The organism is Cetobacterium sp. (genome assembly GCF_051658645.1).
In the GTDB taxonomy this organism is placed as follows: domain Bacteria; phylum Fusobacteriota; class Fusobacteriia; order Fusobacteriales; family Fusobacteriaceae; genus Cetobacterium_A.
This window is the reverse complement of record NZ_JBOFMZ010000022.1, coordinates 57,672-107,572: the sequence shown is the minus strand read 5'-3', so window position 1 is coordinate 107,572 and position 49,901 is coordinate 57,672. Positions and strand designations below refer to the sequence as shown.

Sequence of the window (49,901 nt, the reverse complement as noted above, 5' to 3'; positions counted from 1 at the left end):
TATATCTAGGAAAAGCTGTTCTTTTCTGAAAAAAGTTAGTAAAAGCAACTTTTACATTCATTTGAACGTTTGCTAGTGCTAAGCTATCAACTTCTTTTAAGAATTGGAATTCTGGCTTTAGAGTTGCTGGAGTAATAATTTTATTTTTACCTTCAGCTTCGAAAATCTCTTTTGCCTTAGCTAAAATTTTATTATATACAAACCTAGTACAACCAAAGGTTTTTTGGATAAGAATTCTCCTTTCTTCATCTGGATAAATTCTATATTTATAAGCTAAATTATACTTCAAAGTGCACCTCCTTTTTTATTGATTATCCCAATATTATAAAGGATTTTACACTAAAAATCAATAATAAAAAAAAGAAAAAAGCATGCGATTCATCCCCGCCCTAATAGAGAGAGGGGACTTCTCACACAAAACACGTTAAAAGTTATATAAATCTAACTTATTATTCTGAGACTAACTTTAATTTCTTTTTAAAAAAATAAAAAAGTGCTCTGTTAACCTCATTATGATAGAATATTAGGGTTAGTTTAAAAAATTATAAAAAATAAGGGTTGGGAGATAAGATGAAAATATTAAAAGGGTTGTTATTTTTAGTACCACAATTAGTTTTAGGGGCGGACAGTTGGAGAGGGATCGAATATCCTATGAATCGTTGGGGAATATCGGTTATGGGTGTAAATCAAGTTGAAAATGGAAATCTAACTAGTGCTGGAGTAAAAGGGAAGATAGATTTAGGTGAAAAATTAGGTGAAGTAGATTTAAATGCAGATTTTTTAAAACCACAAGATTTAAAAGTAGATGCAGATGTAAAAATAGTAAAAGTAGATTATTTTTTACTGCCATTTTTAAATGTATATGCACTAGGTGGACAATTAGATGCTAAAGTTAAGTTTAACGTTGGAGCACCAACAATTGGAATAGGTTCATCTACATTACCTTCAGGAAAAAAAGATTGGCATATAGAGCATAAAGCAGAAGGTAAACTTTATGGTGGAGGAGCACTAATTGCAGGAGAGTATCATAGAATTTTCACATCACTGCAATATACATATACAAGAATAGAGATGGATGGAGACGTAGCAGCTAAAAGTGCTGAGGTTGGAATGGCTAGAGTTGGATATGTTGCCTATAGAGAAGCAGGATATTCTATAACACCATACATAGGAGCTGCTTATCAGAAAACAGATAGCTCTATATCAGGTCCAATTCCAGTAGAACTAGAAGGAGTTAGTAATTTAAACTATAAGTTTGAAATGGAGTTAGAAAAAGTAACACCATCCGTTGGAATTTTTACAGTATTAAATGATAGATTTACAGTTTTAGTTGATTATTCATTTGGAGATAGAGAAACTTTAGCAATAGATTTAGGTTATAGATTTTAGCATGTCAATTTGAGTAGAATAATAAAAGAAACAGAGTAGAAGCCTAGTATAAATAGCTAAAGGACGGTGGTAGTATGCTAGGCTTAGTTTGTATGTTAGATGGTAAAGGTATGAAAAGAGGTGTCGGATCTTTAAAGGCTTTTGATTATGAAAAGGTAAAAAGTGCAGCACTTTTTAATTTAGATTACGCTATAAATTGCATTCAGTTTTGTATTGAAAATGGTTATATATACAGAATATCTTCTGCAACGATACCTTACTCTGATTTGTGGAATTGGAGAGAGGAATCAGAAGTCTTAAAAAGGTTGGCAATTATAAAAGAGTATAGCCTAAAAATACGTTTAGTGCTACATCCAGATCAATTTGTTGTATTAAACAGTGACTCTGAAAAGGTTATTCAAAATTCGTTAGACATATTAAAAAGTCAAACTGATTTTGCAAAGTTAGCGGGATGTAGTGATTTAATTTTACATATTGGAAAAAAAGATGGTCGTGAAAAATTTCGAGAGACTTTTGAAAGTTTAGACGAATACACAAAGAGTATTTTGGTCTTAGAGAATTGTCACTATTACACTGTAAATGAAGTTTTAGAACTTTGTGAGAGTATAGAGATACCAACTGTATTAGATGTTCATCATGCTAGAGTCACAAAAAGTGAAGACTATGACATCGAAAGAGTAAAAAGAACTTGGAAAACGAGAAAACCTTTAGCTCATTTATCAAGTGGAAGAGATTATGAAGATGATAAATCTCATGCAGACTATATATCTTTAGCTGATTTAGAAAAATTCAGCATGCTTTTCGAAGATTTTGATGTAGAAATTGAAGCAAAAAGAAAAGAACTTGCATTAGAAAAAATAAAAAGACTAGATTGATTTCTAGTCTTTTGTATGTTATTAATTTTTTCAGAAATTAATAAAGCTTTAGAGATACTGCAGATACAAATGCACCAACATAAGATACGTTTAAAGAAAGATAGTCTGTGATGTCGTATCCAAGACCAACGTTTGCTCCTACTATATAGTCACTACCAATGTTTGTATTAAATTTTGATTTTTTTAAAACTTCACCAGTTGAGCTATCATAGATATAGTTTTCTCTTCTATAACCTTTTACAACTCCAACACCTAAATTAAGATAGAAATTATTTAACTTATTTATAGGTCTGAAATATTTTGCAACTGCTAAAACATATGAATCATTATCAAAACTGTTTTTGAAATATCCTAAACTAACTCCAACATCTTTTATTGGTCTGTATTCAAATCCAATTAAGTTTGTGTTGTTGTTATAAACATCGTTGTCATTCATATGAACAGTATAAAAACTGCCGATTAATCTTAATTCTGGCTTTGAAATAACCTCGTTTTCAATATTTATTGTATCTTCAACAACTTCTGTAATGTTTATTTCTTCAGTTGATGTTATAGCTTTATTCGTGATTTCTTTACTGAAAGCAGCAGCTCCTAAAACTAAAAATGTGGCTAAAATTCTTTTAAAAATATTAATACTAATCCCTCCTAAAACGCTATAAAACGTTAATTTTTTCACACAAAGCATGCTATATATTATACACCATTTAATAAGAATCGTCTATATAAATAGATGCTTCTTGACTTTTAGAAATATGAGATATATACTACTAAATAGTTTAGAAGTATTATAATAGGAGGATTTTTGAAAATATATATAAGGATGTTGAATATATTATTCGTATTAGTATTAGCATTTTCAATTTTTAGTAAAAGAAATTTTTTATACTCAGAAATAGAAACATCAATTGAACACTTAAACAGTCATATCGATGAGAATATATATATATTAAAAAACGAGATGAACTTTTTATATAAAACAAGAAAAAAATTACCAATACCAGAGTATAAAACAGAAGGATTTATAAAGTATTTTAAAGTTGGAGAAGCAGGTGTTTTTTATGATAGAGTTGATGTTATGCCAGAAAATTATTATTTATATAATTTAAAAGATGCAAAAATAACTTTGAATAAAAAGTTTAACAATTCACTTTTATCGATTGCATATAATAAAGTAAAACCAGTTTATGTAGAACAGTTTGAAAATGGAGAAGCAGCTGTTTTTAAAGGTGATGGAGATACTATTTTTATAGATTCGTATCATCATGATTGGGTAGAAAAATTTCAAAAAAAAACGATTTCAAAATCATTTTTTAAAAAAGCAAAAAGTATAACAAGAGATGAAATAGAGTTTGTTTTGTATGATTTATATATAGATGAAGTTTACAAAACAAAGATGTTTACAATTATAATTCCTGAATATCGTTTAAAAGATGATATAGAAACATTAAGAGGGATATGGTATTTTGATTTTGATGAAAAAATTTTTTCAAAAGAGTTAAGACACTTTAAATTAAAGAATAATTTAGAAATTGGAATTATAGATTCAAAGAATAATTTAATTGCAGCTACAAAATATTTTAAATACAATAAAAATAACAAAAAGTTTTACGTTTTTCAATTACAAAAAACAAATTATAAAATACTAGTCCAAAAAATAGGTTTTTTCAATGTATTGGATTTAGGAGAAATAATATTTATCGTTGTACTTGTACTATTAAGAACCTATCTTTTTAAAAAAGATAGGTTACAAAATGAAATTCAAAAATTGAAAGAGATTCAAAAGATTAAAAGCTATACCTTAGTTCGAGATCCTTTAACAAATCTATATAATAGACATTTTATAGAAAATATATTTACTTTGCCACTTCAAAGTTGTGCGGTTATTATTTTTGATATAGATTATTTTAAAAAGATAAATGACAGTTTAGGTCATGATAAAGGAGATCTTGTTTTAAAGGGAGTTAGTAGTGTTTTAAAATTAATTTGTAGTAAAAAAGACCATGTAATACGTTGGGGTGGTGAAGAGTTTTTAATAATAATAAATTATATTGATTCAGAGAACCTAGGTCAAAAATTAAAGTTATTACAAAACATGATAAAAAAATTGAATTTAATTGATAATTATATAATAACAGCTTCTTATGGAGCGGTGATTAGAGATATAAAAAATAAAGAAGAGTTATACAAGGCAATATTAGAAAGTGATAAAAAAATGTATATTGCAAAACAAACAGGTCGAGATAAGATAGAAATGTAGAAATAGGTAAGCTAAAATAATAATAGCTTACCTTTTTTTTGATAAAAAAAGATTTCAATATATGTTATAATAAAAATAAAAATAATTAATTAAGTCGGGGGAAATATGATTAGAAAATTAAATAGAATAATCCAAGACTATTTAAGACGAATCAGGTTGAAGGTAGGACGAGCTATTTTCGATAAAAAACGAGAAAAGAATATAGGTTTAATTAAAGAGAACAAATTAGATATGAGTAGAATAAAATCTATTTTATTTTTACGTTATGATGGCAAAATAGGTGATATGGTGATAACAACTTTGCTTTTTAGAGAGATAAAAAAAAACTATCCAGATTTGAAAATAGGTGTGTTAGCAAGAGGAGCAGCAAAGGATATTATAAAGTTTAATTCTTATGTAGATAAAGTTTATAGTTATGAAAAAGGAAAAGAAAAATCTATAGGGTCAGAAATAGCCTCTCATAAGTATGATGTATTAGTTGATTTTTCAGAAGTTTTACGTGTAAATCAGATGAAGTTAATTAATCTATGCAAATGCAGAATAAATATAGGATTAGATAAATCTGATTGGAAGTTATTTCATATTAGTTACAAAAAAAATAAAGCTGAACATATAAGTTATATGTATCAAAATATATTAAAGTTATTTCAAATAAAAAATCCTGAATTAAATTATAATATATATAGTGATATAGAAATTCAAGATAAAGTAAAAAAAATAGTTTCAAATATAAAAGGAGATATTATAATATTAAATCCATATGCTGCGAGTAAGCATCGAAGCTTTAATATAGAAAAAATTATAGAAATTAGTAACAAGGTTTTAAAAGATGAAAAAAATGCACTCATATTTATAGGTGAAAAAAGTAAAAAACTAGAAATTGAAAGTATCAAAAAAGCTCTTCAAAATTCTAAAGTTTATTATCCTGAATTAAATGGAATACTAGAAGTAGCAGAACTAGTATCATATGCAAAACATATAATAACTCCAGATACATCAGTTGTGCATATAGCTGTAGCAAAAAATATTCCTTTAACTGCTGTATATAGATTGGATACTGGAGATAACAATTCAATAGTATGGGGACCAAAATCAAAGCAAGCTAAACAAATATTTTCAACTAGCATTTTTGAAGCTGGAGAAGAAGCAGATATAAATAAGTTTAATGTAGAGGAGATAGTGTTATGAAAAAAAAGATAGCTATATATAACGGTCAGCTATATATGGGGGGAATCGAAAGAGTTTTAATTAACTATTTGGAAAAGTTATCAAAAGAGCCAGAGTTAGATATAACACTTATAATAAAAGAAAATTTACCAGAAAAAAATGTATTTTTCAGTGAAGTTCCAAAAAATATTAAAGTTGAATTTATAAAAACAGAAGAGATGTGTAAAAAAACATTAGAACTTAGAAAAGATAAAAAAAATCAATTTAAAAGACTACAATATTAATGTGCTTTGTTTTATGAAAGAGTAGCTATGAGAAAGTGGATTAAAGAACATTTTAAAAATAATAATTATAGCACAATTATAGATTTTGATATGAGTTTGTCAAAGTATATAGAAGAGATAAAAATTCCAGCGGTAGCATGGATTCATTATACATTCTCAGGAAAAACATCTAAAAAATTAAAATTTTTAAATAGTAGATTTAAATTTTATCAAAACATTGTAACTATTTGTGATGATATGAAAAATGAATTAATAGATCTTATGCCTCAATATAAAGAAAAAATTATTAGAATATATAATCCTATGGATTTTGAAACTATAAAGAAAAAATCAGAAGATTTATCAGATTTAGATTTAAATGATAAAAAATTATTAAAAGATAAATATTTTATAGGTGTTTCTAGATTAGTAGCGGGGAAAAATAGAATTGCTATGGTAGAGATATTTAGTGAATTAAAGAAAAAAGGACTTAAAAAAAAATTATATATTCTAGGTGATGGTGATGATAGAGTTAATGTCGAAAAAAAAGATAGAAGAACTTTATTTAAAAAAAGAGGTTTTACTTTTAGGCGAAAGAAAAAATCCATTCCCATTTTTAAAAAATGCAGAGTTGTTTTTACACACTTCAGGTGGAGAGGGATTACCGACAGTTTTTGTAGAATCAATGTTATGTAATACACCAGTTATAGCTTATGACTGTCCAACTGGGCCAAGAGAAATTTTAGATGATGGTAAAGCTGGAGGATTAATATTATTAAATGATAAAATTGCATTTGAAAATAAAGTGTTGGAAATTTTAAAAGATGGGGATTTAGAAGCTAGTATTAGAAATGAAATGAATGAAAAACTAAAAGAATTTTCATATGAAAATATAAGAGAAGAGTTGTTAAGACTATTTAGATAGATATTTTATTAATTGGGAGGATTTATGAGGGGATTTTTTATAAAATTGGTAGGAAGCAAAAAAAGAAAGGAATTTAAACCTGAAAATGTAAAAACTATACTTATTGGTGGAGGAAGAATAGGGGATATAATTGTAAAAACACCAATGCTAGAAGCACTTTCAAAATTAAATGCGGATGTAAAAATAGATATTAGTGTAATAAAAGGTGCAGAAAGTTTAGTCGAAAATATTCCTTATATAAATAAGGTTATAGTAGGTAATTCATATTTAAAAAAAAATAAGATATTTACTATCTTAGATAATTTAAAAGCATCATTAAAAAATAGAAAAAAATATGATTTGTATTTTGATTTTACAAATAATTGTAGATTTTTCCATATTTTATCATTAAAAATCTTATCTCCTAGATATTTAGTGGGGCGTTATAGATTAGAAAAGTTTGGAATAAAGAAAGATGAACTTAGTTTGTATGATAAATATGTAGAAGTAAATGAAGATGCTCATGCAACAGACATAAATATGGATTACTTAAAGCCAATCGGTTTGGATAAAGAAAGTAGAAAATATAAACTATATTTAGGAGAAAATGAAAAAAAGTTTAAAGATTATTTTGATAGTAATAAAATTAATATAGTAGTGAATCATAGAGCGAGTGCTCAAAAAAGAAGTTTTAATTATGAAGAGTTAAAAGAGGTGCTTATTAAAACATCAAAGTTAGATTCAGATATAAAACTGTATTTAGCAGCTATGCCAAGCGAGTATAAAGAGCTGAAAATCATTTTAGAAAATTTAGCTCTAGAAAATGTAGAACTACTTATAAAAACTAAAAGTATAGGAGAGCTAGCAGGAATAATAAAATATTGTGATATTGTGTTGAGTGTTGATACTGGAGTTGTTCATATAGCTTCTGTTTATAATAAACCTATAGTAGGAATATATCCAACAAACCAAGATAATTTTAAATTGTTTACGCCAAGAAGTTCAAAATATAGTATAGTAAGAGGTAGTGTACCAGGAAATACAATAGAAGGTTTTAATATAGATGAAACAGTACTAAAAATAGAGAAGTTTGTAAAAGAAAAGAGAGTAATATGATAAAAAAAAGTAGTTATAAAGATTTTAAAATATATTATAAAGTTGAAAAATACAAAGAGTTAGCAAAGAAAATATTAGACAAAGAATACCTTGTTATTTTTGAGTATAAGAATACAGAAAGAAATTATGTTGCCAAAATAGAAGTTAATGGTAGCTATTATGTTTTAAAATCTCCAAAAGCTGAAACTGTAATACCCCAAAGAAAACTTCAAACTATGTTTAAAAAAGGAGAAGCTTTAACAAGTTTTTTCAACATAGATTACGCGATAAAATCGGGATTAAATTTATTTATAGAACCTTTATCTGTTATGGTTAGAAGAGGAGTTTTTTTAAAAGAAAGTTTTATTTTAATGGAGTATGTAGAGGGTAAACCGATAAAAACCGCTGAAGAGATTGATGAAATTATGAATATAGTAGAAAAAATTCATAAAATGGGAATATATCATGGAGATTTAAACACCTCAAATTTTATAAAAGCAGAAGATAGTATAAAAATAATAGATACCCAGGCAAAGCGAGAAAAATTTTGGTATTTTAAAAGAGGTTACGATATTTTAACAATGAAAAATGATTTGTTAGTTTTAGAGAAAAAATATGAAGTTGAAAAAAAATATCGTGTAAATAGAGATTTAGGATACTCATTAGCATATTTTATAAAAAACTTTAAAAAGTTATCATTAGTTAAAAAAGTAAGAGAGATAAAAGTAAAGCTGAGAACGAAGGGGTGGAAAGTTTAGTGGATAAAAAAATCTTCAAAAAATCTTATATAATGGAGGGCGTTAATTTATACTTCATTCGTTTTATATTAGGATTTTTTAAAAAGAGGTTCTTTGGAGAGGGAAAAGTTTTAGTTAAAAGTTGTGATGGAATAGGGGATATTTTAGTAAGAACAGAACTTTTAAAAATGATAGAGGATAAGTATGGAAAAGAAAACGTATATGTAATGATGCAAAAGAGCTATGTATCTCTAGGAAATATGCTAGGTTATAAAACTATATCATATAGTAGAGAAAATAGAAAAAAATTTATATCTAGATTAAAAAAAATGTACGAATTAAATAAAAGTGGTTTTTCAACTTATATAAATGTAGAGTTCGCGAATGATATAACAGTTGGAAATCTTTATATAAAAGAAAGAATTGGAAGAAAGGACGAAAACTGGCAAGTTTCTAGAAATAATAAATATTATACAGAAAGTTACGAATTAAAGTCTGGTTATGTTATGAATCAAGTTTCTAGAATGGTTAAAGAAATTCTGAAAGTAGATTTAGATGCAAAAGAGTTAACTCCAAATATAAGAGAACTTTTTGAAATAGAGGAAAATGAAGTAGTCGTAGCTGTCGGTTCTACTGGAAGAGATAAAGTATGTTCTCCTAAGTTGATGGCTCAATACTTGAAAGAAATTCAAAAATACCTTCCAGAGAAAAAGATACTACTAGTAGGAAATGGAGATCTTCAATTTAATTATGCACAAGAATTATTGGAAATACTAGAAAATGAAAAAATTGAAAACTTAGTAAATAAAACATCAATAAAAGAGGTTTTTGAAATAGTAGCTAAAAGCTCACTGTTTATTGGCTTTGATTCTGGATTGTATAACTCTACATTTTCTTTAAGAAAAAAAGCGATTGGATTATTTAGAAATAAAAGTGGAGCTTTTATCCACGATGAAAATTGGCTTAAGATTTTGACACCATCAAAAGTGAGAGAGGATATCTTAGATAAAGAGTATCCTAATTTAGAGATAAATAGTATAACAGTAGAAGAGTTTAAAAAAGCCTTAAAAGAGGTATTAGCATGAAAAATTTAGTAATAAGAAGTGGAAGTTTGCGTATGGGAGGACTTGAAAGAGTCTTAATAGAGGTGCTTCAAAATTTAGATCAAATGAAATATAACATCTCTTTAATAATAGAGGACAATTCAGGAGATGAAAACATATTTTTAGATGAAGTACCAAAGTGGATAGATGTGTATTTTCTAAAACCAGAAGAACTTATACAAAAAACTTATTATCACCGTAAAAGAAAGAAGAATATATATAATAAAATTATGTATAATATTTTAATGGCAAAAGAACATAGTTTTGTAACGAAAAGAACAGTAGAGGTTTTAAAAGAGATCGAGTTAAAATATGGAGACGTAGATGTATTTTTAGATTACGATTGGGGAGCTAGAAGATATGTTGAGAAACTAAAGGCAAAAAAGAAATTAGTTTGGATACATAACTCTGTTCCAAAATTATTAAAGAAAAAATCTAAAATAGTTAGATTTGGAAAAAATTTAATGAAGTATGATAAGGTAGTTGCAATTTGTGATGATATGAAAAAAGAGTTGGAAGAGATATATCCATATTTAATAGGAAAAGTAGAAAGAGTTTATAACCCTTTTAATTTTAAAAGAATTTTAGATTTATCAGAAGATAAGAGTGATTTATCAAGAGAGGATAAAAAGCTTTTAGAAGATGATTATATAGTCGCTGTTTCAAGATTAGATACTGTTCAAAAAGATTATTTTACACTAATAAAAGGTTATAAGCTAGCTTTAGAAGGTGGAATTAAAGAAAAGCTATATATAGTCGGAGATGGACCAGATAGAAAAGAGATAGAGGAATTAATAGTAGAAAATAATTTGGAAGGTAATATAAAACTACTTGGAAAAAGAAAAAATCCATATTTATGGATGAAAAACAGCAAACTATTTGTGCATAGCTCAAAGTATGAGGGATTACCAACAGTACTTATAGAAGCTATGATATGCTCAAAGATTATAATTTCATCGGATTGCCCAACAGGTCCAGCTGAAATATTAAAAGGAGGGCACGCTGGAGCTCTATTTAAAGTTGGAGATTATAATAAATTAGGATCTATTTTAGAAAATATTTTAAAAGATCCAATACAGATTAAAAATTATAATAAAATTATGGAAAAGAGAGTATTGGAATTTAAGAGTGATTTTGTTATTAAAGAATATGAGGAGCTTATAAATGAGAAATCTTATTTTAATAATAAATGAAAAAAATAATTATGCTAGGCATTTAGGAGCAACATTAGTGTCTATTTTAAAAAATTCAAAAGAGAATTGGAAAATTCATATAATATATGAAAATTTATCAAAAGATAGCATGGAAAAAATATCTAAGATGGTAGAGCTGTCTGGATCTGAGTTAAATTACATTAAAATAGATAAAGATATACTGAATAAATTTAATGTTGGAGAGGGAACTCATTTAACATCAATAGTTTTTGCAAGATTATTTATACCAGAGTTTTTAAAATTAGAAAAAAAAGCAATTTATTTAGATTGTGATTTAATAGTTTTAAAACCTTTAGAAGAACTTTACGATATAGATTTAAAATATAAGTCTATTGGAGTAGTATTAGATGGAAAAAAAGATCAAGAGTCCAGTTTAAAAAGATTAAATCTAAACAAAAATAAAACTTACTTTAATGCAGGTGTTATGGTTATGGATTTAGAAAAGTTAAGAGACAATGGTAAGTTTTTAAATACAATAGAGTATTGTTTAAACCCAGATAGAGAGTTAGAGCTAAATGAACAAGATGCTCTGAATATAATTTTTGAAGCAGACTATTTTTCAGCAAATATAAAATGGAATTATACTCATGGCAATAGTGAAGAAAATAACCTTTCTTTAAATGAAATAGGGATAATCCATTTTACAGGTAATTCAAAACCTTGGGATTGTAAAAACTACTCTTCATATAAAAATATATACTGGCAATATTTAAGCGAAACCCCTTGGAAAGGATTTTTAGAAGAAAATAAAAGTTTTAAAAATATAATAAAAAGAGAAATAATAAAATTAAAGTTAAAAACTAGAAAAATAAGGTATTTATTAAAGGGGAAAAAGTGAATCAGAAAATAAAAAAGATAGATTTGGATATAGTATTTTATATAGTGTTAGGATTATTTTGTGTTCTATTGTTTATAACAACAAAATATAGTTTGAGATTGGGAAATTATGTTATTATTCCTTTAGGAATATATAAAGCTTATAGTAATAAAAAATATGAGAAAACAGGGTTTGAATATTTTATGCTAGCATTTATAGCGGCAATAGGATTAAGTTCAATAGGAGCTTTTGATTTTAGAAGTGTAAGAGATGAGTTTTTAGATACATTAACTATGTTGTGTGTATTTTTATCAATTTCTCAATTTAAAATAAAAGACGAACTTTTAAAATATTTGTGCTTAAGTGCGATAGTTGGTTATATATATAAAGTATCAATTTCTTATTTAGAAAGATTAGGTTACATAAAAGGATTGTATTGGGGTTCTAGAATAAGTGGTGGTGAAGAGGTTTGGAGATATGCACCAGTAATTACGTTTGGAGTTGTAATAACTCTTTGCATATTAATCTTTAGAAAAAATACTCTTAAAATAAATATAGCTTTAGTATTTATTTTTTTTATAGCATTAGAAGTTTTAATAAAAACTCAGAATCGTGGAAATTGGGTAGCGGTTATAGTTTGCTTTGTTTTAATGATGATATTAAAATTAGAAAAAAAAGCTATATACCCAATTTTAATCTTATCTGTACTAATGTTTGGAGTTAGTAAGAAATATAGCAATAATATTTATGTTAATAGATTAAATACAATTGTAAAAACTGGAGATCTTGGAAGAGTTGAAATTTGGAAAGCTTCAGCTCGAATATTTGAAAAAAATTTTATAAATGGAGTAGGATATAGTTATAAAAATTTTATAAATGCTGAAACTCCAGAAAAATATATTTATTTACCAAAAAATGGTATTGGTCATTCTCATAATAGTTCTTTATATGTTCTAGCAACGATGGGACTTTTAGGTGTAATATCTTATGTAGCTTTAACACTGAAATTTTTATGGTTTGCCTTTCAAAATAGAAAACTTGATTATGGAATATCATTTTTTATGATCTTATCAATTCAAATTTTTAGTTTTTTTGAAACACCTGTAAAATATCTGGATTTAACAGGAATTCAATTAGTTGCATTAGGAATTTTATATAACTTAAAAAATAAAAATTAGAAAAAAGGCACTTATAGCAAATAAAATGTCCTTGACATAGGGTCCACTTTAAAATATATAAGTGCCTTTTGATTATATCAATCGCTCTTTTAAATAATCAAAATAAAACTCGACTAAACTAGAATCATATTTTTGACAATCAGAATTAAATTTGTTTAGAGCTTCTTCGGGTTTTAAATTGGCTATTTTGAAGTAATCTAAATAGTAATCTACTCGATTTTCTAAAACTTTTTTCTCGTGCTCTAAATTTCTAGATTTAACTTTAAGAGACGAATTACTACGAAAGTTCCAACTACCACGTGCTGCTAAAATTAAACAAGAGTTTATACTGTTACAAAAACCATTCTGAAATTCAATTTGAACCCTATTATAAAGTTCATGAAACTCTTCTAAAGTCATATCTGGTTTAGATTTTAAGAGATTCGTTTTAGTCTTAGAATCTAGAATTTTATTCATAAGTAACTCTAAATCATCGTCAGGATCTATAGTTAGTTTAGTATTTTCTTTTTTTATAGTTTCTTTATTAGTATATACTTCATTCTCCACAGTTGGAAAATCCCGAGGTGGAGAGTTCCGTGAAGCGGTTTTAGGTGTATGTGAAATAAGGTTGGAATCTAAAGTTTCTATAAATGATTTTAAAACTGTACGATTGTCAGAAAAGAAAAAATCATTTTTAAGTTCACCCTGCTTTGCAAAAACAATAGGTTTTTTCAATTTAGCCATATAACCCGCAGCGATAAGCTCATTTATTAGTGCCTTTGTTTTGTCTGTACCAATCCCGAGCTCTTTTTTAAGAGAGTACGGATTTATGACCCAATTAGTGGGTTTTGACAGTATCAAAACCCCCAAGAGTCGGGCACATAGAGATAAATTTTTATCATTTAAAAAGTCATTGCCAACCGTTGTAAAGTGAGTTTTATGGGTATTTTTTAGAATATACTTCATAACTAAACCTCTATATTTTTAGAGTTCGTTTCATCAAAAATAATAGGTATTACAAAATGTTTTACAAAGTCAGGATAAATCACAATTTTTTTATGATTATTTTTAGATATATTTAATTCGAATTTCTTTATAATATAATCAACTTCCCCTTCTTTTTTGCAAAAGATATGCTCTAAATCAGTTTTATCGAAAAATATCTTATAAATACTTTCACAGAATTTTACCATATCTTCTATCACTTTTGGTTTAGATGTTTTATGTGCATCCTTTTTTTTCGATATCTATTAAAAAATTAAAAAATGGTTTTATAGCTACTACAATTAATCCTTTTTGTTTAAAATAAACTGTGTTTTCTGCTGTTTTAGATTTTTTTAACTTTTTATATAGAGTTTCTATTTTTATAGGTAAAACGTTCTCAATTTCTGATAATAAATAAAATGATCTTTGCTCTTTTAAAAACTCTATAAAACAATCCTTAGATGAATCATAAATCATAACTGCCTCACCCCAAATAGTTAATTAGATATATCTTTTCGGCCTTAAAATATAGTATAAAAAAATTCTTTCTAAATCAATGTTTTTTTAATAAAATCGTGAACACTGGTATTTGTTTCGAGAATTCATATATTCATGAAGACTAGGATTCTAGGTGCTGACTTATATTTTAAATTATGATATTCTTAAACTATCTCGAGAGAAAGAATAAAATTATAGGAGGAACAAATTATGACAGGAACAGAAGTGAAATATATTTTAGAAGCGGTTATTGCTAAAACAGAAAAATCGATTGAAAGAGAAAAAAGTGTTTTAAGAGAACTTACAGATGATAGATCTACTTTAATGTATATTCAAACTTTACAAGATGATGGAATAGAGCTTCCTGATAATTCTGGTTATGATTCTTATACTGATTGGAAAGATGGAATAGAAAAAGAGATTAAAAGTGGTGAAAACTCAATATCTAGAATAGAAGTTGAAAAAGCCGAATTAATTGCATTTAATTACTTTGTGGAAAATGCACCTGAGGTGTAAGCCTATGGTAAAACTATTAAAGATTGTATATATAGTGCTCAGCGTCGCTGGGATGGCGATAACTGGAAACAATACCCTAGTATTAAAAAGCATAGGTACAAAAATAAACAGCTTATCAACTCCCAAAGTAACCTCACACTCACAAATAAATATAAATTAAGAAAAAGCCTAGGAAATTTTCCTAGGCTTTTTCTTAATTTATATTTATTTAGTATCTATATCCTATACCAGCTCCAATACTCCAACCTTTTCTACTGTTATGACTATCTACACCTTCTCTAATACTACTATTTTCTGAAACTTTGAATGAATATTTAGTATTTACATGGAAAAGAATTCCTTTTTCATTTTCAAACTCATATCCAGCTCCAATAGAGTATGTATTTTTAACTTTACTAGGTACTAACAAATCAAAGTTATCTCCATTTTTCATATAAGCAGTTAGATATTGATCGTCAGCTTCTTTAAGGATTCTATTGTATTCAGCTCCTAATTTTAATGCGCTTTTTCCACCTTTATGTAAAAATTCTTTTTTTAAGTCGAAACCAAGGCTACCTTCAACTACACTGAAACTTTCTGAGTTTACATTGATAGAAAGAGCAGCGTCTTTTTCTTTTATAGAATCTTGGCTTATATTTGTATAACTTAATTTTACTTTTGGAACTAAGTAGTAACTATTTCCTAAAGAATAGTTGTATCTACCACTTAAATATAAATTTAATCCTTTATCATCATAGCTTTCACTATACGAGAAACTTTGTAAACTATTACTTGCAACTCTTTTAGAATCATAGTTACTAAATTGATAACCAATTCCTCCTAAAATTCTTAAATCTTTTATATCTTTTTTGAAATATGTTCCAATATAAAATGCATTTCCATCTAAACTTGAATGATTAGAAATATCAGTTTTGTTATTACTTCCTCCTAAAATACCTCCTAGAGAAAGAGAGCTGTCTAAACCATATTCAGCTAGAGAGTATGCACCAGTTATTTTATTATCAGCATCCACACCTGTTCCTTTAAACTGATGGTAGTTTTTAGTTTCATAGCTATTTTTCAAGTCGATATTTTCATGCAGTAATCCACCGTATATCATCCATTTTTTATCTCTAGCTTTAAACGGATTTTCAATTAGTACATCCGAGTACATATTCATAGATTCTCTTGCTAACTCGTTTGAGAATGAATAAGGTGAGTTACTATAGATTTCATTTAAAAGGTGTAATAGATTCTCAAAAGCAATATTTCCAGAAGTTGCTGTTAAATTAATAGAATCAACATTATATGCATCTGCAATAAGACTTCTATATATTTTATTTAACTGGTTGTAATTAATAATTTTAGGAGTTTCAGGTTCGGGTTCAGGTTCGGGTTCAGGCTGGGGTTTTGGTATAGTTATTAAATCTGGATTTAATGTTACAACGATATCACCAGAGACTTTTAGAGCATCATCGATTTTAACTGTCGCACTATGAATAATTGAATCGGTTTTTAAGTATAGGTTTTCTTTTGAAGAATCTAAAAAAGTTGATCCAGAAGTTTCAGCAACTCTATTAGCTTCAGCTGAACTCATAGCAATAACTCCACCAGTTCCCAATCCATTTGTAATTATATTTAGAGTTCCTCCAGTTAGAGGAGCGTCATCTCCTTTATACTCTTCTAAAGAACTTCCAGGAGCGTGTGCTTCTGTTGTTATAGTTTTATTTCCAAGACTATAAAGAGCATGACCTATAACTCTTCCTAGGCTGTCTTTTTGTGTTGGATCTATTCTAAGATTTAAATTACTTCCAGCTTTAATAACAATATTTGTATCTCCTGAAATTTTAGCGGTTTCATAAAGAGTTACAGCACCTTTTACATCAATATTTTCAAAACCATCTATTTTGTTGTATATAGCTAGGCCTCTATAATCACCATAGTCAACGATTCCATCAGCATTTCCGTCGTGATTGTTTAAAGTACTATTTAAATCGTTTGTACCATCACCTAAAGCTAGTATATCAACACCTTCTCCACCATATAAATTTCCATTTATAAGAGTTCCATTTGAAACAGCGAAACTATCATCTCCAGCTTCTAAATTCACATCACCATTTATAATAGATTTATTACCAGAGATAAGAATTGTATTGTTTCCAAGATCGCCTTTTATAACAGCTATGTTATTTTTAAGCCCACCACCATTAAAAATAACATCAGTAGCATTTAGAGTTTTTTCTGCATTTAAATAAACAGCAGAGTTATACCCATTTATTATTGAATCGCTTAAAACAGTATTTTTATCAACGTTTAAAGCTCCAGCACTAGAACTCGCTCCATTTATTACGAGTGCAGAAGTTTTAGCTAGTTCACTTGAATTTAAAACAGCTTCAGTTCCAACAATAGTTCCGTTTATAATAGTTTTGCCATCAGCTGTAACTCCTTCAGTTCCATTCTGAAAAGAGAGAATAGATCCAGAATTATGAACGATTACGAGTAGTCCTTTGTTATTTAAAGTTCCATCTGAATCTACAGAACCAGCAATAACTCCATAGTTTTCAGTTGAAAGATTGTTTCCATAAATTCCTTTATTACTTCCTGCAATTAATCCATAGTTTTCAATTATAACCTCGTTGTTTGTAGAGAGTAATATTCCATTTCCATTTGGATTATCAAATATCATTTTAACATCTGAAGAGTTATAACTTGTAGTTGAGTATCCAGAAAGAACTCCTTTGTTTAATATACTTTTAACAGATATACCAGAACTCATATAAGCATCACCAAATGCAGCAAAACCATTTCCAGAGATTGATGTATTATTAGCACTAGGTTTATCTATATTTTTACCAGAGATAATACCACTATTATCTAAACTACCTAGCGCTAAAGTATAAATATCGCCACCATCAATAACGTATCCATAACCTCTTTGAGAACCGATTAAAACACCGTTTCCAGATGAATCAGTTGAGTAGTTAGAGTTTTCATCAACTTCAAGATAGTTTGAAGCGGTTTCACCAGTTATAGTTCCAGAGTTACTTATAGATTCCACATCTAAAATTCTTCCTGTTATTTTTACACCATTTCCAACAGACGATTTTAGTATAAAATCAGAAGCTAACGTTTCTGTTTTACCAGAAATAACACCCTTGTTTTCAATGTTAGAGATGTTAACATCGATGCTACTAAATCCATTTCCAGCACTTCCTGTGAAAACATTTGTAGGAGATTCACTAGAGAAATTACCACTTATAACTCCAACATTTTCTACGGATGTTTTACTAGAAATAGTATCGGTAAACTGATTAAAAATTAAAATACCATTTCCAGATTGATATGCATTAACTGAACTATTGGAATTTTCAAGATCAGTTATATCTACTTTTGCATCTCCAGAGATAATTCCAATATTCTTAATTTTACCAATCTCAGTAGTACCACCACCTGATAATATTCCGTTACCATTTGAGAAAGATACAATTTCTGATTTAACCGCTCCTTTTACAACTCCTGTATTGTTTAAATTTTCTATTAGAATAACCGTTTGTTCTAGAGGTTCTATATCTAAACTTTGAATAGCTCGGCTACTTCCAAAATTAATTCCATTTCCATTTCCACCAATACTGTTATACTTTTCTTCACTTGATTTTAAAAAGGTCATATTTCCAGAAAGAGTTCCAGAATTATTGAATTGAGAAATAGTCGCAGTTTTTAGTAAAATAGCTCCATTGCTTTTTAAAATAGAATCTGTTGATTCAGGAGTTCTAGAAAGTTTAATATCAACAAGACCATCATTCTTAAATGATGTTGTTTCAGAATTTAATAAAATAGTTTCAGTACGAATTTCATTTTGTTCGATTCGAATCTCTTCTCCAAAAGCAAAAGTTCCACTTATTAAAAAACATACTATTGAACTTAAACTTAAAGAAACTTTTTTCTTTAGGTTTCTTTTCAATAGTTTTTCTACATTTTGAAGTCCTCTTTTCAAATAAATCACTTCCTTTTTTTATTTTTTAGCATTACTAATTTTATATATAAACTATTTATTCTCATTTTTTACAAAAAACCTTTTATATATATTAATATTTAACTTTTTTTCTATTAAAAAAAATGATATAATGTTTTGAGAAAAATGAGGAAAAATAGGGGGAAGAATGAAAGAAAATTTACAAATCGTTCCTAAAAAATACGAAGATGATGAAATTGATCTTTATGAATTAATTGAAATCATGGTTAGGCGTAAAACTACAATAGTTTTAACTACAATTTTATGCACAGGACTAGCATTAGGAGCTGCACTTTATGTTAGAGGGAATAAGCCAGATTATTTAATTAAAAATATTGTGCTATTACAAGAAACATTTAATTTAAAAGGTGTAAACCTTATAGATGTAAATAGTATACTTTTACAAGATAAGAATGTAAAAAAGCTATTGGAAAATGATTCTTTAAGGGCAGAGTATTTAAAAAGAACATCAAAAGAGTCTCAAAACACAAATAGTGAAAGAAAATTTTTGAAAGAAGTTTTTAATGTAAGTAAAGATGAAAAAAATCCGAATGTAGTAACTATAAAAGCTGAACTAATAGGAACAGATTCTAGCACTAGAAAAGTTATAGAGCAATATATAGATATTATAAAATCAAGTGATAATATTGCAGATGTAATAGCTAATGAAAAAGTTATTAAAACAGACGAGTTAGCAAGAGCAGAAAAAGAGATTAAAGCTATTCAAGATGAAGTGCTAGCTATATTTAAAAATGATAGTGATTTAAGAGCTTTAAAAGCCGAAGAAAAAGCTTCGTTTTTAAATTTTAAATATCCAGCTGTTATGTTAAAAAAATCCGAAGCAGAAAAAAATTATAATTTATACTCAAATGAGTTGATAAGATTAAATAACTTAAATTTAAGATATGATAGCGTTAAGAGTACTAGTGATATTTATCTTGAAGAAGGTAAAAGTAAAGCAAAGCTAATTCTAGCGGTAGGAGCTATATTAGGAGTTTTCTTAGGAGTTATGCTAGCTTTCTTAAAAGAGTTTGTGGATGGGTATAAAAAAAGATACAAATAATAATAGGAGGCTAAAGGTGTTTAAAGAAAACATGATAACTGAGCTATTTTCTAATAGGAGAAATATAGTAAAGTTAGGAATAGATTTAGCATCAGTTTTTTTAGGAATTTTTTTAGGAATTTTAGTAAGATTTGAAGATAAATTTTTAGATAATATTCATAGCAGCTATTACTTAGTTTATGGTAGTGCGTATTTTATATTTTATCTATTAAGAAAAAATGGACTAAAAAGCTGGAGTTATACAAACTCTTTAGATGTGTTGAACTTAACTTTCACAAATATGCTAGCTTTATTAACTAGTTTAGTATATTATGCATTGTTTCGTGAACCATACTCTAGAACAGTCATAATTGTAGGAGCACTATTAGTTTTGATGTTACAACTATTATGGAGATTTTGCTTTAGATTAAACCGATCATATCGTCTTGTTCTTGGAAAAACAAAACCAAGGATGAATACATTGTTATATGGAGCTGGAGATGCAGGAGTTGCACTATTGAGAGATGGTCTTAGTAATCCTAATTACCCATACCATATAACCGCTATAATTGATGATGATAGACGTAAGCGTGGAACATATATAAATGGTGTAAAAGTTTATGGAGATTTTTATGATTTGTCAGATGTTGTAAAAAAACAAAGTATAGAGATGGTGATTGTAGCTATACCAACTATAAAAAGAGAGCGTATTAAAGAGATAATAGAGCTAACAAAGTGTTGTAACAGTGTTAAGGTGAAAATCTTACCTAGTATTGACAATATTTTACAAGATGAAAATATAGCAAATCAAGTACGTGATGTAAGCATAGAGGATTTGCTTGGTAGAGATGAAGTTTTAGTAAACGGAGCTAATATTAAAGAGATTATAGAGGATAAAGTTGTATTTGTAACTGGTGGAGCGGGAAGTATTGGTAGTGAGCTAGCACGTCAGATAGCTAAATATTCTCCGAAAAAACTAATATTAATAGATCACAATGAAAATGATTTATACTTTTTAGAGCTAGAACTAAAAAGAAGTTTTAAAGCTCTCGACTTGCAGGTTGAAATTGCTAATATAAGAGAAGCTGATAAAGTAGAATTACTTTTCAAAAAATACCTACCAAATATAATTTTCCATGCTGCTGCTCATAAACACGTACCACTTATGGAGCACAACCCAGAAGAAGCTGTTAAAAACAATATTTTTGGAACTAAAAAAGTTGCAGAAATGGCAATTAAATATTCGGCAGAAAGATTTGTACTTATATCTACAGATAAAGCTGTAAATCCAACAAACATAATGGGAGCTACAAAACGAGCTTGTGAACTTGTTGTAGAATATATGAATGGTAAGAGTGATACTAAATTTATGGCTGTAAGATTTGGTAATGTGCTAGGAAGTAATGGATCGGTTATACCAATTTTTAAAAAGCTTATAAGTGAAGGTAAAAACTTAACATTAACTCATCCCCATATAACAAGATACTTTATGACAATTCCAGAAGCAGCTCAACTTGTAATAGAAGCTGGTTCGTTAGGTAAAGGTGGAGAACTATTTATACTCGATATGGGAGAGCCTGTTAAAATAATAGATTTAGCAAATACTATGATAAAGCTTAGTAATGCAGATATAGGCGTAGAGATTGTAGGCTTACGTCCTGGTGAGAAACTCTATGAAGAGTTGCTCTATGATGTTGGTGCTGCACTAAAAACAGAAAACAACAAAATCTTTATTACAGCTATAGATTCTATGAACATAGATTTAGAAGGTCATCTAGAGAAGTTAGCCGTGGCAGTTAAAAACCCAGTTAAAGATGAAATAAAAGCATGCATGAAAGAGTTTGTAAAGACTTACAAGGAGGTAAAAGATGAAAAAGCATCCAATTAAATTAGAAGGTCTTTGGACAGAAGGATATAGTTTAGATAAACATGTCGAATCTAGTATTTATTTAGGTGAAGATATCTACGGCAATTCATCATTTGACACTAAAAGAACTTTTTTAGGAGAGTTGATGTATCAATTAAAATATAACTATGATTTTTCAAAAATTGAAGAAATAACAGATATAGCTGTAGAGTTTCTTCAAGATGATTGGAAAATATTAAGTGAGATTGATAGGATACTTCCAGTTCCTTCTAGTAAAAAACGTAAAACACAACCTGTTTATCAAATAGTTAAACTTTTATCTGATAAAATAAATAAGCCTCATTGTTCCGATTTTTTTGAAAAAATTTCAACAGAAGAAATAAAAAATCTATCCGAAGATGAAAGAGAAAAAGTTTTAGAAGATGGTGTGAAAAAGAAAAGGGAACTATTAAAAAAGGCTTCGATTTTGATAGTAGATGATTTATATGATACAGGAGCATCATTAAAAAGAGTAACACAATTATTACAAGAAGATGAAAACATAAAAAATATTTATGTTCTGACTATCACAAAAACTAAAAGAAGTTAGGTGGTGTAGAAAATGAAAGTTTTTATTGCAGGAGCTATAAAAATTAAAGAATTAAAAAAAATAGTAATTGAAAAATTAGATGGAATAATTGAAAATAATTTTGAAGTCTTATTAGGAGATGCAGAAGGTATTGATAGCTCTATACAAAAATATTTTAAAAGTAAGAATTATAGAAATGTTGAAATATATTGTACGAATAGAGAAGTTAGAAATAACTTTGGAAATTGGAAAGTTATAAGTGTTTTTGCTAAAGATAATGAAAGAGGTAGAGCTTTCTATACTGTAAAAGATAAAAAAATGGCAAATGATGCCGATATTGGGTTTATGATATGGAATGGAGAGAGTGAAGGAACTCTTAACAATATGATAAACTTATTAAAATCTCATAAAAGAGTTTGTTTATTTTTAAATAATGAGAATAAATTACTTTTATTAAAAGAAATTAAAGATTTAGAAAATGTAATTCTTTCTACTAATTTAAAAACTGTATCACTATATAAAAAATTGTTAAAGAAATATAGTTTCCAAAATAAAATAGAAAATGAACAAATGAAGTTGATTTAGATAATGGTGATATAGAAGAGATCTTTAGAATTTAAAAACTATAAATTTCATATAACAATACGAAGTAGAAAGGAAGATTGATGAAAAGGTTATTTGATATAGTCGCAGCATTTTTGGGACTAACATTTTTTCTACCACTTATGATAGTTGTAGGAATAATAGTTAAAATAACGTCGCCTGGACCGATACTGTTTTCACAAAAGCGTCTTACTAAGGGTATGAAAGAGTTCAGTATCTATAAGTTCCGTAGTATGACGACGAATAAGGTTAGAGAGAAGAATACAGTTCAGATTAAAGGTAGCTCGAGCGAAATAACACCGATTGGTAGATTTATGAGAAAAACTAAAATTGACGAACTACCACAATTTTGGAATATCTTAATTGGAGATATGAGCTTTATAGGTCCAAGACCAGAGTTACCAAGACGTTTAAAGTATTATGGCGAGCGAGAAAAAAAGATCTTCGCTCTACAGAGTGGAATATCATCTCCAGCAAGTATAGTTTTTTCAGATGAAGAGTACTTAATGGACTCGGTAAAAGACCCTGAGAAATTCTATATCCATGAAATAATGCCGTATAAAATAGAGTTAAATCTTTATTATACTGAACATGCAACATTTTTCTATGATATTTGGATCATCATAGCTACGTTATTAAAAATAGTTAATAAGGTTAAAAATGAAGATGTTGTTAAGGATAAAGAGCTACTCTCAAAAAAATTAGAGATTGTAGCTAAAATAGGGGTGGAGTATTAATGAATAAGAAAACACTGCTAATAACAGGTGCAAGTGGATTTATTGGAAGTAACTTTATTAAAAAGTACGAGCACGAATACAATATAATAAAAACGTGTTTAATAGAGAAAACTCCAGAAGAGTTAGATTTAACGGGTGTAGATACAGTTTTACACTTAGCTGCCTTAGTTCATCAGATGAAGGGTGCACCTGAAAAAAAATACTATGAAGTTAACACAGAACTAACTAAGAGATTAGCGGTAAAAGCTAAAGCTGCAGGTGTGAAACACTTTGTATTCTATTCTACAGTAAAAGTTTATGGATTTGACGGTGATTTAAATAATCATGATTTTGTATTAACAGAAAACTCACCTTGCAATCCGAATGATCCTTATGGCGATAGCAAGTATAGGGCAGAAAAATTACTGAGAACGCTAGAAGATGAAAACTTTAAAGTTGCAACTATAAGACCTCCTATGGTTTATGGAGAGGGAGTAAAAGGTAATATGCTCAGTTTAATAAAGCTAATAAACAAGTTGTCGATTATACCTTTTGGATACTCTAAAAATAAGAGAAGTATAATCAGTACAGAAAACTTACTCGCTATGACACACTTAATAATTCAGAATTCTGCATCTGGAATATACTTAGGAACAGAAGGTATTCCAGTATCTATTAGGGAGATAGCAACTTCTATAGAAAAAGGATTGGGTAAAAGCAGAATAAATATAACTCTCCCAACTATAATTTTTAAAATTTTATGCAAAATAAAACCAGATATAATGGTGAGACTATTTGGAACTCTAGCCTTCCAGCAAGAGGACAACTACAAGGAAATAGGCTACAAAGCTGAAGCTAGTATGGATGATGAAATAAAGAAGATGATAGATAAGTTTGGTGGGAAAGGATGAATATATTATTTTTATATTTAAGACATTCTGAAAATCCAACAGATTCAACATTAACTAAAGATATAAGTGATGAATTCTATAAAAATGGTCATAATGTAAAAGTTGTAACTTTATTAGAAAGAAAATACAACAAAGAAACAGAACTGAAAATGGAAAATGGATATTCAGTGTTAAGAGTTAAGACAGGAAATTACTTTGATTCTGTAGGTAGAATAGAAAAAGGGATAACAGCTTTAACAATGCCTTATACTTTAGAAGTAGCAATTAAAAAATATTTTAAAAATGAAAAATTTGATTTTATATATACTCATACTCCATTTATTTCAAATGCAAAATTGGTAAATAATTTAAAAGAATATTTTAATTGTAAATCTTGTTTACATTTATGGGATATTTTTCCACAAAATGCAAAAGATATAGGAATGTTAAATAATAAGTTTTTATTAAGAATTTTTGAAAATACTGAACAAAAAATGTATGATGCTTTTGATTATATAGGATGTATGTCAAAAGGAAATTTAGAATATATGAAAACTAGAGATTCGAAGTTTAGTTCTGATAAGTATTTTGTTTTAAAAAATTGGGCTCAAATTAAAGACTTACCAATTTTCAATAAAAAAGAGATAAGAGAAAAATATGGATATCTTGAAGATGATTTCATAGCTATTTTTGGTGGAAATATGGGTAAACCTCAAAAGTTAGAAAACATATTAGAGTTAGCTAAAAAAGTTTTACAAAATTCTAATATAAAATTTTTGTTTATAGGCAAAGGAACAGAAAAAGATTTTTTACAAAATAAAGTAGAATCTGAAAATATAACTAATGTAAAATTCTTAGATTATATTCCAAGAGAGGATTATGAGCTAATAACAGCTGCATGTGATCTTGGAGTAGTAAGCTTAGATGAAAGATTTACAGTTCCTAATTTTCCATCTAAAACTACTGATTATTTTAAACTGAAGCTTTCAATACTAGCATCTTTAGACAGATGTGCATCGAAAGATTATGGTGATTTTTTACAGAATAAAGTAAAAGGTGGATTATTCGCAGAAGCTGGAGATACAGAAAAATTATATGAACAGCTATTAAAGTTAGTAGAAAATAAACCTTTAAGATTAGAGCTAGGAAAGAATGGAAGAAAATACTATGAAGATGAGCTAGGAGTAGATAAAGCTTATGAAACTATAATGAAAAATATTAAAAAATAGGAGATGGAATCATGTTTAAAGATAAAACTCTACTTATAACAGGTGGAACAGGGTCATTTGGAAACACAGTACTAAAAGGATTTTTAAACACAGAAATAAAAGAGATTAGAATATTCTCAAGAGATGAAAAAAAGCAAGATGATATGAGAAAAATTTATAATAATCCAAAACTAAAGTTTTATATTGGAGATGTTAGGGATGAAAACTCTATAGCTGATGCTATGAGAGGAGTAGATTATGTTTTCCATGCTGCTGCATTAAAGCAAGTTCCATCTTGTGAGTTTTATCCAATGCAGGCTGTAAAAACAAATATAATTGGAACAGAAAATGTTCTGAATGCAGCAATTGCTGCAAGAGTAAAAAAAGTAATTTGTTTAAGCACAGACAAAGCTGCTTATCCAATAAATGCTATGGGAATGTCTAAAGCTATGATGGAAAAGGTTGTAATAGCAAAAGGAAGAAATCTAGGAGAGCATGAAACAACTATCTGTGTAACTAGATATGGAAATGTAATGGCTTCTAGAGGATCTGTAATTCCATTGTTTATAGATCAAATGAGAGCTGGAAATCCAATGACATTAACTGACCCGAATATGACTAGATTTATGATGAATTTAGACGAAGCTGTAGACTTAGTGCTATTTGCATTCGAGAATGGTCAGAATGGAGACCTATTTATTCAAAAATCACCTGCAGCAACTGTAGATGTACTAGCTAAGGCTATAAAGAAGTTATTTAAAAAACCAGAACATGAAATAAGAATTATTGGAACTAGACATGGAGAAAAACTTTATGAAGTTTTAATGACTAAAGAGGAAAAAGTAAGATCAATAGATATGGGTGGATATTTCAGAATACCTGCTGATGGAAGAGATTTAAACTATTCTAAGTTCTTTGAAGATGGTGAAGAGGTAATAACAGAAGCTGACGAGTATAACTCACATAATACTGAAAGATTAAGTGTAGAAGAGTTAGCAGGATTATTAATAGATTTACCAGAGATTCAAGATGAGTTAAAAGAGTTTGGAGTCAAATAGTATGAAAAAAATACTAATTACAGGATCGAATGGATTTATAGGTAAAAATTTAATTGAAAGATTAAATCGTACAGAGAATGTAGAAATTTTAACATTTGACATAGAAAACTCTATCAATGATTTGGAGAGGGATATAAAAGCTGCTGATTTTATATTTCATTTAGCTGGAATAAACAGACCAGAAAATCCCGAAGATTTTTATAAAGGTAATAGCGATTTAGTTGGGAATTTAGTAGCTATACTAGAAAAAAACAAGTTAAACACACCAGTATTAATAACATCGTCAATACATGCTGACAAAGATAACGACTATGGTAAGAGCAAATTAGCTGGAGAAAATTTATTAAAAGAATATTCTGAAAAAACTAGTGCAAATGTATATATATACAGATTACAAAATGTATTTGGTAAATGGTGTAAACCAAATTATAACTCTGTTGTAGCAACATGGTGTTATAACACTGCTAACAATATAGAACTCGTAGTTAATAGCAGAGATGCAATGATAGAATTTGTGTATATAGACGATGTTATAGACTCTATTGTTAACCATTTAGATTTAGAGAAAAAGAGTGTAGAATTAAACTATACTGTATCTAAAACTTACTATAGAACATTAGGAGAGGTAGCAGATTTATTAGAGCATTTTAAAAACAATAGAAAAACATTAACGCTACCATCTGTTGGAGTTGGTTTTGAAAGAGCACTATACGGAACGTATTTATCATACTTACCACAACATAAGTTTTCTTATGAATTAACTGAACACAGTGACGCTAGAGGAAGTTTTGTTGAAATATTAAGAACTAGAGATAGTGGACAGTTTTCAATATCAACATCAAAGCCAGGAGTAACTAGAGGAAATCATTATCATAATACTAAAAATGAAAAGTTTTTAGTAATAAAAGGTGAGGCTACTATTAGATTCCGTCAGATATTCGGTGATGAAGTAATAGAGTATCCAGTTTCTGATAAAAAATTAGAGGTAGTTGATATACCAACAGGTTATACTCATAATATAACTAACACAGGTTTAGAAGATATGGTACTCGTACTATGGGCTAACGAGCAGTTTGACCAGCTTAATCCAGATACATACTATTTAGAAGTTTAGGAGAGGTTATGAAAAAATTAAAGGTAATGACTGTTGTAGGAACTAGACCAGAAATTATTAGACTTGCAGCGGTGATAGATAAGTTAGAAAAGTCAGAGGCAATAGATCATATAATTGTTCATACTGGACAAAACTATGACTATGAGTTAAATGAAGTTTTCTTTAGAGATTTTAATATGAGAAAACCAGATTATTTTTTAGAAACAGCAACTGGTAGGGCAAGTGAAACAATTGGAAATATTTTGATTAAGATGGATTCATTGTTAGATGAAGTTAAACCAGATGCATTTTTAGTATTGGGAGATACAAACTCTTGTTTGGCAGCGATAGTTGCTAAAAAGAAAAAGGTACCTATTTTTCATATGGAAGCTGGAAACAGATGCTTTGATCAAAGAGTTCCAGAAGAAACAAATAGAAAAATAGTTGATCATACTGCAGATATAAACTTAACTTATAGTGATATAGCAAGAGAGTATCTATTGAGAGAGGGATTACCAGCTGATAGAATAATTAAAACTGGAAGTCCAATGTTTGAGGTTATCAATATGAAGCTGAAAGATATAGAAGCTTCTGATATCTTAGAAAGATTAAGCTTAGAAACTGGTAAGTATTTTGTAGTATCAGCTCATAGAGAGGAAAATGTTGGTTCTGATAAAAACTTCTTGAATTTAGTAGACAGTTTAAATGCAGTAGCAGAAAAATACGAGTTACCAATTATAGTTTCGACTCATCCTAGAACTAGAAAAAGAATAGAAGAGTTAGGAGTGCAATTTAATTCGTTAGTAAACTTAATGAAACCACTAGGATTTAATGACTATGTTAAGTTACAAAAAGAAGCTAAAGCTGTACTTAGTGATTCTGGAACTATAAGTGAAGAGTCTTCAAATTTAGGGTTCCCAGCATTAAATATTAGAGAAGCTCATGAAAGACCAGAAGCTATGGAAGAAGCATCAGTTATGATGGTTGGACTCGAAAAAGAAAGAATAATGCAAGGTTTAACAGTATTAGAAACTCAAGAATCAACAACATTAAGAAAAGTAGCTGACTACTCTATGCCAAACGTATCAGATAAAGTTTTAAGAATAATACTCTCTTATACTGATTATATTAATAGAGTTGTATGGAAGAAGGAAGTTTAATGAAAATACTACTAATATCTCCATTACCACCTCCAGCTGGAGGAATAGCAACTTGGACTACAAGATATTTGAATTCTGATGAATCTAAAAAAAATCAGGTTAATTTATTAAATACAGCTGTTCAAGGAAAAAGAATTAAAGAACTCCAAAACAAAAATCTATTTGAAGAAATAAAACGAACTTTAAAAATATTAATTGAATTAAATAAAAAATTAAAAGAAAATCCAAATGTTGTACATCTAAATACATCTTGTGGGAAATTTGGATTAATTAGAGATTATATTTGTTCTGAAATTATAAAAAAAAATAAAATAAAATTAGTAACACAGTACCATTGTAATATTGAGGATATGATAAATAGCAAAATTTCTAACTTTTTTTTAAATAGTTTAGCTAAAAATACAACCATAAATTTAGTATTAAATAAAAATTCAAAAGTATATTTAAAACAAATTTCAAAAAAAGATTCAATAATAATTCCTAATTTTATTTCTGAAGAAAATTTCGAAAAGTTATCAAAAGGAAGAATATTAAATAAAGAGATAAAAATAATTTTATATACAGGTCATTTAGTGAAAACAAAAGGTTGTGATGAAATATTAGAGGTTGCAAAAAAATTCCCCAAAATTAAGTTTATATTAGCTGGAAATATAAAAGAAGAATATAAAAATATAAAAAAGTCTTTAAATGTTCAATTTTTAGGTGAATTAGACCAAGAACGAGTATTTTCAGAATTAAAAGAAGCGGATGTATATTTATTTCCAACATATACAGAAGGATTTCCTAATGCTCTTTTAGAAGCCATGAGCTCAGGATTACCAATTATAACAACTCGAGTCGGAGCAATTGTTGATATGGTACAAGACAAAGGGGCCTTACTGGTAGAAGCAGGTAATGATGAACAGATTTCAAATGCTATAAGCGATTTAATCCAAAATATAGAAAAAAGAAAAGAAATGAGTAAATTTAATATCCAAAAAGTGAGCGAGTTTTATCTTCAACAGACAGTATTGAATCAGTTATTTGAAATATATAAGTTATAAAGATTCTAGATTATAAAAAAAAAATTTTAGAATAAATAAAATGGCATTAAAATGAAATAAAAAATATAGAATAGATAAAGGAAAAAAAATGAAAAAAATAGTGCATGTAATCTCGAGTTGTAGCCCTGGAGGTGCAGAGATATTAGTAAAAGATACTCTTATAGAATTGAAAAAAACTTTTGATAATGTAGAGCTTTGGGTAATGAGTAAAGTAAAAGATTGTTTTTCAGAAGATATAGATTCCAAAATTTTTTTTGAAAAAAATTATGTAAATGAACTTGAAAAAAAAGGAATAAAAGTATACTTTTTTGAAAAAAAGCCAAAAAAATATTCGCTTAATTTTTTTTTAAATATATTGAAAAGATTTCTAAAAATAGAGCCAAATATAATTCACTGCCATTTAGAAGAAGTTACTTTTCATATAGTTTTGATACTGGGAATTTTTAAGTTTGTAAAAAATATAAAAATTTACCAAACTATTCATAATGTGAAAATTGATTATCCAAAACTACAAAAGTATTTTATTCGGAGAGTTATAACTAAATTTGTAAGTATTTCAGATGAAGTAACTATCTCAATAAAAAATATAGGAATACCAAATATAAAAATTGTTCAAATTGAAAATGCAATAAATTTAGAAAAATTTAAAATTGAAAATAGATATATAAATAAAAAGCCAAAACATTTAATAGCAGTGGGTAGAATGGTGCAACAAAAAAATTATAGTTTAATGATTAAAGCGTTCAGTAAAGCCATAAGCAATTTAGAAAATAAGCCAATATTAAAAATAATAGGTACAGGACTTGATGAACAATTTATAAAAAAAATAATAATAGAAGAAAAGATTCAAAAAAATATAGCATTATTGGGAAATAAAATTAATATATCAGAATATTTGAAAGAAGCTGATATATATTTAATGAGTTCTAAATGGGAGGGTCTTTCAATTTCATTAATTGAAGCTTGTTCAGCAGGATTACCTATAATATGTACAAATGTTGGAAGTAATAACAATGTAGTTAAGGATGGAATCAATGGTTTTCTTATAGAATCGGAAAATGAAAAATTATTCTCTGAAAAACTTCAAGAATTAATGGAAAATCAAGAACTTAGAATAAAATTTTCTAAAAATTCAGTTAATATTTCAAAGGATTTTTCTCTTGAAGAAAAAGTGAAAAAACTAATAAAATTATACGGAGCAAATAAAAATTTAAGGTAGGAGAAATGTTAATTTATCAATTGATTTATATAATTTTAATCTTAGTGTTTTTTTTGACAATTAGATTGAAGCAAAAACTTTTTTTTTATAACATAATTATCATATTACTTTTTATTTTTTCTGCCACAAGAGATGGAATTGGCCATGATTTTTTTGCATATTCAAATGAAATTTTTGGGAAAGTACCTCTTCTTAGCGAAGTACTAGAAAAAGGAGTAATAAATTATAAGTATATTCACGGAGAACTTGGATTTCTTTTTACAAGTACGCTTTTAAAAACAATCGGATTTGATTATAAAAGTATATTTACAGTAATGTCATTCTTTACACTTGTTTTTTTAACAAAATATTTTAAAGATAATTTTAAAAATAACATGATTCTACCATTATATCTTTATTATTCGATGTATTTTATATCTGATGTTATGGGAATTATAAGATACGGATTAGCATGTGCGATGCTGCTTTATAGTACAAAATATATATTAAATAGAAATAAATATATATTTCTTAGTATTTTAATATTGGCAAGTTTATTTCATTCAAGTTCAATATTTTTTTGTCTGTCTTATCCTATTTATAAAATGAAATTAAAAAAGATGACATTATTCATTATACCTATTCTTTCAATAATTTTTTCAAAATTTAAATTGTTCAATATTTTTTTGATAAAAAGCTACAATATTTATCCTCAGTATATAAAAAATCAAATAAATTCATATGTCTTATTTAATCCAAATAAAGATAATGTAAGATTTAGTTTAATTCAAATATATATGATAATAATGTTGATAATTTTCATTTTTTTTTCAGAGCTTATAAAGAAAGAAAAATATAATTTTTATTTGAAACTATACTCTTTAGGAATTTGTATTTATTTTATTTTTTCTGAAATTCCAACATTTTCAGGAAGACTAAGCGGAATATATTTGAAAGCAGATATATTTCTATATACGTATATATTTTTTTATTTTAAAAAAAAATATATAAAAATATTATATATTATATTTATTATAGTATTAATGACATATTTTTATGAAAATTATATTTATTATAGTTCGAAAGTTCTTTTTCCATATAAGAGTTGGTTATTTGACTAAAAACCTTGCTTTATATAATAAAGTCTTACATTACAGAAGGAAGGTCTTTAAAAATATGTTAAAGAATCATAATATTAAAGAATCAAATTTTGGTAAAAGAAATTGTGATATTCTATCAATATAGTAGTAATTTTTTTTCATTTGAGTTAAAAAATTAATTTGAAAATATTTAGTAAAATTAAACGTAAAATTTATGTTGCAAAAATGGAGGTTTAATGAAAAAAATTTTACATGTAATGGGAAATGACAAATTTATAAATAATTATATTGAATTTGTTAATAAAAATTTTGATGAAAACCATTTGTTTTATATAATTAAAGGTGTTGATTACCTAGATGTTCCTGATTCTAATAACGTTATTTATTTTAAATACAAAAAAGAGAACTTTTTAAGATGGTATATAGGGATGATATTAATATATATTAAGCTATGGTTTAATATATTAAAATTTGATAAAGTAATTTTTCATAGTTTAGGAAATAATTATACAATTTTATTTTTATTTTTAAATCCATGGATATTAAAAAAAAGTAATTGGATTATTTGGGGAGGTGATTTATATAGTTATTATGAAAGAATTAATTCTGGAATAATAAGAAAAGTATTTTATAAAATAGAGAATTTTGTTAAAGGAAATTTGAATGAATATACAACGCACGTAGAAGGTGATTATAAATTAGCAAAAGAATTATTTGGTGCAAAAGGAAAATACAATAATTGTTTTATGTATTTAAGCAATATTTATCAAGAAAGAAAAATAACACAAGAAAATAAAAAAGAAATTTGGATTCAAATTGGGAATTCAGCGGAACCATCTAATAATCATCTTGAAATTATAGATAAATTAGAAAAATTTCGGGATGAAAAAATTCAATTAGTTTGTCCTTTATCTTACGGAGACAAAGAATGGGCAAAATCAGTTATAGATTATGGTAAATCTAAGTTTGGAGATAAATTTATTCCTATAACTGATTATATGAAATTTGAAGAGTATATTCAATTTTTATCTAAAGTAGATATTGCTATATTTGCTCATGACAGACAGCAGGCAGTTGGAAACATAACTTCGTTATTAAGTATGGAAAAAACTGTTTATTTGAAAAAAGAGGTAACGACATATGGAATGTTGGAAGATTTAGGAGTAGAAATCGGAGATTTTTTAGAATTAGATAACTTAAATTTGTTTTCAATAGAAGACAGACAGAAAAACAAAGAGATTATAAAAAGAAGGTTTTCAGAAGAAAGATTAAAAGAAGACTTGGAAAAAATATTTAATCCAAAGAAGTTGTAATATAATTTAATCAGGAGTGATTTATGAAAAAAGTTATAATATTTGGGATTGGTGATTTAGCTAAAGAATTATATATATATATAAAGGGATATAAAAATGTAATTGGATTTTGTGTAGATAATCAATATTGGGATAAAGAAAAAAAATTTTTTGAAGGAAAAATAGTTTATAAAATTTCAGACTTCACTCCAAAAGATTTTGAAGATATTTATTTTATAACAACTATAGGATATAAAAATATGAGAAGTAAAAAAAAAAAATATCTAGAATTAAAAAGAAAAGGAATAAAATTTACAAATTTTATTCACAAGTCTGTAATTTATGAAAATGATTTACAAATAGGAGAAAATAATATTATTTTTCCTGGAGTAATAATAGAGCCTGGAGTTAAAATAGGCGATAATAATATAATTTGGACTAGAAATGTAATTTGTCATGACGTAGAAATAGGAAGTCACAATTTTATAGCGGCAGCATCTTTGGTTGGAGGTTTTTCTAAAATTTTAGATAATAATTTTATAGGATTTAATTCAACTATTAATCATAATATAATAATAGAAAAAGAAGTTTTAATAGGAGCTAAAAGCCTAGTAAATAGAAACACTAAAAATTATACTAAGAATTATGGTATTCCAAGTAAAGAAATAAGCACACACGAAGAAAAAGGAATAGAATTTGAGGAGTAATTATGAAAAAAATTATAATAATTGGTGCAAATGAATTTCAAAATAAATTAGTACTAAAAGCAAAGGAAAAAGGATTGGAAACACATGTTTTTGCTTGGGAAGATGGAGCAATAGCAAAAGATAATGCAGATTATTTTTATCCAATTAGTATTGTAGAAAAAGAAAAAATATTAGAAGAAGCAAGAAAAATAAAAGCAGACGGAATTTGTGCAATAGCAACAGATTTAGCTATGCCAACAGTAAATTATATAGCTGAAAAATTAGGTTTCGTAGGAAATTCATTGGAATCAACTAAGTTAACTACTGATAAATTTGAAATGAGAAAAGCTCTTATATCTGAAGATTTACCTTGTCCTAAGTTTAAATTGGTAAAATGTATTGAAGATGTTGAAAAAGAGATGGAATATCCATTAATTGTAAAACCAACAGATAGATCAGGAAGTCGTGGAGTAACTAAAGTTGAAAATGAAATAGAGTTACAAAAAGCTTTAGAGATAGCTATTGAAGTATCTTTTAATGAAAAAGTTTTAGTTGAAGAATTTGTAGAAGGAAATGAATACAGTATAGAAATGATTACTCAAAATGGTAAACATCAATTTTTACAACTTACTGAAAAATTTACAACTGGAGCTCCAAATTTTATTGAAAAAGGTCATTTGTCTCCAGCTAGAAATATAGACGTTAATTTATACAGAGAAATAATAGATGTAATAAAAAAATCTTTAAATTGTTTGAAAATAAAAAATGGAGCTTCTCATTCTGAAATAAAAATAGATTCAAAAAACAATATAAAAATTATTGAAATAGGAGCTAGAATGGGAGGGGATTTTATTGGTTCTGATATGGTTAAAATATCAACTGGAATAGATTTTACAAGTCTAGTTATAGATGTTGCATTAGGAGAAAAAATCCCAGAAATTAATAATAAAAACTATATTAGTAATGCTTTAGTAAAATTTATATTTAATGCAGAAGATTTAAAAAACCAAAAAAAAATTGAAAAATATTTTTCTGAATTAATTGTTGAAAAAAATATAGATGTATTAGGAAATGAAAAAATAACAGACAGTTCAAAAAGAAAAGGATACTACATCCTTAACATAGAAGACAATATAAAGTTAGAAAAAATATTAAATATTTTATAGTGGAGGAAGTATTTTTATGATAAATTTCAATGTACCACCATTTGTAGGAAAAGAATTACAATATATGGAAGAAGCGATTAAAAAGAATAATAAACTTTGTGGAGATGGCCCTTTTACTAAAAAATGTAATCAGTGGTTTGAAGTGAACTTTAATACTCCAAAAGCTTTATTAACTACTTCTTGTACACATGCTTTAGAAATGGCAGCAATTTTAGCAGATATAAAACCAGGAGATGAGGTAATAGCGCCATCATTTACTTTTGTTAGTACAGTAAATGCTTTTGTATTGAGAGGGGCAACTATTGTTTTTGTGGATATAAATCCTAAAACGATGAATATAGATGAAAATTTAATAGAAGAAGCTATAACTGATAAAACAAAAGTAATAGTACCAGTTCATTATGCAGGTGTATCTTGTGAAATGGATAAAATAATGGAAGTTGCTAAAAAACATAATTTGATTGTTGTAGAAGATGCAGCTCAAGGCGTTATGTCAACTTATAAAGGGAAAGCCTTAGGAACTATTGGAGATTTTGGAACATTTAGTTTTCATGAAACTAAAAACTATTCAATGGGAGAAGGTGGAGCACTTTTAATTCAAAACAAAAGTTATATAGAACGAGCTGAAATTATCAGAGAAAAAGGAACAAATCGTAGTAGATTTTTCCGTGGGCAAGTAGATAAATATACATGGGTTGATTTAGGATCTTCTTACTTACCAAGTGAATTAAATGCAGCTTATTTATATGCCCAGTTAGAAGAAGCTAAAAATATAAATAATAATAGATTAAGAGCTTGGAACAGTTATTATGAAGGGTTAAAAGAGTTAGAGAATAATAAAAAAATAGAATTGCCTTATATACCTAAAGATTGTGAACATAATGCTCATATGTTTTATTTGAAATGTAAAGATTTAAAAGAAAGAACACTCTTAATAGATTATCTAAAATCGAATGACATATTAGCAGTATTTCACTATATTCCTCTTCATACATCTGATGCAGGTCTTAAATTTTCAAGATTCCACGGAATTGATAAATACACAACTCTAGAAAGTGAAAGATTAATTAGATTGCCTCTTTATTATAATATTAGTTCTGAAGATGTAAAGTATGTTATAAAGAAAGTAAAAGAGTTTTATGAAAAATAATAAAAGGAAAAATTAATGGAAAATAGTTTATTAAAAAAGTTCTTATCATTTTCAATAGGAGGATATATAGCTTTAGCTATAGGTTTTTTTACAACACCGATTGTGACAAGAATGCTTTCACCAGAACAATATGGAACATATTCAATGCTCAATGTTGGTGTAAATATGATATTACTAGTTTGTGGATTAGGATTAGACCAAGGATTTGTAAGACATTTTTATGAAGAGGATGAATCTAATAGGGGTAAATTACTATATAATTCATTGAAAATACCTTTGTTACTAACTTTATTAGGAAGTATATTGATATTAATTTTTAAGGATAAAATTTCTCTATATTTATTTGGTGAAAGAAATAATTTTATGATCCTTATTTTTATAATTACAATATTATTAACACTAATAAATAAGTTTTCAATATTAGCTATAAGAATGGCTCAAAAGGCAAAAACATTTTCAATTTTACAGATATTAACTCAATTATTAAATTTTATTTTTATAATACTTTTGTTTAAAAAATATGGGAATAATTATAAAACATTAGTTTTTGGTGGAGCTTTAAGTTTGATTACGGTTACTTTGGTATCAATAATATTAGAAAAAGATATATGGAAATTTAAAGGTGAAAATGAAAAAATATCAACAAAACAGCTTATAGAGTTTAGCATTCCTTTAACTGTTACAATGGCTTTAAGTTGGGTATTTTCATCAGCAGATAAGATAGTTATAAAACAGTTCTCTTCTTTAACAGAGTTGGGTTTGTATGCAGCGGCTTTTAAGATTGTAGCTCTTTTAAATATTATTCAAACTGGATTTACAACATTTTGGACTCCAGTAGCCTATGAAAGATACGAAAAAAATGGAGAAGATAAACAATTTTTTCAAGAAATTCATGAATATTTATCTTTTGCAATGTTTTTAATCGCTATAATTTTATTGATAGGAAAAGATCTACTAATCTTAATTTTAGGACCTAAATATTCAGCTGCATCAAATATAATGCCAATGCTAACATTGATGCCAATTATGTATACTATTTCTGAAACAACAGTAATTGGAATAAATTTTAAAAAGCAGACAAAATATCATTTATATATATCAATTAGTGTGGCAATATTCAATTTATTAGGAAATCTATATTTGGTTCCTAAATATGGAGCAAAAGGTGCTGCAATATCTACGGGAATAGCATACGTTATATTTTTTGCATTAAGAACACATTTTAGTTTGAAATTTATAAGTTATAATTTTAAATTGAAAAGATTTTATATAATAACAAGTTTAATATTGTTGTTTTCATTATATTTAACATTTTATAATGACTTGTTTTTAAAACTAAAGTTTGGAATATTTTTAATCGTGGTAGTTATATTTTTATATAGAAAAATGTTGAATGATATATATATAAAATTTATAAAGAAGGGAGTATAAAATGAAGGGAATAATTTTAGCAGGGGGATCTGGGACTAGGCTTTATCCTCTGACAAAAGCAATTAGTAAACAAATAATGCCAGTGTATGACAAGCCAATGATTTATTATCCTCTTTCTGTGCTCATGTTAGCTGATATAAAAGAGGTTTTAATAATTTCAACTCCTAGAGATTTACCAACTTTTAAAGAGTTGCTAGGTGATGGTAGCGAACTAGGAATGACGTTCGAATATGCAATTCAAGAATCACCAAAAGGTTTAGCAGAAGCGTTCTTAATAGGAGAAGATTTTATAGGAGATGATAGTGTTGCTTTAGTCTTAGGAGATAATATTTTCTTTGGGCAAGGATTCTCACCAGTTGTAAAAAAAGCTGCAAAATTAGAGTGTGGAGCAGAGATATTTGGATATTTAGTACAAGATCCAAGAGCTTATGGGGTTGTAGAGTTTGATGATGAGTTAAATGTATTATCGTTAGAAGAAAAACCAGAAGTTCCAAAATCAAAATTTGCAGTACCAGGACTATATTTTTATGATAATAGTGTTATAGAAAAAGCTAAAAACTTAAAACCATCCGAAAGAGGTGAGTTAGAAATAACTGATTTGAATAGAATCTATATGGAAGAAAAGAATTTAAAAGTAAATCTTTTAGGAAGAGGATTTGCATGGTTAGACACAGGAACTCATGCTTCGCTTTTACAAGCTTCTAACTTTATAGAAACAATTCAAAACAGACAAGGACACTATGTAGCTTGCATAGAAGAGATAGCTTATAGAAATAGATGGATAACGAAAGAATCACTATTAGAATTAGCAAAGCCTTTAATGAAAACAGAATATGGACAGTATTTAGTTGAAATTAGTGAAGAGGTATAGGAGGGGTATTGGTGAAAAAGTATTTAGTAACAGGTGGAGCTGGATTTATTGGAGCTAATTTTGTGAAGTATATGTTAGAGAAATATTCAAACATAGAGATAGTTGTGTTAGACAAGCTGACGTATGCTGGTAATCTGGGGACTATACAGGAAGAGTTAAAAGATTCTAGAGTTAGTTTCTATAAAGGTGATATTACGAATAGAGAGCTCATAGAGAATATCTTTATGGCTCATGATATAGATTATGTTGTACATTTTGCTGCAGAATCTCATGTGGATCGTAGTATAGAAAATCCTGGAATATTCTTAGAGACGAATATACTTGGAACACAAAACCTGATGGAGGTTGCTAAAGCTTTCTGGACAGTAGGTAAAGATTCAAACGGTTATCCTATATATAAAGAGGGTAAAAAGTTCCATCATGTTTCGACAGACGAAGTCTATGGAAGTTTAGCTAAAGATTGCGAGATCGCTAGAGAGTTGATTTTAGATTCTGCTGTTAAAAGTATCGCAGCCCGAAGAGTGGATTTACAGACTTATGGCGAAGAAATGTTTTTAGAGACGACTCCATTAGATCCACGTAGTCCATATTCAGCATCTAAAACAGCATCAGATATGATAGTGATGGCTTATGGAGAGACTTATAAGTTCCCATTCAATATAACTAGATGCTCTAATAACTATGGACCTTATCATTTCCCAGAGAAATTGATTCCATTAATTATTAAAAATATCTTAGCTGGTAAGAAACTACCAGTTTATGGAAAGGGAGATAACGTAAGGGATTGGCTCTATGTCGCTGACCATTGTAAAGGAATAGATATGGTAATATCTGATGCACCTACGCGTGAAATCTATAATATAGGTGGATTTAACGAAGAACAAAACATCAATATAGTTAAATTAACTATAGATACGATTGCTAGAATAATGAAGGACGAGCCAGAGTATAGAAGTGTATTAACTACAGATGTAGAGAATATCAATTATGATTTAATAACTTATGTTCAAGACCGTTTAGGGCATGATGCTAGATATGCAATTGACCCTACTAAGATTGTAACAGAGTTAGGATGGTATCCTGAAACGCCTTTCATAGAAGGTATAGAGCAGACTATCAGATGGTATTTAGACCACCAAGATTGGGTAGAAGAGGTAGCTTCTGGAGATTACCAGAAATATTATAGTGAGATGTATAAAGATAGGTAGTAGAGTTAGAGCAGGAAAGAAATTTCCTGTAATGATGATATTGAATTAATTCCAAAAGAAACATTTGATTCTTTAGTTGATGAGGCTGAAAATATTTTAAAACAAGCTAGATTGGAAGATGTAAAATTAAAAGCTGGAATAAATTTAAATTAAAAAATTATTAGAAAGTTGTTGATAAAAAGACCTATGAATAATTATTTTTAAAGGAGAGTTAAAATGAATTTAAAAACTATAGAATATAGTTATGAAGAAATAAAGAATAATTCTTCTAAATTAAAAGAGTTTAAAAAAAATTGAAATTGAGAATATAATTTACTTATTTTATAAAAATGATGAATGTTTATATATTGGAGAAACAAGCAAAGATTTAAAAGAACGATGTTATAAAAATACTCCAAAACATTCAAAGAAGGATTGGTTTAAAGAGGCTAATAAAATTCATATTATTCAACTTGAAAATAAAATGGATAATATACCAAGACAAGCATTAGAATCAATATTTATATTAATATATCAACCAAAAAATAATCTAAAAGCATAGTTATAAAGTTCAAGAATCACCAAAAGGATTGGCCGAAGCGTTTATAATAGGCGAAGATTTTATAGAGGATGATAGTGTCGCTTTAATCTTAGGCGACAATTTTTTTTATGGTGCAGGTTTAGGGGGAATTTTGTCAAGTGCAGCATGGTGCAGCTATATTTAGATACTATGTTAAAAATCCAAAAGAGTTTGGAGTAGTAGAATTTGACGATTCGGGTAGAGTTTTATTGTTAGAAGAAAAACCAGAGATTCCTAAATCTAATTATGCAGTTCCAGGAATATATTTTTATGACAACAGTGTCGTAGAAAAAGCTAAAAGGGTAACTCCATCAGCACGAGGTGAGCTTGAAATTACATCTATAAATAGAATGTATTTTTAAAGGTAATTAACCTAGGTCGTGGAATGGCGTGGCTAGATACAGGAACATTTGACGGACTATTAGAAGCTGGTAACTTTGTTAAAACAATCCAGAGTCGGCAGGGAATAATGATAGCGTGTTTAGAAGAAGTAGCTTATCTAAAAGGTTGGATTTCAAAATCAGCATTGTTAGCTAGAGCCGCCGAACTATCTAAAACGAGTTATGGTCAATATCTATTTAGTTTAGCATAACTTGTGATATAATATGTAAAAAATTAGAGGTGAAATATGATAGATGGATTAGTGCTTTTGGAGAGTACAGTTTTTCATGATAATCGAGGATTTTTCTATGAAGTTTTTAATCTAAAAAATTTAAAAAAATATGGTATAACTACAACTTTTGTACAATGCAATCATTCTATGAGTGATTTTGGAGTCTTAAGAGGATTACACTTTCAAGTTAAAAATCCTCAAGCTAAATTGGTGAGAGTCTTAAATGGTGAAATCTTAGACTTAGCGGTGGATTTAAGAAGGGATAGTAAAACTTTTGGAAAGGTTTATAAAGTTTTATTAAGTAGAGATAATGGTAAGATGTTGTATATACCCGAAGGCTTTGCTCATGGTTTTCTCAGTTTAAGTTCAAAAACAGAGGTAGAATACTACTGCTCAGACTACTATTCTCCAGAACATGAATCTGGAATTATCTGGAACGATAAAGATTTAGAGATAGATTACGAGTTAGAAGCGTACGGCTTAACTTTAGACGATTTGATAATTTCAGAAAAAGATAGAGTTTTATCCACTTTAAAAGAGTTCGTGGCTAGTGGGGTGAAGATAGGGTGATATTGATAACAGGAGCTGACGGACAGCTAGGGCATGATTATATTAGAATATTTAAAGAGCGTGGAGTCGAGTTTATAGCCACAGATTATAAAGAGTTGGATATTACTAATATAGATGCTATTAGAGAGTTCTTAAAGGGTAAGGGTATAGAGTTAATTATAAACTGTGCTGCATATAACAATGTTGATAAGGCCGAAGAAGAACCTGAGCTGTGCTATGCTCTAAATGCATACTCACCGAGAGATTTAGCTCTAGTAGCAAAAGAAATAGGTGCAGAGTATATCACATACAGCACTGACTTTGTTTTTGATGGAACGAAAAATTCACCTTATACAGAAGAGGATGAGGTGAGTCCACTATCGGTTTATTCAAGGGCAAAAGCTCTAGGAGAAAAGTTGACATTAGATAGGAGTTTTGTAATTAGAACCTCTTGGGTTTTTGGAATTGCTAATAATAACTTTAACCGTCAGGTTATAAATTGGAGCAAGGGTAGAGACCTATTAAGCATAGTAGACGACCAAACATCATCACCTACATATTCATACGACTTGGCATTATACTCGTTAAAGTTATTAGCGACTAAGAGGTATGGACTTTATCATCTTTCGAACTCTGGAGAGGCTTCAAAGTATAGTCAAGCACAGTATGTATTGGACTCTATTGGCTGGACTGGTACTCTGAATCGTGGAAAAAGTAGCGATTTTAAATTGCCTGCAAAACGTGCAGAGTATTCAAAGTTGGATAGCTCGAAGTTAGAGGCTGTAATAGGTGAAAAGTTGCCAACTTGGCAGAGTGGAATAGATAGATTTTTAGATGAAATGAAGATGAGGGGTGAACTTTAAGATGAAAAAGTATTTAGTAACAGGTGGTGCTGGATTTATCGGTGCTAACTTCCTAAAATATATGTTAGAGAAACACTCTAATATAGAGATAGTAGTATTGGATAAGCTAACGTACGCTGGTAATTTAGGGACTATACGTGAAGAGTTAAAGGACAGTAGAGTTAGTTTTTATAAAGGTGACATCACTAATAGAGAGCTCGTAGAAAACATCTTTATGGCTCATAGTATAGACTATGTTGTACATTTTGCTGCAGAGTCTCATGTAGATCGTAGTATACAAAATCCAGGAATATTCCTAGAGACAAATATACTTGGAACACAAAATTTAATGGAGGTTGCAAAAGCTTTCTGGACACTAGGCAAAGACGCTGCTGGTTATCCTATCTATAAAGAGGGTAAAAAGTTCCATCACGTTTCTACAGATGAAGTATATGGTAGTTTAGCTAAAGATTGGGAGATCGCTAGAGAGTTAATTTTAGATTCCGCTGTAAAAGATATTGCAGCTCAAAGAACAAATTTACAGACTTATGGTGAAGAAATGTTTTTAGAGACGACACCATTAGACCCTCGTAGTCCATATTCAGCGTCTAAAACAGCGTCAGATATGATAGTAATCGCATATGGAGAAACGTATAAGTTTCCGTTTAATATAACGAGATGTTCGAACAACTATGGACCTTATCACTTTCCAGAAAAGTTGATACCACTAATTATTAAGAATATTTTAGCTGGATCACCGCTACCAGTTTATGGAGAGGGCGACAACGTTCGTGATTGGCTTTATGTCGCTGACCATTGTAAAGGAATAGATATGGTAATATCTGATGCACCTACGGGTGAAATCTATAATATCGGTGGATTCAACGAAGAGCAGAATATCAATATAGTTAAATTGACTATAGATACTATAGCTAGAATTATGAAGGACGAGCCAGAATATAGAAGTGTATTGACGACTAGTTTAGATAATATAAACTATGATTTAATAACTTATGTTCAAGACCGTTTAGGTCATGACGCACGTTATGCAATTGATCCAACTAAGATTGTAACAGAGTTAGGATGGTATCCAGAAACACCGTTCGTAGAAGGTATAGAACGGACTATAAGATGGTATTTAGATAGTCAAGATTGGGTAGAAGAGGTAGCTTCTGGTGATTATCAGAAATATTATAGTGAGATGTATAAGGATAGGTAGTAGAGTAAGAGCAGGAAAGAAATTTCCTGCTTTTGTATATATATAATAAATTATTTTAAGATAAAGTTAAGCTCTGAAAATTGAAATGAGTTGTCTAAAAAATATTTTCTATTTATTTTAATAAGAGGTATACTTAAATTAAAATCTTGAAGGTCATGGATTGTAACAATATAATCAATTTCAAAAACTTCTTCTAAAAGTTTATAAACTTCGTAGCTTTTGATAGTTTTAACAACTTCAATATATGAATATTTTTTTAAATATTCTAAAATCGCACAAGAATACATATTATCAAAAGTATCATCTATAATAGCTAGTCTTTTATATTTATAACTTATAATTTCAGAGCTTGAAACATGATTTTTTAGGATTAATAAAAGTGAAAAAATATCTTCAAAGTAAAACTTCTGAGATATCTTTAGAGTAATTAGAGCTATTTTTTTAAATTTTAATTTATCTTCATCATTTAATTCATAGATTTCTTTACTTTCATAAAAATCATATTTAACTTTTAATTTTGCAACTCTTAATAAATTAGAAACTCTCATAACTGTACTTAAATTTTGAGATAAATCTACGTTAAAAGTGTTTTTAATTTCAGCTATAAAAAGAGTAGCGTCACTGTTAAGAATTATATAACTTTTTGGATCTAGAAAAAAAAGAGTTTTGACAATAAAATCAAGTTCATAAAGTTTTAAATTTTCATAACCGTGATTTTTTAAAAACTTTATAGTTTTTTCATAAAACTTGTGATTTTTAATTCTATGCCCAGTTTTATACTCGCTTTCTAAAATTATTTTATCACTTCTTACAGCGTGAATTAATATTAAACTTAAAATTCGATAAAAATCCTCGGGTATTAAATCTACTGAAATGCTATTTAGTAAATTTAATAAGTAGTTTTTCTGTTTTATAACTTCGTTTTTATGGAAGTATGAGTATATTAGCTCTCTAAATAGGTTGTGATGCATATTTTCATTCGTAAAATATTTACTTAGATGTATTGAAAAAAGATTTCTTATTCTAGACTCTTCGCCTTTTAAAAAAATACCTTTTCCAGAGATGCTTTCTAAACCTAGATTTTTTTCATTTAAGTAACTTTTTATAGCTATCAAATCATAATTTAAAGTTCTTCTTGTTGTTTCGATCGCATTTGTATTGTTGTTTAAGTTGATTGTATTTTGGAATAAGAGTTGAAGTAGTAGGTATTCTTTTCTTTCAGAAACAGAAAGAGGAGCGAATTGTAAAATCTCTTTTATTTTATCTATAGAATTTTTTTTTAAATAAAAAATATTGTTTATACGTTCAATTCCAACGATGTTATGAGTTGTTAAAAAACTATTGATAATTTTGATGTTGTTATCAATTGAACGTTTTTTTATATTTAAAACTTTTTCTAAATCAGAATAGCTGAACTTGTTTAAAGAGAAAAACAAGCTTAATATATGCAAAGATTTTTTATTTAACACCATTTTTTATCATCCTTTCTGTAAAATTGAGCTTATCATATATTTTACATGAAAAGTTAAATATATACAAATAAAAAAAAGAGAATACATCTCGTATTCTCTTCACTATTATTTTCTTATTTTATCTAATTCTCTTTCTGTTACGAACATTGAGTTGTTGTTAGATTTGATATGTAATCCATCTTTTACTCTGTCTAATTGAATGATAACTTTTCTATCAGTACTAGCAATAATTCCGTTTCTTTCTAAATCTCCAACAGAAGTTACTTTTCCAACTCTAGTCATAGCTTTAAAGATATCTACTTTTTTAACTTGGAAGCTTAAGTTAGGTATTTTAGATTCAAATCTGATTTGAGTTCCTTTTTCATAAGCTCTTACTTTTGTAACTGTTCCGTTAACAACACCAGCGAAAGCACTTAAGCTTAATGCAGCGGCTAATATAATTGTATTTAATTTTCTCATTATAAAATCCTCCTAAAATATATCTATTGTATATATTATATAAGAAAATAATCTAATTATCTACTAGAAATTCAGTACCATTATGTTTGTATTATATTTCAAAATAGAAGTTTGAAAAAGAAAAATTGAACGGTTTAAATATATAAAAATAGATGATATACTAACTTATGATTTAAAATATATATAATGTTTAGTAGTTTTGGGGCGGTTTAAACGATAGCTTTGTGTTGTTTTGTGTTTAAGGGGGAGAAGTTATGAATGAAATCGATGTAATGTTAGCAAAAAATGGTGACAATGAAGCAATCGAAAAAGTTTTCTTAAAATATAAAAATGATATTTTAAGAAACAGCAGAAACCTTTTTATAAAAGGTGGAGATGTAGATGATTTGTTACAAGAGGGGTATATAGGTTTATTAAAGGCTATAAAATCATTTGACGAAACAAGAGAGGTATGTTTTAGTACTTTTGCAAATCTTTGTATAAAAAGACAGATTATAACAGCTGTTAAATCGTCAAATTCAAATAAAAATTTAAGGTTAAATACATCTATTATTGGGGATAAAGATGTTAACTTAGAAGATTTAACACAATATGCAAAACCATCTTTAAATTATAGTTCACCAGAAGATCTACTGTTAGGAAAAGAGTTGGTTAATTTATTAGGGAATTTTTTAAACGACAACTTAACTGAATTAGAAAAAAAGGTGTTTTATTATATATGTAAGCAATATAAATATGTTGAAATTGCAGAACTTTTAAATGAACCTCCTAAAAAAATAGATAATGCTATTCAAAGGGTAAAGAAAAAGATTTTAGCATATTTAACAGAATACAAAAAAGGATGAAATTGTTTTCATCCTTTTTTTTTCTACAAATTAGAAAAAGTATTGAGCTCCAATACTAGCGATAAAAATAGGTTTTTCACTTGTAATAGGAGAGTCTGTAATTTCGTTTGAAAACTGCTCTACTCCTAAAATACCGACAAGAGATATTTTATCGTTGTATTTGTAACTAGTTGTTAGTATTGTTCCAACAGAAAATGCTGTCTCAGCTTTGTAGCTCGTAGTTAACTTATCAGATTCGGATTTGTTAGCTTCATCATCGCTAACACCAAAGTAGTAATCAGAGTAGTCTCCAGAGAATCCTTTTGCATAGATGCTTGGAACTAAAATTAATTTATCATTTATTGAATATGGTTTAAATAAACTTATTTTAGCTTCTGAACCGTGCTCACCAAATTGAACAGTCGTACCTGCTTTAATACCAGCAATTCCAGAGTTTAAATCAGCTCTTAATCCAATCATAGCCATAAATTTTCTATCTTCAATGTTAGTATAATCTTCACCTATATCTTCAGATTTTATTGGAAAACCAGCCATAGGATCTAAGTATACTGATAAAGCTAAATCTTCACCTTTAAAGAAATTATATCCAAATGTAATTCCTTTTGCATAGAAATCTCCATAGTTTATATCTAAAAGTGGTAATGGATAAGCTTTTGATTCTGCTCCTGAATAAACGCTGTTAGAAAATCCAGCTCCAGCTCCAATTCCAATTTTATTTTCTGCAACTGCTGCAGTTGATAAAGTTAAAGCTAAAATACTTAAAATAATTTTTTTCATAATACTTCTCCTCTTAAAAAAAATAAAATCTTGTAAAGCTAATTATATCATATCAACTTATAATTTTAAAAAAGAAAAAAAGAAATGTGTGATTAATATTTATATTATGGTATTATATAGTTGGAAAAAAGGGCAAAATAGAAGAAATTCTATGACGCAAAGCTATAGGGCCTTTTAAATGGCAGCCAGTTGCACTTAGTAAAAAATTAGGGGTGTTGCTATGTGTAGAATAATTGAAATAAAAAAAGAGTTAAAAAAGTTTCATATAAATTATACTCAAGAAGAGGTATTATATAGAATAAATGAAACTCCAGGGATAACTCTTTGTGAGTTGACAAAAAATATGGATTTATCAAAGGGATCGGTTTCTCTTTGTATAAAAAAGTTAGAGTCAGAAAGATTGATTCAAAAATTTGAAACGTTTGATGATAAGAGAATATTTAAAATTCATCCTACAAAAATCGGAAAAGATTTATATAGTAAAATAAAACTAATCAAAATTTTGAAAATATAAAAAGTAGAGCTAGCTGGCTCTACTTTTTATGTTTTATAAATAAAGTTCTTAAAGAATTGGTAGTGAATAAGACTTTATAAATGGATATTTAGAATGCATATTTAAGTTTTCAAAAGTAACAAAACCAGAAACATCTTTTCTAGTAAGGCGTTCATCTAATTCTGAAATTTTAATAAAATCTAAAATATTTAAATTTTCTTTTAAAAAAAACTTCTTTTTTATAAGAGGAAATAAAAGTGATGGTATATTATCAAAAATTGCCAACACATTTTTTGAAATTTTTGAATTTTTCTCAAAAGAAGTTAGAAAATAAAGAAAAATAATATTTGAAAACTGTATATTTTTATAAATTTTTCTTAGAATAAAAAACAAATCAACACATTTAGTAGAATCATATTGAGATAAGTTAAATTTTAAAAATTCTAAATCACATATATACACATTGTTTTTAGGGTGATTTGCCAAACTAATCTTATTTATAAAACTTTCTAAAAAAGTATTCTCAGTAATAACTAAAGATAGGTTTTTAAAAATCAAAGATTTCATAAAATTTATCTCTTTAGATAAAAGAGTATCACTGTTTTCTAAAATTCCATTACAGAATTTTAAAGTGTCAATAAAAACATTAATATCTTGTAATATAATTTGTCCAAATAAAGATTTTTTTAAAAATTGATAGCACGAATCTAATTCAGAGTTTTGAATTAGATTTATAAACATACTTTTAAAATCTTCAAAATTAAGTGAAGAGAGAGTAGGTTTATCTCTATCATTAAAATTTCCGTATATAATAAGAAAAGCTTTTAAAAGATTTTTATTTTGAGAAAAAGAGTCAAAATTATACTTGTTAATAAAAAAACTGACTTCAGAGTCTAATTTAGATTCGAAATCAGAATCTAAAAATTGAATACAATCATTTGTAATAATTTCTGGTAACTCATCAAATTCAACAAATAATTTGTAAAGATATGTTAAACCTGTGAATTTTAGGTTATCTTTTGTTCCAGAAATAGAGATACCTTTAGCGTTTGAACTATTCACTTTTAAATTATATTCTTTTAAATTATCTTTTACAATTAATAAATCGTTGCTTAAAGCACGCCTTGAAACTCCGAGTAAATCAGAAAAGCTGTTTAAATTTATATAGCGATCTCTCAGAAGAATTAATATTATATAAAAAATACGATTTTCTTTTGAAAAAGATTGTTTTTTTTTTAATACTTCTAGAATAGCTGTATTTTTAGAAATGTTAGTAATCATTGAATGTAAATTAATCTTTGATTCTTTTGTATGAGTAAAAGAATAGATTTGCTTTATATAAAGTTTAACATTTTGTGTATCCATTTTCAAAAACTCAGCAATAAAGTCTACATTTTTTTTTGATGTATATCCTAACATCTTACAGATTCTAATATGATTTGTATTGATGTTTACTTTCATATCGAAATGCTCCTTTAGTTTAAATTCTTAGGATTAGATTATAACATAAAATTAGAACAAATAAAAACCCTCTAATTATAAATTTAGAGGGTTTAGTGTAGTTTCTAAAATATGTTCATCAATAAGATTTAAAATATTAATAGAGTTATATGAGTTTAGAAGTTTAATTTTTTGATATGTATAGCTTTCATCACTTAGTATAAGATCATATTTATCATTAAATAATGTTACATTTGATCTATAAAGAAATCCAGGCTCAATTTCAAAATTTATATTTGGAGCTTTTAATTTTAAA

General features: G+C 27.6%; 49 protein-coding genes, 1 pseudogene and 1 riboswitch (1 of these 51 only partly in view). Of the genes and pseudogenes, 39 read left to right on the top strand and 11 right to left on the bottom strand.

What is annotated here, in order from left to right:
- Positions 1-289 (bottom strand): helix-turn-helix domain-containing protein (locus ACRCZX_RS01515; RefSeq protein ID WP_438581179.1); only part of this gene is annotated, 289 nt, incomplete at its 3' end.
- A gap of 281 nt (positions 290-570) precedes the next feature.
- Between ACRCZX_RS01515 and ACRCZX_RS01510 the strand changes: the two genes are divergently transcribed.
- Together ACRCZX_RS01510 and ACRCZX_RS01505 are read left to right on the top strand one after the other, a co-directional pair.
- Positions 571-1,389 carry a hypothetical protein gene (locus ACRCZX_RS01510; protein WP_438581178.1) on the top strand — a complete coding sequence of 273 codons (819 nt, stop codon included), beginning with the start codon at positions 571-573 and terminating at the stop codon, positions 1,387-1,389.
- 74 nt (positions 1,390-1,463) lie between these two features.
- Entirely contained in the window at positions 1,464-2,264 is an 801-nt protein-coding gene (locus tag ACRCZX_RS01505) for a hypothetical protein (protein WP_438581177.1), read from the top strand.
- A 37-nt stretch (positions 2,265-2,301) separates the two neighbouring features.
- Here ACRCZX_RS01505 and ACRCZX_RS01500 read toward each other — a convergent pair whose 3' ends face one another.
- Complete coding sequence (locus tag ACRCZX_RS01500) at positions 2,302-2,940, bottom strand: hypothetical protein (RefSeq protein ID WP_438581176.1); 639 nt, start codon at positions 2,938-2,940, stop codon at positions 2,302-2,304.
- A 126-nt stretch (positions 2,941-3,066) separates the two neighbouring features.
- Between ACRCZX_RS01500 and ACRCZX_RS01495 the strand changes: the two genes are divergently transcribed.
- The 10 genes from ACRCZX_RS01495 (at position 3,067) to ACRCZX_RS01450 (ending at position 12,999) form a co-directional block, all read left to right on the top strand.
- Complete coding sequence (locus ACRCZX_RS01495; protein ID WP_438581175.1) at positions 3,067-4,521, top strand: GGDEF domain-containing protein; 1,455 nt, start codon at positions 3,067-3,069, stop codon at positions 4,519-4,521.
- 105 nt (positions 4,522-4,626) lie between these two features.
- Positions 4,627-5,709: a glycosyltransferase family 9 protein gene (locus ACRCZX_RS01490; protein ID WP_438581174.1), complete on the top strand. Its 1,083-nt coding sequence runs from the start codon at positions 4,627-4,629 to the stop codon at positions 5,707-5,709.
- The gene (locus ACRCZX_RS01485) at positions 5,706-5,972 is read left to right on the top strand and encodes a hypothetical protein (RefSeq protein ID WP_438581173.1); all 267 of its coding nucleotides are present in this window, start codon (positions 5,706-5,708) and stop codon (positions 5,970-5,972) included. Before ACRCZX_RS01490 ends, ACRCZX_RS01485 begins: the two co-directional genes overlap by 4 nt.
- A gap of 496 nt (positions 5,973-6,468) precedes the next feature.
- Positions 6,469-6,876, top strand: coding sequence for a glycosyltransferase (locus ACRCZX_RS01480; RefSeq protein ID WP_438581172.1), 408 nt, complete (start codon positions 6,469-6,471; stop codon positions 6,874-6,876).
- A 24-nt stretch (positions 6,877-6,900) separates the two neighbouring features.
- Complete coding sequence (locus tag ACRCZX_RS01475) at positions 6,901-7,971, top strand: glycosyltransferase family 9 protein (RefSeq protein ID WP_438581171.1); 1,071 nt, start codon at positions 6,901-6,903, stop codon at positions 7,969-7,971.
- On the top strand, positions 7,968-8,708 hold the full coding sequence (locus ACRCZX_RS01470) for a lipopolysaccharide core heptose(II) kinase RfaY (RefSeq protein WP_438581170.1): 741 nt from the start codon (positions 7,968-7,970) through the stop codon (positions 8,706-8,708). Before ACRCZX_RS01475 ends, ACRCZX_RS01470 begins: the two co-directional genes overlap by 4 nt.
- Positions 8,708-9,772: a glycosyltransferase family 9 protein gene (locus ACRCZX_RS01465; RefSeq protein WP_438581169.1), complete on the top strand. Its 1,065-nt coding sequence runs from the start codon at positions 8,708-8,710 to the stop codon at positions 9,770-9,772. The genes ACRCZX_RS01470 and ACRCZX_RS01465 overlap by 1 nt, the downstream gene beginning before the upstream one ends.
- Positions 9,769-10,983 carry a glycosyltransferase gene (locus ACRCZX_RS01460; RefSeq protein WP_438581168.1) on the top strand — a complete coding sequence of 405 codons (1,215 nt, stop codon included), beginning with the start codon at positions 9,769-9,771 and terminating at the stop codon, positions 10,981-10,983. The genes ACRCZX_RS01465 and ACRCZX_RS01460 overlap by 4 nt, the downstream gene beginning before the upstream one ends.
- Complete coding sequence (locus tag ACRCZX_RS01455; protein WP_438581167.1) at positions 10,955-11,842, top strand: glycosyltransferase family 8 protein; 888 nt, start codon at positions 10,955-10,957, stop codon at positions 11,840-11,842. The genes ACRCZX_RS01460 and ACRCZX_RS01455 overlap by 29 nt, the downstream gene beginning before the upstream one ends.
- On the top strand, positions 11,839-12,999 hold the full coding sequence (locus tag ACRCZX_RS01450) for an O-antigen ligase family protein (protein ID WP_438581166.1): 1,161 nt from the start codon (positions 11,839-11,841) through the stop codon (positions 12,997-12,999). Before ACRCZX_RS01455 ends, ACRCZX_RS01450 begins: the two co-directional genes overlap by 4 nt.
- Before the next feature lie 72 nt (positions 13,000-13,071).
- Here the strand turns inward: ACRCZX_RS01450 and ACRCZX_RS01445 are convergent, their stop codons facing one another.
- The 3 genes from ACRCZX_RS01445 to ACRCZX_RS01435 form a co-directional block, all read right to left on the bottom strand.
- Positions 13,072-13,722 (bottom strand): hypothetical protein, encoded by a 651-nt coding sequence (locus ACRCZX_RS01445; RefSeq protein WP_438581165.1) that lies wholly within the window; start codon positions 13,720-13,722, stop codon positions 13,072-13,074.
- A 224-nt stretch (positions 13,723-13,946) separates the two neighbouring features.
- A complete protein-coding gene (locus ACRCZX_RS01440; protein ID WP_438581164.1) occupies positions 13,947-14,171 on the bottom strand; it encodes a hypothetical protein in 225 nt (74 codons plus the stop codon).
- Positions 14,172-14,199: 28 nt separating this feature from the next.
- Positions 14,200-14,439, bottom strand: coding sequence for a hypothetical protein (locus ACRCZX_RS01435; RefSeq protein WP_438581163.1), 240 nt, complete (start codon positions 14,437-14,439; stop codon positions 14,200-14,202).
- A 231-nt stretch (positions 14,440-14,670) separates the two neighbouring features.
- On the opposite strand from ACRCZX_RS01435, the gene ACRCZX_RS01430 reads away from it, so the two are divergent.
- Entirely contained in the window at positions 14,671-14,976 is a 306-nt protein-coding gene (locus tag ACRCZX_RS01430) for a hypothetical protein (protein WP_438581162.1), read from the top strand.
- Positions 14,977-15,184: 208 nt separating this feature from the next.
- On the opposite strand, the gene ACRCZX_RS01425 is transcribed toward ACRCZX_RS01430, so the two are convergent.
- The gene (locus ACRCZX_RS01425) at positions 15,185-18,949 is read right to left on the bottom strand and encodes an autotransporter domain-containing protein (protein ID WP_438581161.1); all 3,765 of its coding nucleotides are present in this window, start codon (positions 18,947-18,949) and stop codon (positions 15,185-15,187) included.
- Between the two features lie 166 nt (positions 18,950-19,115).
- Here ACRCZX_RS01425 and ACRCZX_RS01420 point away from each other — a divergent pair, with 166 nt between their 5' ends.
- The 24 genes and pseudogenes from ACRCZX_RS01420 to ACRCZX_RS01305 all read left to right on the top strand — a co-directional run bounded on the left by ACRCZX_RS01420 (position 19,116) and on the right by ACRCZX_RS01305 (position 44,099).
- On the top strand, positions 19,116-20,030 hold the full coding sequence (locus ACRCZX_RS01420; protein WP_438581160.1) for a Wzz/FepE/Etk N-terminal domain-containing protein: 915 nt from the start codon (positions 19,116-19,118) through the stop codon (positions 20,028-20,030).
- Positions 20,031-20,046: 16 nt separating this feature from the next.
- Complete coding sequence (locus tag ACRCZX_RS01415) at positions 20,047-21,897, top strand: polysaccharide biosynthesis protein (protein WP_438581159.1); 1,851 nt, start codon at positions 20,047-20,049, stop codon at positions 21,895-21,897.
- Positions 21,878-22,465 carry a ComF family protein gene (locus ACRCZX_RS01410; protein WP_438581158.1) on the top strand — a complete coding sequence of 196 codons (588 nt, stop codon included), beginning with the start codon at positions 21,878-21,880 and terminating at the stop codon, positions 22,463-22,465. Before ACRCZX_RS01415 ends, ACRCZX_RS01410 begins: the two co-directional genes overlap by 20 nt.
- A 12-nt stretch (positions 22,466-22,477) precedes the next feature.
- Positions 22,478-23,029, top strand: coding sequence for a hypothetical protein (locus tag ACRCZX_RS01405; RefSeq protein ID WP_438581157.1), 552 nt, complete (start codon positions 22,478-22,480; stop codon positions 23,027-23,029).
- 80 nt (positions 23,030-23,109) lie between these two features.
- Positions 23,110-23,784 (top strand): sugar transferase, encoded by a 675-nt coding sequence (locus ACRCZX_RS01400; RefSeq protein WP_438581156.1) that lies wholly within the window; start codon positions 23,110-23,112, stop codon positions 23,782-23,784.
- A complete protein-coding gene (locus tag ACRCZX_RS01395) occupies positions 23,784-24,674 on the top strand; it encodes an NAD-dependent epimerase/dehydratase family protein (RefSeq protein WP_438581155.1) in 891 nt (296 codons plus the stop codon). Before ACRCZX_RS01400 ends, ACRCZX_RS01395 begins: the two co-directional genes overlap by 1 nt.
- On the top strand, positions 24,671-25,882 hold the full coding sequence (locus tag ACRCZX_RS01390) for a glycosyltransferase family 4 protein (protein ID WP_438581154.1): 1,212 nt from the start codon (positions 24,671-24,673) through the stop codon (positions 25,880-25,882). The genes ACRCZX_RS01395 and ACRCZX_RS01390 overlap by 4 nt, the downstream gene beginning before the upstream one ends.
- Positions 25,883-25,893: 11 nt before the next feature.
- Positions 25,894-26,919: a polysaccharide biosynthesis protein gene (locus ACRCZX_RS01385; RefSeq protein WP_438581153.1), complete on the top strand. Its 1,026-nt coding sequence runs from the start codon at positions 25,894-25,896 to the stop codon at positions 26,917-26,919.
- A gap of 1 nt (position 26,920) precedes the next feature.
- A complete protein-coding gene (locus ACRCZX_RS01380) occupies positions 26,921-28,033 on the top strand; it encodes a polysaccharide biosynthesis C-terminal domain-containing protein (RefSeq protein WP_438581152.1) in 1,113 nt (370 codons plus the stop codon).
- Positions 28,034-28,041: 8 nt separating this feature from the next.
- Positions 28,042-29,172, top strand: a complete 1,131-nt coding sequence (gene wecB / locus ACRCZX_RS01375; RefSeq protein ID WP_438581151.1) for a non-hydrolyzing UDP-N-acetylglucosamine 2-epimerase — start codon at positions 28,042-28,044, stop codon at positions 29,170-29,172.
- Positions 29,172-30,215, top strand: a complete 1,044-nt coding sequence (locus ACRCZX_RS01370) for a glycosyltransferase family 4 protein (protein WP_438581150.1) — start codon at positions 29,172-29,174, stop codon at positions 30,213-30,215. The genes wecB and ACRCZX_RS01370 overlap by 1 nt, the downstream gene beginning before the upstream one ends.
- Before the next feature lie 88 nt (positions 30,216-30,303).
- Positions 30,304-31,434, top strand: a complete 1,131-nt coding sequence (locus ACRCZX_RS01365; protein WP_438581149.1) for a glycosyltransferase — start codon at positions 30,304-30,306, stop codon at positions 31,432-31,434.
- A gap of 5 nt (positions 31,435-31,439) precedes the next feature.
- Positions 31,440-32,534 carry an EpsG family protein gene (locus ACRCZX_RS01360; RefSeq protein ID WP_438581148.1) on the top strand — a complete coding sequence of 365 codons (1,095 nt, stop codon included), beginning with the start codon at positions 31,440-31,442 and terminating at the stop codon, positions 32,532-32,534.
- A 215-nt stretch (positions 32,535-32,749) separates the two neighbouring features.
- Positions 32,750-33,826 (top strand): TDP-N-acetylfucosamine:lipid II N-acetylfucosaminyltransferase, encoded by a 1,077-nt coding sequence (locus ACRCZX_RS01355; protein ID WP_438581147.1) that lies wholly within the window; start codon positions 32,750-32,752, stop codon positions 33,824-33,826.
- A gap of 23 nt (positions 33,827-33,849) precedes the next feature.
- Complete coding sequence (locus tag ACRCZX_RS01350; RefSeq protein WP_438581146.1) at positions 33,850-34,512, top strand: acetyltransferase; 663 nt, start codon at positions 33,850-33,852, stop codon at positions 34,510-34,512.
- A gap of 2 nt (positions 34,513-34,514) precedes the next feature.
- On the top strand, positions 34,515-35,657 hold the full coding sequence (locus ACRCZX_RS01345; RefSeq protein ID WP_438581145.1) for an ATP-grasp domain-containing protein: 1,143 nt from the start codon (positions 34,515-34,517) through the stop codon (positions 35,655-35,657).
- Between the two features lie 16 nt (positions 35,658-35,673).
- On the top strand, positions 35,674-36,807 hold the full coding sequence (rffA, locus tag ACRCZX_RS01340; RefSeq protein ID WP_438581144.1) for a dTDP-4-amino-4,6-dideoxygalactose transaminase: 1,134 nt from the start codon (positions 35,674-35,676) through the stop codon (positions 36,805-36,807).
- A gap of 15 nt (positions 36,808-36,822) precedes the next feature.
- A complete protein-coding gene (locus tag ACRCZX_RS01335) occupies positions 36,823-38,238 on the top strand; it encodes an oligosaccharide flippase family protein (protein ID WP_438581143.1) in 1,416 nt (471 codons plus the stop codon).
- 1 nt (position 38,239) lies between these two features.
- Positions 38,240-39,109 carry a glucose-1-phosphate thymidylyltransferase RfbA gene (rfbA, locus tag ACRCZX_RS01330; protein WP_438581142.1) on the top strand — a complete coding sequence of 290 codons (870 nt, stop codon included), beginning with the start codon at positions 38,240-38,242 and terminating at the stop codon, positions 39,107-39,109.
- Positions 39,110-39,120: 11 nt separating this feature from the next.
- Positions 39,121-40,317: a dTDP-glucose 4,6-dehydratase gene (locus ACRCZX_RS01325; protein ID WP_438581141.1), complete on the top strand. Its 1,197-nt coding sequence runs from the start codon at positions 39,121-39,123 to the stop codon at positions 40,315-40,317.
- Between the two features lie 539 nt (positions 40,318-40,856).
- Positions 40,857-41,468: pseudogene (locus ACRCZX_RS01320) on the top strand (sugar nucleotidyltransferase); the annotation flags it as partial.
- Between the two features lie 36 nt (positions 41,469-41,504).
- The gene (gene rfbC, locus ACRCZX_RS01315) at positions 41,505-42,059 is read left to right on the top strand and encodes a dTDP-4-dehydrorhamnose 3,5-epimerase (protein ID WP_438581140.1); all 555 of its coding nucleotides are present in this window, start codon (positions 41,505-41,507) and stop codon (positions 42,057-42,059) included.
- Positions 42,056-42,901 (top strand): dTDP-4-dehydrorhamnose reductase, encoded by an 846-nt coding sequence (gene rfbD, locus ACRCZX_RS01310; protein ID WP_438581139.1) that lies wholly within the window; start codon positions 42,056-42,058, stop codon positions 42,899-42,901. The genes rfbC and rfbD overlap by 4 nt, the downstream gene beginning before the upstream one ends.
- A 1-nt stretch (position 42,902) precedes the next feature.
- Positions 42,903-44,099 (top strand): dTDP-glucose 4,6-dehydratase, encoded by a 1,197-nt coding sequence (locus tag ACRCZX_RS01305; protein WP_438581138.1) that lies wholly within the window; start codon positions 42,903-42,905, stop codon positions 44,097-44,099.
- A gap of 50 nt (positions 44,100-44,149) precedes the next feature.
- Here ACRCZX_RS01305 and ACRCZX_RS01300 read toward each other — a convergent pair whose 3' ends face one another.
- Positions 44,150-45,571, bottom strand: a complete 1,422-nt coding sequence (locus ACRCZX_RS01300; protein ID WP_438581137.1) for a hypothetical protein — start codon at positions 45,569-45,571, stop codon at positions 44,150-44,152.
- Positions 45,572-45,676: 105 nt separating this feature from the next.
- Positions 45,677-46,030 carry a hypothetical protein gene (locus ACRCZX_RS01295; protein WP_438581136.1) on the bottom strand — a complete coding sequence of 118 codons (354 nt, stop codon included), beginning with the start codon at positions 46,028-46,030 and terminating at the stop codon, positions 45,677-45,679.
- Positions 46,031-46,284: 254 nt separating this feature from the next.
- Between ACRCZX_RS01295 and ACRCZX_RS01290 the strand changes: the two genes are divergently transcribed.
- Positions 46,285-46,875 carry a sigma-70 family RNA polymerase sigma factor gene (locus ACRCZX_RS01290; protein ID WP_438581135.1) on the top strand — a complete coding sequence of 197 codons (591 nt, stop codon included), beginning with the start codon at positions 46,285-46,287 and terminating at the stop codon, positions 46,873-46,875.
- 30 nt (positions 46,876-46,905) lie between these two features.
- On the opposite strand, the gene ACRCZX_RS01285 is transcribed toward ACRCZX_RS01290, so the two are convergent.
- Complete coding sequence (locus tag ACRCZX_RS01285) at positions 46,906-47,652, bottom strand: MipA/OmpV family protein (protein ID WP_438581134.1); 747 nt, start codon at positions 47,650-47,652, stop codon at positions 46,906-46,908.
- A 121-nt stretch (positions 47,653-47,773) separates the two neighbouring features.
- A riboswitch (cyclic di-GMP riboswitch) is annotated at positions 47,774-47,849 on the top strand.
- 23 nt (positions 47,850-47,872) lie between these two features.
- Between ACRCZX_RS01285 and ACRCZX_RS01280 the strand changes: the two genes are divergently transcribed.
- Positions 47,873-48,166: a MarR family transcriptional regulator gene (locus ACRCZX_RS01280; RefSeq protein WP_438581133.1), complete on the top strand. Its 294-nt coding sequence runs from the start codon at positions 47,873-47,875 to the stop codon at positions 48,164-48,166.
- A gap of 48 nt (positions 48,167-48,214) precedes the next feature.
- On the opposite strand, the gene ACRCZX_RS01275 is transcribed toward ACRCZX_RS01280, so the two are convergent.
- Positions 48,215-49,606 carry a hypothetical protein gene (locus ACRCZX_RS01275; RefSeq protein WP_438581132.1) on the bottom strand — a complete coding sequence of 464 codons (1,392 nt, stop codon included), beginning with the start codon at positions 49,604-49,606 and terminating at the stop codon, positions 48,215-48,217.
- 75 nt (positions 49,607-49,681) lie between these two features.
- Positions 49,682-49,901, bottom strand: the 3' end of a protein-coding gene (locus ACRCZX_RS01270; protein WP_438581131.1) for a hypothetical protein. Its footprint extends 1,172 nt past the window's final position; only the last 220 of its 1,392 coding nucleotides appear in the window; its start codon lies beyond the right edge, outside the window — the gene reads right to left on this strand; the stop codon is at positions 49,682-49,684.

Excerpts from the sequence above, each read along its gene's own strand:
- ACRCZX_RS01370 (WP_438581150.1), top strand. The coding sequence starts at position 29,172 with ATGAAAATACTACTAATATCTCCATTACCACCTCCAGCTGGAGGAATA.
- ACRCZX_RS01490 (WP_438581174.1), top strand. The coding sequence starts at position 4,627 with ATGATTAGAAAATTAAATAGAATAATCCAAGACTATTTAAGACGAATC.
- ACRCZX_RS01300 (WP_438581137.1), bottom strand. The coding sequence starts at position 45,571 with ATGGTGTTAAATAAAAAATCTTTGCATATATTAAGCTTGTTTTTCTCT.
- wecB (WP_438581151.1), top strand. The coding sequence starts at position 28,042 with ATGAAAAAATTAAAGGTAATGACTGTTGTAGGAACTAGACCAGAAATT.
- ACRCZX_RS01435 (WP_438581163.1), bottom strand. The coding sequence starts at position 14,439 with ATGATTTATGATTCATCTAAGGATTGTTTTATAGAGTTTTTAAAAGAG.
- ACRCZX_RS01455 (WP_438581167.1), top strand. The coding sequence starts at position 10,955 with ATGAGAAATCTTATTTTAATAATAAATGAAAAAAATAATTATGCTAGG.
- ACRCZX_RS01445 (WP_438581165.1), bottom strand. The coding sequence starts at position 13,722 with ATGGCTAAATTGAAAAAACCTATTGTTTTTGCAAAGCAGGGTGAACTT.
- ACRCZX_RS01380 (WP_438581152.1), top strand. The coding sequence starts at position 26,921 with ATGAAAAAAATACTAATTACAGGATCGAATGGATTTATAGGTAAAAAT.
- ACRCZX_RS01475 (WP_438581171.1), top strand. The coding sequence starts at position 6,901 with ATGAGGGGATTTTTTATAAAATTGGTAGGAAGCAAAAAAAGAAAGGAA.
- rffA (WP_438581144.1), top strand. The coding sequence starts at position 35,674 with ATGATAAATTTCAATGTACCACCATTTGTAGGAAAAGAATTACAATAT.
- ACRCZX_RS01460 (WP_438581168.1), top strand. The coding sequence starts at position 9,769 with ATGAAAAATTTAGTAATAAGAAGTGGAAGTTTGCGTATGGGAGGACTT.
- ACRCZX_RS01440 (WP_438581164.1), bottom strand. The coding sequence starts at position 14,171 with ATGGTAAAATTCTGTGAAAGTATTTATAAGATATTTTTCGATAAAACT.
- ACRCZX_RS01510 (WP_438581178.1), top strand. The coding sequence starts at position 571 with ATGAAAATATTAAAAGGGTTGTTATTTTTAGTACCACAATTAGTTTTA.
- ACRCZX_RS01420 (WP_438581160.1), top strand. The coding sequence starts at position 19,116 with ATGAAAGAAAATTTACAAATCGTTCCTAAAAAATACGAAGATGATGAA.
- ACRCZX_RS01275 (WP_438581132.1), bottom strand. The coding sequence starts at position 49,606 with ATGAAAGTAAACATCAATACAAATCATATTAGAATCTGTAAGATGTTA.
- ACRCZX_RS01430 (WP_438581162.1), top strand. The coding sequence starts at position 14,671 with ATGACAGGAACAGAAGTGAAATATATTTTAGAAGCGGTTATTGCTAAA.
- rfbA (WP_438581142.1), top strand. The coding sequence starts at position 38,240 with ATGAAGGGAATAATTTTAGCAGGGGGATCTGGGACTAGGCTTTATCCT.
- ACRCZX_RS01285 (WP_438581134.1), bottom strand. The coding sequence starts at position 47,652 with ATGAAAAAAATTATTTTAAGTATTTTAGCTTTAACTTTATCAACTGCA.
- ACRCZX_RS01305 (WP_438581138.1), top strand. The coding sequence starts at position 42,903 with ATGAAAAAGTATTTAGTAACAGGTGGTGCTGGATTTATCGGTGCTAAC.
- ACRCZX_RS01385 (WP_438581153.1), top strand. The coding sequence starts at position 25,894 with ATGTTTAAAGATAAAACTCTACTTATAACAGGTGGAACAGGGTCATTT.
- ACRCZX_RS01405 (WP_438581157.1), top strand. The coding sequence starts at position 22,478 with ATGAAAGTTTTTATTGCAGGAGCTATAAAAATTAAAGAATTAAAAAAA.
- ACRCZX_RS01480 (WP_438581172.1), top strand. The coding sequence starts at position 6,469 with ATGGTGATGATAGAGTTAATGTCGAAAAAAAAGATAGAAGAACTTTAT.
- ACRCZX_RS01390 (WP_438581154.1), top strand. The coding sequence starts at position 24,671 with ATGAATATATTATTTTTATATTTAAGACATTCTGAAAATCCAACAGAT.
- ACRCZX_RS01355 (WP_438581147.1), top strand. The coding sequence starts at position 32,750 with ATGAAAAAAATTTTACATGTAATGGGAAATGACAAATTTATAAATAAT.
- ACRCZX_RS01280 (WP_438581133.1), top strand. The coding sequence starts at position 47,873 with ATGTGTAGAATAATTGAAATAAAAAAAGAGTTAAAAAAGTTTCATATA.
- ACRCZX_RS01350 (WP_438581146.1), top strand. The coding sequence starts at position 33,850 with ATGAAAAAAGTTATAATATTTGGGATTGGTGATTTAGCTAAAGAATTA.
- ACRCZX_RS01400 (WP_438581156.1), top strand. The coding sequence starts at position 23,110 with ATGAAAAGGTTATTTGATATAGTCGCAGCATTTTTGGGACTAACATTT.
- ACRCZX_RS01290 (WP_438581135.1), top strand. The coding sequence starts at position 46,285 with ATGAATGAAATCGATGTAATGTTAGCAAAAAATGGTGACAATGAAGCA.
- ACRCZX_RS01360 (WP_438581148.1), top strand. The coding sequence starts at position 31,440 with ATGTTAATTTATCAATTGATTTATATAATTTTAATCTTAGTGTTTTTT.
- ACRCZX_RS01365 (WP_438581149.1), top strand. The coding sequence starts at position 30,304 with ATGAAAAAAATAGTGCATGTAATCTCGAGTTGTAGCCCTGGAGGTGCA.
- ACRCZX_RS01470 (WP_438581170.1), top strand. The coding sequence starts at position 7,968 with ATGATAAAAAAAAGTAGTTATAAAGATTTTAAAATATATTATAAAGTT.
- ACRCZX_RS01345 (WP_438581145.1), top strand. The coding sequence starts at position 34,515 with ATGAAAAAAATTATAATAATTGGTGCAAATGAATTTCAAAATAAATTA.
- ACRCZX_RS01335 (WP_438581143.1), top strand. The coding sequence starts at position 36,823 with ATGGAAAATAGTTTATTAAAAAAGTTCTTATCATTTTCAATAGGAGGA.
- ACRCZX_RS01505 (WP_438581177.1), top strand. The coding sequence starts at position 1,464 with ATGCTAGGCTTAGTTTGTATGTTAGATGGTAAAGGTATGAAAAGAGGT.
- ACRCZX_RS01410 (WP_438581158.1), top strand. The coding sequence starts at position 21,878 with ATGAAAAAGCATCCAATTAAATTAGAAGGTCTTTGGACAGAAGGATAT.
- ACRCZX_RS01295 (WP_438581136.1), bottom strand. The coding sequence starts at position 46,030 with ATGAGAAAATTAAATACAATTATATTAGCCGCTGCATTAAGCTTAAGT.
- ACRCZX_RS01395 (WP_438581155.1), top strand. The coding sequence starts at position 23,784 with ATGAATAAGAAAACACTGCTAATAACAGGTGCAAGTGGATTTATTGGA.
- ACRCZX_RS01485 (WP_438581173.1), top strand. The coding sequence starts at position 5,706 with ATGAAAAAAAAGATAGCTATATATAACGGTCAGCTATATATGGGGGGA.
- rfbC (WP_438581140.1), top strand. The coding sequence starts at position 41,505 with ATGATAGATGGATTAGTGCTTTTGGAGAGTACAGTTTTTCATGATAAT.